Below are 55,077 nucleotides of genomic sequence, written 5' to 3'. Positions count from 1 at the left end.
GATCGCTTCCCACAGGTCGCGGCGGTGGAAGTCGTTGTCGGCCGCCTGCAGCTTCAGGGCCTCGTCCCACAGCGTGGACTGCAGGCCCAGCTTCGGCCGCCAGTGGAACTTGACGAAGGTCGAGTTCCCGTCGGCATCGACCAGGCGGAAGGTATGGATGCCGAAACCCTCGATCATCCGCAGGCTGCGCGGGATCGCCCGGTCGCTCATCGCCCAGGTCACCATGTGCAGGCTTTCCGGCATCTGCGAGACGAAGTCCCAGAACGTGTCGTGCGCGCTGCCGGCCTGCGGCCAGCCGCGGTCGGGTTCCATCTTCACTGCGTGGATGAGGTCCGGGAACTTCATCGCGTCCTGGATGAAGAACACCGGGATGTTGTTGCCGACCAGGTCCCAGTTGCCTTCGTCGGTGTAGAACTTCACCGCGAAGCCACGCACGTCGCGCGGGGTGTCGACTGATCCGGCGCCTCCGGCGACGGTGGAGAACCGGCAGAACACCGGGGTGCGCTTGCCCTTCTCGGTGAGGACCTTGGCGGTGGTGTGCTTCGACAGCGAGCGGGTCAGCTCGAAATAACCATGCGCCGCGCTGCCGCGTGCATGGACGATGCGCTCGGGGATGCGCTCGTGGTCGAAGTGGGTGATCTTCTCGCGGAGGATGAAGTCCTCCAGCAGCGTCGGCCCGCGCGGGGAAGGGCGCAGCGAGTTCTGGTTGTCGGGCACCGGGATCCCCTGCGCGGTGGTCATCACCGGGTGGTCGCCCCCGGCCTGGTGCTGGGGCTCGCCGCCGCGGCCGCGGGACAGGGCGTCCGTGCCGGAGCGGGGAGTCGGTGTCGGGGTGGAGCGCTCGGACGAGGGCTGGCGCTTCGAAGTCGACTTGCGGGGGGTGGCCATGGGGTCTCCTGCGGGGCGAGGGCAGGAACCCAGTCTTGCGGCGCTTTCGTGAAGGCCGCGAGCAGGGAGTGCACCCCTGCATAGCGGAGATTCAGGACCGTCAACGCCATGTCGCGTCGATCATCGACGGCATTGCTCGATATGCCGGGGACGATGCGGACGGTCGATGGCCGTGCGTGTTGCGTATCAGCGGGTCCGTTGACGCGCGAGCCGCCGCCGGTTGGCGACCGCCTTGTGGCGGGCCGGGGTGAGGGCGGTCTGGCCGACCTCCATCCACAACGAGGCGACGCGGCCGCAGGCGGTGGCATAGCCGGCCGGCGTCAGCGCCCGGGGGTCGGCGAAGGCGGCCCAAGCCCGCATGGGCAGGAAGGTGAGGGCCAGGCCGGCCGCACTGGCGCCCTCGATGCCCGCCTGGACCTTCTCGGTGACCATGCGGGTGGCCTCGCGCTGCTGGCGCGCGGAGCCGGACGCGCCGGGGGTGGCGAAGCCGGCCAGCCGCCGGGCGATGACCTCGCCGGAGGCGAGGCCGGTGTCGGTGAGCAGCCGCGCGCTGCGCGCGGTCGAACGGCGGATGGCCATGGCGGGCATACCGGGCGGGAGGCTCCAGTGTGCGCCCCCGGGATGACGGCGGCGTGCGGATGGCGTGACGGACGGTCTCGCCTTGCGAGACGCGAAGGTGTACAAATGTACACCATGAATGACGACGACTCCCTTCCGCCGCAGCGGGCCGCCGTGCTGGCCTTCCTGCGTGGCGAGCTGATGGCAGGGCGCTCGCCGAGCCTGGCCGAGGTGGCCGCCGCCTTCGGCTTCGCCTCGCGCAATGCCGCACGGAAGCACGTGCAGGCGCTGGTGGCGGATGGCCTGCTGGAGCAGGTGCGCGGACGCATGCGCGGCCTGCGCCTGCCGGGGGGCGCGGCAGGGCTGCTGCCGCTGGCGGTGCTGGGGCGGGTCGCGGCCGGCCCGCCGGTCGGCGCCGACATCGGCCTGGACCGGCAGCTGTGGCTCGACCCGCGGATGTTCTCGCTGCGCCCCAACTACCTGCTGCAGGTGGAGGGCGATTCGATGGTCGACGACGGCATCCTCGACGGCGACCTGGTCGGCGTGCACCGCACGCCGGAGGCGCGCGACGGCCAGACCGTGGTGGCGCGGGTGGACGGCGAGCTGACGATCAAGCGGCTGCAGCGCGGCGCGCGGCGCATCCGCCTGCTGCCGCGCAACCCGGCGCATGCGCCGATCGAGGTACGGGCCGGCCAGGACTTCGCCATCGAAGGCCTGTTCTGCGGCCTGGTGCGGCGGGGCTGAGATGGCGGCGGTGGTGGCCCTCGAGGATATGCTGGCCGCGCGCACGCTGTGGCACGCCGGACGCCTGGCCGCGGGCGGTGCCGATGGCGAACCGACCGGGCACGCGGCGCTGGATGCCCTGCTGCCGCAGGGCGGCTGGCCGCGCGCTGCGTTGACCGAACTGCTGCTGCCGGCCGATGGCGTGGGCGAGCTGGCCCTGCTGGTGCCGACGCTTTCGCGGCTCACCGCGGCCGGTGGCACGGTGGCGCTGGTCGCGCCGCCCTACCTGCCCTATGCACCGGCCTGGCAGGCGGCGGGCGTTGACCTGGCCGGGCTGCAGGTCGTCGAGGCCGGGCCGGCCGATGCGCTGTGGGCCTTCGAGCAATGCCTGCGCAGCGGTGCCTGCGCCGCGGTGCTGGGCTGGCCGGAACGGGCCACCCCGCAGGCCCTGCGGCGCCTGCAGGTGGCTGCCGACAGCGGGGCGACGTTCGCCTTCGCCTTCCGCGACCATCGCCATGCCGGCAACCCTTCGCCGGCCGCCTTGCGGCTGGAGGCGGTGCGCGGCGACGCGGGCATCGCCTGGCAGGTGCGCAAGTGCCGCGGCGGACCGGCGCCGGCGCGCGCGTTCCGGCTCGGGGCATGTTGAGGCGCGCGCATGTTGTGGGCCTGTGTACTGCTGCCGCAGCTGGCGCTGGACGCCGTCCTCCGCCGTTGCCCGGATCCCGGCGCGCCGCTGGCGCTGGTCGGCGGGCCGGCCCAGTTGCGCAGCCTGTCGGCGGTGAATGCGGCCGCGGCCGGGGCGGGGCTGCGGCCCGGCATGCGCCTGGTCGCGGCCCATGCCCTGCTGCCCGGGCTCGCCCTCGCCGAGGATGACCCGCGCGACGCGCTGCGCTGGCAGCGTTTCCTTGCCGCCTGGGCCTACCGTTACAGCTCGCTGGTCAGTGCGCAGTGGCCGGGCTGCCTGGTGCTCGAGGTGCGCGCCAGCTTCCGCCTGCTGGGGCCGTGGCCACGGATCGAAGCCCGGCTGCGCGCCGAGCTGGACGCGCTGGGCTTCCAGCACCGCATCGCGCTGGCACCGACCCCACGCGCCGCGCATGTGTTCGCCGGCCTGCGCGACGGCCTGGCGGTGGACCAGCCGGCGGCGATGGCCACGGTGCTCGACCGCGTCCCGGTGCGTCGCGCGTGCCTGCCCGGGGACAGCGGCATGCGCCTGCACCGGATGGGCATCCGCGACCTGCGCGGCGTGCGCGCGCTGCCGCGCGATGCGCTGCGCCGGCGCTTCGGCCTGCCCCTGCTGGAGCACCTCGACCGGCTGTACGGCCAGGCCGACGATCCGCTGGACTGGCACGCGCCGCCGGACCACTTCGATGCCCGGGTGGAACTGGGCCACGAGGTCGAGTCGCATGTCGCCCTGCTGTTCCCCCTGCGCCGGCTGCTGGGCGACCTGTGCACCTACCTGTCGGTGCGCGACGGCGGGGTGCAGCGTTTCGTGCTGCGGCTGGAGCACGAACGCGGGCATCGCGATGTCGAGGTCGGCCTGCTGTCGCCGGAGCGTGAGCCGGCCCTGCTGTTCGAGCTGACCCGCAACCGGCTGGAGCGCGTCGCCATCGACCGGCCGGTGGTCGCCCTGCGCCTGCTGGCGCGCGAACTGCCGCCCTTCGTGCCGGCCAGCCGCGACCTGTTCGACGGCCGCGACCAGCAACGCTTGCCGTGGCCGCAACTGCGCGAGCGCCTGCGCGCGCGTCTCGGCGACGAGGCGGTGTACCGGGTAGCGCCGGCCGACGACCCGCGCCCCGAACGCGCCTGGCGCCGCATGGAGGGCGATGCCACGGCAGTCGACGGCGCCCCCGCGCGCCCGCCACGGCCGATGTGGCTGCTGCCGCGGCCGATCCCCCTGCGCGATCCACGGCCGCGCCTGCTGGCCGGTCCCGAGCGGCTTGAAAGTGGCTGGTGGGACGGCGCCGACGCACGCCGCGACTACTACCTGCTGGAGACCGTGGCGGGCCAGCGCGCCTGGGCGTTCGCGCCGCCGGGCGAGCGCGAGGGCTGGATGCTGCACGGGTGGTTTGCATGAGCTGGGACGAGGCCGTCGGTGGCGTCGATCGCGAAACCCCCGGTGGCCGGCCGCCGCGGGCCTGGGAGGTCGCCCGGCGCCTGGCCGCCCGTGCGGCCAACGAGGACGCGCTGCGCGACGATGACCTGCCGGCCTATGCCGAGCTGCACTGTCTGTCCGACTTTTCCTTCCTGCGTGGCGCGGCCGACGCCGAGGCCCTGTTCGAGCGCGCGCGGCATTGCGGTTACGAGGCGCTGGCGATCACCGACGAGTGCTCGCTGGCCGGCATCGTCCGCGCCTGGGAGGCCGCCCGTGCCAGCGGGGTGAAGCTGGTGGTCGGCAGCGAGTTCACCCTGGCCTGCGGCCTGAAGTGCGTGCTGCTGGTGGAGGACCGCGACGGTTACGTCCGCCTGTGCGAGCTGGTCACGGTCGCGCGCCGCGCCGCGGGCAAGGGCCGCTACCGCCTGTCGCGCGCGGACATGGAACGGGTCGTCACGGAAGGCGGACGCGGCCTGTTTGCGCTGTGGATCCCCGGTGCCCGGCCCGAGGCTGGACAGGGGCGCTGGCTGCGTGGCGTGTTCGGCGCGCGCGCGCACCTCGCGGTGGAACTGCACCGCGACCGCGACGACGCCGAACGCCTGCGCCAGCTCCTCGAGCTGGCCGATGCGCTGGACCTGCCGGTGCTGGCCAGCGGCGACGCGCACATGGACGTGCGCCGCCGCCGCGTGCTTCAGGACACCATGACCGCGATCCGCCACAACCTGCCGCTGGCGGAATGCGGCGCGCGCCTGTTCCGCAACGGCGAACGCCACCTGCGCACGCGCCGGGCACTCGCCAACATCCATACCGCGCCGCTGCTGGAAGCCGCTGCCGCGCTGGCGCGGCGCTGCACCTTCGAGCTCAGGCGCGATGTCCGCTACGACTACCCCGCCGAACTGGTGCCCGACGGCCATACCCCGGCCTCCTGGCTGCGGGCGCTGACCGAGGCGGGCATGCGCCGGCGCTGGCCCGGCGGCACGCCCCCGGCGGTGGCCGCGCAGATCGAGCAGGAACTGGCCCTGATCGCCGAGCTGGGCTACGAAGCTTTCTTCCTCACCGTCGATGACATCGTCCGCTTCGCCGACTCGCGCGGCATCCTCTGCCAGGGGCGCGGTTCCTCGGCGAACTCGGCGGTGTGCTTCGCGCTGGGCATCACCGCGGTCGACCCCGCCGAGACCCGCCTGCTGATCGCCCGCTTCCTGTCACGCGCGCGCGACGAGCCGCCGGACATCGACGTGGACTTCGAGCACGAGCGCCGCGAGGAAGTGATCCAGTACGTCTATGGCAAGTACGGGCGCACCCGCGCGGCGCTCGCGGCCACCGTGATCCGCTACCGCGGCAAGAGCGCAGTGCGCGACGTCGCCCGCGTGTTCGGCCTGCCGCCGGACCAGATCGCGCTGCTGGCCGGCTGTTTCGGCTGGGGCAATGGCGGCACGCCGATGCGCGAGCGGCTGGCCGATGCCGGCTTCGACCCGGACAACCCGCTGGTGGCCCGGGTGCTGGCCCTGGCCGGGATGCTGGAAGGCAAGCCGCGGCATCTCTCGCAGCACGTCGGCGGCTTCGTGATCGCCGATGCGTCGCTGTCGACGGTGGTGCCGGTGGAGAACGCGGCCATGCCCGACCGCACCATCATCCAGTGGGACAAGGACGACCTGGAGACCATGGGCATGCTCAAGGTCGACTGCCTGGCGCTGGGCATGCTGACCTGCATCCGCAAGGCCGCCGACCTGGTCGGACGGCACCGGGGCTTCGACTTCGACATCGCGCGCATCCCGCCAGGCGACCCGACCACCTACGCGATGCTGCAGGCCGCCGATACCGTCGGCGTGTTCCAGGTCGAGTCGCGCGCGCAGATGAGCATGCTGCCGCGCCTGCGTCCGCGGACCTTCCACGACCTCGTGGTGCAGGTCGCCATCGTGCGTCCCGGGCCGATCCAGGGCGGCATGGTGCACCCCTACCTGCGCCGGCGCATGGGCCGGGAAGCGGTGGACTATCCCTCCGAAGGGGTGAAGCAGATCCTCGGCAGCACCCTGGGCATCCCGCTGTTCCAGGAACAGGTCATGGAACTGGTGATGCACGCCGGTTACGACGCCGACCAGGCCGACGGCCTGCGCCGCTCGATGGCGGCCTGGAAGCGCGGTGGCGACATGGAGCCGCACCGCCAGAAGATCCGTGGGCTGATGGAGGGCAAGGGCTATGCCTCCGCCTTCATCGACCAGATCTTCGAGCAGATCAAGGGCTTCGGTTCCTATGGTTTCCCGCAGAGCCACGCGGCCTCGTTCGCCAAGCTGGTCTATGCCAGCGCCTGGTTGAAGCGCCACGAGCCGGCCGCCTTCGCCTGTGCCCTGCTCAACGCCCAGCCGATGGGCTTCTATGCGGCCAGCCAGATCGTGCAGGACGCACGGCGCGGGCATGGGGGGCGCGTCGGCGTGGAGGTGCGGCCAGTCGACGTGGTCCACAGCGACTGGGACAACACGCTGGAAGGCGGGCGCCCGCGCAGCGGCGTGGACGACGGCGGCCAGCCGGCGCTGCGCCTGGGCCTGCGCCAGGTGGAGGGCTTGCCCGAAGCGATGGGGCGGGCGGTGGTCGAAGCGCGTCGCGCGGCGCCGTTCAAGGACGTCCGCGACCTCTGCCTGCGCGCGGGCCTGGACGCGAAGGCCCGCCACGCGCTGGTCGAAGCGGGCGCGCTGGCCTCGCTGGCCGGCCACCGCCACGACGCGCGCTGGCAGGTCGCCGGCATCGAACGGAGGCGCCCGCTGCTGCCGGGCAGTCCGGACGAAGACGCCGTGCACCTGCCCGCGCCCGGCGTCGGCGAGGACCTGCTGTCGGACTACCGCAGCCTCGGCCTGACCCTCGGCGCGCATCCGCTGGCCCTGCTGCGCGACCGCCTGCGGCCCTTGCGCGTGCAGGACTCACGCCAGCTGCATGCGCTGCCGCACGGGCGCGGCGCGCATGCCGCCGGCCTGGTCACCCAGCGCCAGCGCCCGGCCACCGCCAAGGGCACGATCTTCGTCACCCTCGAGGACGAGCACGGCATGGTCAACGTGGTGGTCTGGCCGGATGTCGCGCAGCGGCGGCGCAAGGCCTTGCTGGGCGCGCGCCTGCTCGCCGTGCGCGGTCGCTGGGAGCAGGTGGACGACGTGCGCCACCTGATCGCGCGCGACCTGCAGGACCTCAGTCACCTGCTCGGCGAACTGCCGGCGGCCTCGCGCGATTTCCGTTGAGGCGGCGCATCAGAACCCTTCCAGCACGATCTTCCCGCGCGCCTTGCCGCTCTCGACGTGCGCGTGCGCGCGCCGCAGGTTGGCCGCGTTGATGGTGCCGTAATGCTCGCCCAGGGTGCTGCGCAGGGTGCCGTCGTCGACCCGTCGCGCCACCTCGTCCAGCAGCGCGTGCTGTGCGGCGATGTCGGCGGTCTGGAACAGCGAGCGGGTGAACATGAACTCCCAGTGCAGCGACACGCTCTTGCGCTTGAGCTTGCCGATGTCGATCGCGTCGGTGGCCGGGTCGTCGATCAGGCCGATGCGGCCCTGCGGCGCCACCAGCGTGGCGAGCGCCTCGAAATGCTGGCCGGTCTGGGTCAGGCTGGCGATGTAGCGCGGTGCCTCCAGGCCGTGGCGCTCGAACTCGGCGTCCAGCGGCTTCGCATGATCGACGACATGGTGTGCACCGAGTTCCCGTACCCACTCCGCGGTTTCCGTGCGCGATGCCGTGCCCACCACAGTCAGCGCCGTGAGCCGGCGCGCGAGCTGGACGAGGATCGAACCCACGCCGCCGGCCGCACCGACCACCAGCAGGGTGTCGCCCTGGCCGCCACCGCGCGGCACGCCGAGGCGGTCGAACAGCAGCTCCCAGGCAGTGATCGCGGTCAGCGGCAATGCCGCCGCCTCCGCATCACCCAGCGTGCGGGGCGCCAGCGCCACGATGCGTTCATCGACCACGTGCAGTTCGGCATTCGCCCCCGGACGGTCGATCGCGCCGGCGTACCAGACCCGGTCGCCGGGCTTGAACAGGCGCGCATCGGGACCCGCTGCGCGTACGGTGCCGACGACGTCCCAGCCCAGCACCTTCGCTTCGCCATCGGGTGGCGCAACGCCGCGCCGGACCTTGGTGTCGACTGGATTGACCGCGATCGCCTTCACCTCGACCAGCAGTTCACGTCCGGCGGGCGAGGGCGCCGGCAGCTCGAGGTCGAGCAGGGCGTCCGGATCATCGATGGGCAGGGAATTGCGGTAGCCGACGGCTTTCATGGCGTGGGGTCCGGAGACGTGGGGAGGGACAGCATAGTGCGGCCGCTAGGAATTCGGTCGCCCCGTCCGGACATCGTGTAGGGCGTCGGGTATAGGATCGGCCCATTGATTCCAAGGGGACGGTGGATGCTGATCGGAACGTGGACTTTCACCAGAGAGGGTGTCGCGCGTTCACAGGCGCATTGTTGTGCGGTATGGACAGGGATGCTGACGTTGGTGATCGGCTTGGGGAGCATCTTCATGCCGCCTGTCGTGATGGCGGACGAAGGTGGGCAGGGGATCGAAAGCGCCTCTGCGTCGCCAGTCTTCCGCTGGCCCGGGGGCCGTCGCGCCGCGATCAGCCTCGCTTACGACGACGCGCTCGATACACAGCTCGACGTGGCGGCGCCGGCGCTGGACCGGCACGGCTTCAAGGCGAGCTTCTACCTGACGGTCGCGAATCCGGCGATGCGGGAGCGACTGGAAGAATGGCGCGCGCTGGCGGTTTCCGGCCATGAACTCGGTAACCACAGCCTGTTCCACGCCTGTTCGGGCTCCGGTTCCGGCCGTGGCTGGGTCCTGGCCCATCGTGACCTCGATCGCCAGCCGGTCGCACGCGTGCAGGACGAGGTCCGTCTGGCGAACACGGTGCTGATGGCGCTCGACGGCCGGCGCGACCGTACCTTCACCGTGCCATGCGGCGACCGCGAAGCCGCCGACGGCGACTACGTCGAAGGCCTGCGCGGCGACTTCACGGCGATCAAGGTGATGGGGGGCGGGGTCGTGGCCGACATGGCGGCCCTGGACCTGCATGCGGTGCCGGTGGCCGCGCCCGTCGGGACCAGCGGCGAGGCACTGATCGCGATCGTCGAAGAGGCGGCGGCACGGGGCACGATGGCCAACCTGACGTTCCACGGGATCGGCGGCGACCACCTGGCGGTGTCGCGCGAGGCCCATGACGCCCTGCTGGCGCACCTCGCCGCGCATCCGGACATCTACTGGGTGGAGACGTTCATCGCCATCGCCGGGCACGTGCGCGCCCAGCGCGAGGGCGTTGCGGCGACCGCGCCGTCGCCGTGAGCCTTCGCGCCGCCATCCACCTGGTCCTGCATGCCGCGGTGCCCGCCCTGCTGGCGTGGCTGTTCTGGCGCGACCGGTTCGGGCGCGCGTGGATGCTGATGCTCGCCGGATGGCTGATCGACCTCGACCACCTGCTGGCCGATCCGGTGTACGCGCCCGACCGCTGCAGCATTGGCTTCCACCCCTTGCACACCACGCCCGCCATCGCGGCGTACGGCCTGATGACGCTGCCGCGCAAGACCCGTCTGCTGGGGATAGGGCTGCTCGTGCACGTCGCGCTGGATGCGGTGGACTGCCTGTGGATGCGTTGCGCCTGAGCGGGTACGGTGACAGCAGCACGCATCGCCACTACCCTTTGCCGGGACCGCCCCTGAAATCCACCAGCACAGCGGAATCCCCCCATGTCCCTGTCGGAGTTCACCCGCTTCCTGAGCCAGTCGCCCGAGCCCGGCGTCGTCGACATCGTCGTCGACAGTACCGAGCGCGATGGCGCGGCGGTGCCCGTCCTCGTGATCGGCCTGTACCGGCCTGCGGATGGCACGTCCATCGCCGAGGCCGCGCGCATGGCCTATGACAACGGCGACGACGGTTTCTTCTACGACGAACTCGAGTTGACCGACGATTGCGAGGATGTCGAGGTCGCCGAGTTCTATCCGCGCTGGCCCCATGAGCGCGACAAGGGCGACGCCGCGCTGATGCACGCCCTGTGCGAGGCGATCCCGCGCCCGGCCGATGGAAACGTCCGGCGTACCTACCTGTTCCACCACGTCGACGACCAGCCCTATCTCAACGTGCTGACCGGCAAGCCCTTCGCGCTGCGCGGCTGATCCGCGAGGCTGGAAAAGCCGGTGCGCCGTCCCCATTCCCGGGGAATCCCACTTCCGAGCCCGTCACCATGTCCACTCTCCTGATCACCGGCGCCAACCGTGGCATCGGCCTGGCCCTGGCACGTCTCCATGCCGCGCGCGGCGATACCGTCATCGGCGCGTGCCGCGCCAGCAGCGAGGCCCTCGAGGCCACTGGCGCACGTGTCGAAACCGGCGTGGATGTCGCCGATGGGGCCAGCCTCGAAGCCCTGTCGCGCCGCCTGGGCGACATCCGCATCGATACGCTCGTCTGCAACGCCGGCGTACTGGAGCGCGAGGTGTTCGGCGAGATCGACGCCGCGGCGATCGAAGGGATGCGCCGGCAGTTCGACGTCAATGCGCTGGGTCCCTTGCGGACCGTGCAGGCGCTCTCGGGGCACCTCGGCAAAGGCGGCAAGGTCGGGATCATCACCAGCCGGATGGGCTCGATGGCGGACAACGGATCCGGCGGCTACTACGGCTACCGGGCGTCCAAGGCGGCGGTGAACGCGATCGGCCGCTCGCTCGCGCGGGACCTGCAGCCACGCGGCATCAGTGTGTTCCTGCTGCATCCGGGCTTCGTGTCCACCGACATGGTCAACAACGCCGGGGAGATCAGTGCCGATGCCTCCGCGGCGCAACTGGCGGAACGGCTCGACACGCTGGGCGAAGCCGAGAGCGGCAGCTTCTGGCATGCCAATGGCACCCCCTTGCCCTGGTGAGCCCGCAGGCCCCCAGGGCCCGGGCCCTTGATGGGATGCTCACGCGGGCTCCGGCACAGTGCCGCTGAATCCAACAGGCTGCGGGAGAACACGATGCGCGTTGCATTCCGTCAATCGATCGTCCGGGCGGTCGCCCTGGCCGCTTCGCTGGCCCTGCTGGCCGCGTGCAACAGCATGCCACCGACGCCCGAGAAGCAGGACGTGGCCTCGATGGAAATGAGCGTCGAGGGCCGCGTGACGCACGTCGACTCCTCGTCGCGCGTGATCACCGTGACCGACGAGACGGGCTACGCGATCGAGGTCGAGGCCGGCCCGGACGTGCGGAACTTCGACCAGATCCGGGTGGGCGACACGGTCGGCGTGCGCTACCTGACCGCGCTCGCGGTGGGCGTGCAGCATGCCGGCGATGCCAAGCCGGGCGTGTACGAGACCTCCGACGAAGACGTGGCGCGGGCGGGCGAACGGCCGTACCGCGGCCAGACCAAGGTGACCACCATCGTGGCCCCGATCACCGCGGTCGATGTCGCCAACCACACCATCACGGTGCAGGGACCGCAGGGCAAGGAGTGGACGTTCTACGTCGAAAAGCCCGAGAACCAGGCACGGCTCGCCACGCTGGAGCAGGGCGACATGCTGCAGGTGTCCTACATCACCGCGCTGGCGGTCGGCGTCGAACGCCGCTGACCGACTGCTTCACCTGCGCGTACGGGCCGGCTCCTGCCGGCCCGTTCCGTTTTGCACGGTCGCCGCGGCGGGCTCAAGCAGGTTGCGCGCCCACCCGCTCCCGTTCCCGGTCCATGTCGCGGACCGGACGCACTTCGATCCGGCCCGTGCGCGACCAGGGAAACTGCCCGGCGATCCTCAGGGCTTCGTCCATGTCGGCCGCTTCCACGAGGTTGAAGCCCGCGAACACCTCGCGCGTTTCCGCGAACGGCCCGTCGGTCACGCTCAGCCGTCCCTCGCGCTGGCGCAAATGGCGCGCGGTCGCGGCGGGCTCAAGTTGCTGCGAGTCGAGCAGCACGCCCTCCGCCCGGAGTGCGTCCGCCTTGTGCAGGCAGCCACGCATCATGGCGTCGTACTCGCCTTCCTCCAGTGCGTCGACGAGCGTGTCGTCGGTGTGGATCATGATCAGGAACTTCATGGAAACCCTCGTCCGTGTCGATGCCGGCAAGCGCGGTTCGTCGACAGCATAGGCCCTGCCGGTCTCACCGGGCGGGATCACGCCTGACACTGTCCCATGGCCGGGAAAAACCGTCCTCCGGCCGCCCCTTCCGCCCGACTCGCCGGCCCGCTACCGTGGGCGCGCCACGATATCCCTGCCAGGAGGCTTCGCACGCGCATGTCCGCGATCATCGACGTCAGGGCCCTGACGAAGACCTACGCCTCGGGTTTCCAGGCCCTGAAGGGCATCGACCTGCAGATCCACAAGGGCGAGGTCTTCGCCCTGCTCGGCCCGAACGGTGCCGGCAAGACGACCCTCATCAGCATCATCTGCGGCATCGTCAATCCCAGCGGGGGCACGGTGGTCGCGGATGGCCACGACGTGGTCCGCGATTACCGCGCCGCACGCCGGAGGATCGGCCTGGTGCCCCAGGAGCTGTCGACGGATGCCTTCGAGACCGTGTGGGCGACGCTGCGCTTCAGCCGGGGCCTGTTCGGCCGACCTCCCGATGACGCGCACCTCGAGAAGGTGCTGCGTTCGCTCTCGCTGTGGGACAAGAAGGATACGAAGATCAGCGCGCTGTCGGGCGGCATGAAGCGGCGCGTGCTGATCGCCAAGGCCCTCGCCCACGAACCGGAGATCCTGTTCCTGGACGAACCCACGGCCGGCGTCGACGTCGAACTTCGCCACGACATGTGGCAGCTGGTGCGCCAGCTGCGCGCGGATGGCGTGACCATCATCCTGACCACGCACTACATCGAGGAGGCCGAGGAGATGGCCGACCGCATCGGCGTGATCAACCACGGCGAGCTGGTCCTGGTCGAGGACAAGGCCACGCTGATGCGCAAGCTCGGGAGGAAACAGCTGACCCTGAGCCTGCAGGAGCCGCTCGCGACCCTGCCCGACGACTTCGCCGGCCTGCCGCTGGATCTGGCCGACGACGGGCAATCGCTGGTCTACACCTTCGACGTGCAGTCGGAGGAGACCGGCATCGGGCCGCTGCTGCGCCGGCTCAACGCACACGGCATCGACTTCCGCGACCTGCACTCCAGCGAAAGTTCGCTGGAGGAGATCTTCGTCAGCCTGGTGCGGCAGGCACGCGAACCGGCCCGCCCACGGGAGGCCGACCGATGAGCCGGGTGCCGATCAACGTGCATGCGATCAAGGCGATCTACCGCTTCGAGATGGCCCGCACCTTCCGCACGCTCGGCGAGAGCATCCTGTCGCCGGTGCTGTCGACGTCGCTGTACTTCATCGTGTTCGGCGCGGCGATCGGTTCACGCATGGGCGACATCGAAGGCGTGAGCTACGGCGCCTTCATCATCCCCGGCCTGATCATGCTGTCGCTGCTGGGCGAGAGCATTTCGAACGCGTCGTTCGGGATCTACATGCCGAAATGGGCCGGGACGATCTACGAACTGCTCTCGGCGCCGGTATCGTCGGTGGAAGTGGTGATCGGCTACGTGGGCGCGGCGGCGACCAAGTCGCTGATGCTGGGCCTGCTGATCCTGGCGACCGCGCGACTGTTCGTGCCCTATGAGATCGCGCATCCGGTCTGGATGCTGGCGTTCCTGGTGTTGACCGCGGTGAGCTTCAGCCTGTTCGGCTTCATCATCGGTCTGTGGGCCGACGACTTCCAGAAGCTGCAGGTGATCCCGTTGATGGTCGTGACGCCGCTGACCTTCCTGGGCGGTGCGTTCTATTCGATCAGCATGCTGCCGCCGCTCTGGCAGAAGATCACGCTGTTCAACCCGGTGGTGTACCTGATCAGCGGATTCCGCTGGAGCTTCTACGGGGTGGCGGACGTCAACGTGGGCGTGAGCCTGGCGGCGGTGATCGGTTTCCTGGTCGCGTGCCTCGCCGTCGTGGGCTGGATCTTCCGGACGGGGTGGCGGCTGAAGAGCTGACGCGCCTTCAGCCTTCGAATGCGGCCTCGATCTCTTCCAGCCTTCGTCCGCGCGTCTCCACGCCCGCGCGTGCCAGCATCACGCCCGACACCGCCATCGGTACCGCGACCAGCAGGGCGGACAGCGCGAACAGCCCGAAGAACCCGGCCACCCCGAGCAGCGCACCGATGATGCCGCCGGCCTTGGAGCTTGCCGCCACGATCCCGGATCCGGTGCCGCGCAGTCGCACCGGATAGATCTCCGCGGCATAGGGCACCAGCATCGCGACCACGCCGCTGAGGCTGACCAGCAGCGCGGCCGTCACCGCCGACAGCGCGGTATCCGAGCGCACGCCCAGCATGCCCATCGCGAAGAAAGCCAGCATCGACAGCGTGCTCAACGCCACGAACAGGACCAACGCACCAAGGCTCGACCAGCGGTGGTAGAGCACGATCACGACCGCGATGCCGGGCAGTGCCCACAGCGCCGAGCGCGCGATCAGCGCACTGGCCCGCGCGCCTTCCAGGCCCAGTTCGACCAGGTTGACCGGCAGGAACAGCAGGAAGCCGAAGTTCGCCACGCCCCACGCCAGCCCGCACGCGACCAGGGCACGGGTGATCGCCGCATGTGGGCCGCGAAGCAACTGCCGCCCCGTGGCCACCGGGTGCCCCTCGTCGATGACGGGCGCGCCGGGATGGCGGGCGTCATCGGGTTCGAGCCGTCGTGAGAACGCTTGCAGCACGGCCCGCGCCCGCTCCGGCAGGCCGACGCTGGAGAGGAAGCGCGGCGACTCCGGGATCCAGCGGTTCAGCAGGATCACCAGGATGCCCGTGGGCAGGCCCAGCAGCCACAGGACGCGCCAGCTCATCAGTGGCTCGAGCAGCGCCGCCGCCCCGGCGGCGACCAGGTAGCCGACCGAGGTGCCAAAGCCACCGAGCGCGACCAGCAGCCAGCCCCGGTGCGCCGCCGGGATGGTCTCCGCCATCAGGGTGAACACGATCGGCAGCATGCCGCCGGCCGAGAGCCCCATCAGGAAGCACATCGCGAGGTTCCATTCGAAGGTCGGCATCGCACCGCAGATCGCCGTCCCGATGAACATCAGTGCCGACAGCAGGATCGCCGCGCGGCGGCCCGACAGGTCGGCAATGCGCCCCCATATGATCGAGCCAAGCGTCGTGCCGGTCAGCGCGACCAGCGGCAGCAGGCCGGCGGTCTGTGTGCCGATCCCATATTCCAGGCGCATGCCGGGCAGCACGAAGCCCAGCGTCGCCGGCTTCATCACGTCCACCACCAGGGCCACCGCGAGCACCGTGACCAGGGTCCAGTGCGCGCGGTTGAGCGGCTCGCCATCGGCGACGTGGAAGTTCACCCGTCCGCCGGCATCGTGCATGGCGGCCCGCATCAGGTGCAGGCGCGGCATCAGGCCATGGGCGGCAAGGAGCAGGCCGACGGGGATCGCCGCCATCCCCAGCCACATCTCCATGGACATCGGCATGCCCACCATCTGCCAGTGGGTGTGACGCCCCATCATGAACATCGGGCCGTGCGCCAGCACGCCGGCCACGATCAATGCGCAGCCGGCCCAGAAGGCGATCGGGTGGTGGAACGCAACGCCTTCGCGTCGCATGGGCGCGGCCCGGGCGGGGGCTCAGGTCTCGTCGTTGCCGGCCGCCGGGGTCAGGTACCAGGCTTCGACGGTCCCCTTCGACTTCATCGTCATCGGCTGCCCGCGGCGGTCCAGCGCCTTGCCGACCGACATCCGCACCCAGCCCTCGCTGATGCAGTATTCCTCGACGTTGTGCCGCTCGATGCCATTGAAGCGGATGCCGATGCCACGCTCCAGCAGGGCTTCGTCGTAGAACGTGCTGCGCGGGTCATTGGACAGGCGGTCGGGCGGGGTGTCGGACATGGTGCGGCCTGGCGGCGGTCATGGAGCGGGCGCACAGCATACCGCGCCCGGGATGCGCACCGTGCTACCAGCTGTCCTCGAGCATGCGTGGCCGGCAGGCCATCAGGCCACCGATGGCGAGCACGAACAGGCACCCGGCCAGGAAGGCGAAGGGCAGGACCCAGGCCCCCGTGGCGTCGTGCAGCCAGCCGAACACCAGCGGGCCGGCGCAGCTGAGCGTGTAGCCGACGCCCTGGGTGAAGCCCGACAGCGCCGCCGAGCCCCCCGACGTCCGGCTCCGCAGGTTGATCAGGACCAGCGACAGCGGGAAGGTGCCGGGGCCAAGGCCCAGCAGGGCCACCCACAGCAGGGGCGCGGCCATCGGCGCCCACAGGAGGCCGGCGAAACTGGCGACGAAACAGGCCAGGCAGGCGGCCACGACCGGCCAGGGGTTGCGCATGCGCACCGCCAGCAGCGGCATGACCAGGCCGGTCAGCAGGCCGAGGGTCGAGAACAGCGCGACCATGCTGCCCCCGAATGCGGGACGGGCGCCGGCCGAAGCAAACAGGGCGGGCAGCCAGGTGAACATCGAGTAGGTCACCAGCGAGGTCATGCCGAACATCAGCGCCAGCCCCCACGCCACCGGCGATCGCCAGGCGCGGCCGCTGGGGTCGGGGTGGGCGAGTTCGGGCGCGGCGTCCGCTGCGGTCTCGGCTCCCTCCCGCACCCCGGCCAGGGCGCGGGCCGACGGCGGACAGGCGTCGGGCGCGACCCGTGCTTGCCGATCCAGCCACAACACCCCGAGCCAGGGCAGCGTGGCGGCCACGGCCACGAGGCTCCATGCCGCCAGCGACAGCCGCCAGCCCACCGCGTCCGCCAGCGGAACCGCGGCGAGGGCCGGCAGGATGGTGCCGAGCTGGAGCAGGGTGATGTAGCCCGTACTGACCTGGCCGACGCGGTCACCGAAATAGCGCTTCACCAGCGGGGGCAGCACCACGTTGCCGATGCCCATGCCCGACAGCGCCAGCGCCGAGGCAGCGAGCAGCGTGCCCGTGCCGGGGGCGAGACCGCGTCCGAGCAGTCCGCCGGCGGCCAGCACCATCGACAACAGGGCGGTGCGCTCAAGCCCGAGGCGATGCGCGATCGAGGGCGTGGCGACACCGAACGCCGCGAAGGCCGCGGTGGGCACCATGCCGAACACGCCCATGGTCGCCGTGCCGAAGCCCAGCGCGTCGCCGATGCGGTCGAGCAGGGGCGTCAGCGAGGTGACCGCGGTGCGGAGGTTGAAGGCCGCCAGCAGGATGCCGGCCAGGACCACCAGGCGCCCGCGCCAGGCGAGCGGCGGAGCCGGGGTGGGAGCGGGGGCGGACGTGGGGTTCACGGCGCCCAGTGTGGCGCCTGCGCCGGGAGACGGACAGCCACCGGGCACGGACACGGCGTTCCGGCCGGATCCGGCAAGGAACGGGTCGCGGTATCAGCCCTTGGCGGGCGGACGGCCCCGCCGGCGGGGACCGCTCGCAGCGCTGCCGTCCCGTGGCTCCGGGAGGCCGACCTTCTTGAGGACCTGGGTGGTCCCGAGGCGTTCGATGTGCCCCCCGGCACCCTCGAAGCGGGCGATGTCGGCGGAAATCCGCGCACTTTCCAGGCGCTTGTGGAGGCTCACGTCGCCGCCTACCGGCTCGCCTGATGGCTTCTCGGACCCTTTGCTGCGCGGCATCGACCGTCCTCCCGTGGCGCTACCACCGGCACGGCGGCCGGCACCGCTCCACCTTGCGCCGCCGGTTGTCGTCGCGGTGTGCACGCGCCCGGTTCAGGGGTGTTCGCCCCGGCCCTGCGCCTTCGCAATGCGGATCACCGCCTTGAGCTGCTCCCGGTCGTGATGGCGCGAGACCGGCATGGCGCCCAGCCGCAGCGCCTGTTCACGCAGGTCGGCGGGGACGTCGTAGTGGGCGCCGCTCGTCTTGTCCTGGAACGCGTGCCGCGGGATCCCCAGCTTCGCCGCGAAGTCATGCAGTTCGTCCAGGGTGTCGGCCATCAGGTGGGCCCAGCGGCGACCGCGCCAGAGGTTCACCGCATCGTCGACGTAGACGGTCATGGGCAGCCCCCGCGGACGGGGGGCTGGATGAATGGCCAGGAGGCGCGGGAGCTGGAAGTGATTGTATCCATGCGCGGAAGGCACTACTGTAGCGGCGCTGCGTTCGTCAAGGGTCACTCTGAATCGTGACCCCGGTGTCGTCGATCCCCTGATCCACCCATCGAGTTTCCGCCTCGTCTGCTCCTTGCAACCAGCGTTACCGCCGCCTCGTGCGGCATCCATTATTGAAAGACTCCAAGGAGCAACACCATGTCCGATCGCGAAACCGGCACCGTCAAGTGGTTCAACGACGCCAAGGGCTTCGGCTTCATCAGCCGTGACAACGGGGAGGACGTGTTCGTCCACTTCCGTTCCATCCAGGGTTCGGGCTTCAAGAGCCTGCAGGAAGGCCAGAAGGTCAGCTTCACCGTCGTGCAGGGCCAGAAGGGCCTGCAGGCGGACGCCGTCGAGGCGCTCTGAGCCCAAATCCTTGCGCCCCCGGGCGCATGCGATCCGAAGCCCGGCGAAAGCCGGGCTTCTTCGTTGTGGGGCTCAGCGCAGCTGCAGTTCCAGTCGTACCTGGCCGTCTTGCGGCACGCCGCGCTGGTCGACGGCGAAGAACAGGCGCGAGGGTTCCAGCGTACCCGGGGCGAGCAGGGCGTCCTGGATCGCCATCGCCCGGTCGCGCCCAAGCGCGGCGAGGGCCGCGTCGTCCACGGCATAGCGGGGCAGCAGCTGGCCTTCGAGCCAGGCGACATCGGCCACCCGGCGCGCCTCCCGCCGTTCCGACCATGAGAGCCCGTCCAGTGCCGCGCGATCGACCTCGGGTGGGGACGGTTTCTCGCCGTTCCGCTCGCGGTACAGGGTTTCCAGGACGTCCAGCCGTTCCTTGCTGTCCATCGCGGCGTAGCGTTCGGCGGCCTCGCCGGGCGCCTGTCCGGCCGCCGCCATGGCCGCGTGGAACGCAGCGAGCTGCATCGCCTGGGCATCCAGCGCATCGCCGGGTCCGGTCGGGATGTCGAGGTGCAGGCCGGGCCGCTCGCCCAGGCCCTGGGCCAGCGCCGCCAGTGCCTCGCCCGAACCGGCGGGCAGCGCCGCGCTGCCGGGTGCGAAGTCGATGTGGCGGGCCTCCTCGGCGCCGTCGAACAGCGAGCCGAGGAAGCGGAACGGCGCCGTCGCGACCTTGGTGATCACGTTGACGATCGCGTCCCAGACCAGCGGGCCCAGGCGGAACTCCGGATCGTCGATGCTGCCGCCGACGGGCAGGTCGATCTCGATCACGCCATCGGCGTCCTTCAGCAGGGACGTGCCCAGCCTGACCGGCAGCGAGACCTTGTCCTTGCTGCCGGTCGCCTCGCCCCACTCGAGCTGGTCGACGACCACGTGGTGGTCGGCCTGCAACTGGCGGTCCTCGATCCGGTAGTGCAGCTCGGTACTCAGCTTGCCCTTGGCGATCGAATAGCCCGCCCAGCGCCCGGAGTAGGGGTTGAAGATCGGCAGCTCGATGTTGCTGAAGGCCATGGCCACGTCGGTGTGGCGGTCCCAGGCCCCGATGCGGGTCTCGCCCCGGATGCGTACCGGCGAGTAGCGGTTGACCACCTGGCCCTGCAGGTCGATCCGTGCCCGGCGACCGCGTCGTGTCTCCAGGCCGGTGACGGTGCCGCGCAGGGCCCCGACCTCGGCGTGGAACTCGGGGTCGATCGAGCGATCGGAGAAGTCCAGCGTGCCGCCGTCCAGGCGCAGCGCGTCGATGCGGACCGGCATCATCGACGCCATGCCGGCGCGCAGCTGCTGGCCGGCGTTCTCCCCGCCCAGCAGGCGGACCAGGTTGATGCTGCGATCCGGGGCGATGGCCACGCGGGCGAAGGGCGCCTGCACGCGCGCATTGCGTACCGACAGCGAATCCGGCGCGTAGGTGAAGTCGACGCCTTCGACCTCGAGTTGCCGCCACGACAGGAACGGCCGGCGGTTGGCCGCTTCGACCAGCTCAAGGCCCTGGACCGTCGCGTCGCCGCTGAAGCGCAGGCGTGGTTCGCCACTCCCGCCGGGGCGCAGGGCGACGGTGCCGCGGGCACTGGCCGAGCCGGACCCGATGCCGACGGTATGCACCTGCGGGATGTACCCACGCACGTCGTCCAGCGGGATGGTGCCGACGTCGACCTCAAGGTCGGTACGGAACGCGTGCAGGACCACGTCGCCGCGGGCGCTCAGCGGCGCGGCCCCGTTGAGGGTCGCGGTGACGTCGATCGAAATCGGCTGCGACAGGTCCAGCGAGACCGGCGTGGCGGCCAGCGACGTCGATGCCAGCCGGAATGTCGCATGGGGCGTGACCATCCGGTCCTCGAAGTCGATCGTCCCCTCGCTCACTTCGATGCGGCCGACGTCGATGGACCAGTGGTGGCGTCCGGGGTCGGCGATCATCGCCGCCCGCTTCGACGAGCTTGGCGTGGGTGGGTGCTCGAACAGCCGCACCACATTCAGGTGGCCATCGGGCTCGCGCCAGAACGTGCCCTGCAGGCCGCGTGCCTCGACACGTGCGACCGTGATCGTGCGCTCTGGAAAGGCCAGCCGGGTGCCGTACAGGGTGGCGGCCGGTACGGTCACCCAGTCGGACTCGACGTCGCGGGCCCGGATGCCCAGGGCGTCGACCCCCAGTTCGGGGATGTCCGCCTCGAGGCGGATGCCTTCGCCCCTCGTCGCCCCGAACCGCCAGTGGCCGGCCAGCCGGGCCTGGCCGCCGGTCAGGGTCATCGGCAGGTAATCGCTGAGGAAGGCATAGACGCTGGTGGCCTGCAGCGCTTCGACCTCGATGCCGCCCTCGGCCTGGAGGGGCCGCAGCGACAGGCGGCCGTCCAGGCGCAGGGTCTCGCCCGCCTCGCTGGCAGTCGACAGGCGGAAGCCGCCGCCTTCGGGCGAGGTATGGAAGTCCTTCAGGACGAAGTCGATCGGCGTCAGCGAGGTGGTCGGCTCCAGCGAACGGGAGTGGTCTGCCACTTCGATGCGCCCGCCCGATACGACCAGCGATTGCAACCAGGCCGCCGGTACCTTGAGCTCATGCTCGCCGGGCGGCAGCAGTTCCGCCAGGTTGAGCGAGCCGTCCTCGCGGACGATCGCCTGGACGAACGGCGCTTCGATCCGGACGTCGCGCAGGTTCCACCGGCGTTGCCACAGCGACGCCAGCTGCAGGTCCGCGGCCACGTGGCCGGCTGCGACCATGGGGGCGGACGGGTCGTCACCGATCGCGAGGTCGCGAAGTTCGATCGTCAGGAGGAAGGGGTTGACCTTGATCTCGCCCAGCGCGAGCGTCTTGCCGAGTGCCTGGTCGACGTAGGACGTCGCCTGCGAGCGGATCACCTTGGGCGCGAGCCAGAACCCGCCCAGCGCGTACAGGCCGACCGCGAGCAGGACGAGCAGCGGACTCCATACCAGCGGTTTGCGTAGCAGCCCCATCGCCAGCCCCTGCGACATGCCGTTGTCCGTCGGGGCCCGCTTGATCGCGCCGCCTCCTGCCCCCACGTCGTCCATTAAGTTGCCACGCCATGGCCGCTGCTGCCTTCACGGGACCTTGATATGACCGACACCCCGCGTATCCGCATCGATTTCGTCTCCGACGTGGCCTGTCCGTGGTGCGCGGTCGGTCTGGGCGCGCTGGAGCGCGCCATCGAGCGGGTCGGCGACGAGGCCGAGGTCGAGCTGCATTTCCAGCCCTTCGAACTGAATCCGCAGATGCCGCCCGAGGGCGAGGACGCGGACAGCCACCTGGCCGCGAAGTACGGCCTGTCGCCCGCGCAGCTGGAACAGAACCGGCAGGTGCTGCGTGAGCGGGGCGAGGCGGTCGGGTTCCGCTTCGGTACGCGCAGCCGCATCGTCAACACCTTCGACGCACACCGCCTGCTGCACTGGGCCGGCGAGCAGTCGCCGGGGGGGCAGCGGGCGCTGAAGCACGCGCTGCTGCAGGCCTACCAGGGCGACGGCCTGGACGTCTCGAAGCCGGAGGTGCTGCTCGGTGCGGTAGCGGCGGCCGGCCTCGACGTGGCGGCCGCGCGCGCGGTGCTGGACACGGGCGCGCATGCCGAAGCCGTCCGCGAGCGCCAGGCCCATTACGCGTCGCGCGGGATCCGGGCGGTGCCGTCGGTGATCTTCGAGGATCGCCACCTGGTGCAGGGCGGCCAGCCGGTGGAGGTCTTCGAGCAGGCGCTGCGGCAGATCGCGAAGGCCAGGCGCACCGCCTGAAGGCCAGGCTCAGACCCGCGCGATGCGGACGATCCGGTCCACCCAGACATCGTAGGTCCCGGCGGTTTCCGGCGCTTCGAGCGCCGGGTCCTCGATCCGCACGATGGCATTCATGCCTTCGTTGCCGTGGCCGTCCTCGAACACCTGCATCGTCGGCCGCGCCGCGACCGTGCCGCGCACCATGCCGCCGTCGTCCAGCGTCAGCTCGACATGGGCATCGTTGGGCAGTCGGGCGATCAGCGCCTCCAGGCGGACGATCTCCGCGCGGTCGGTATGGATGCGCTCTGCGAGCTTGCTCATGGCGAACTCCACGGGGGGTGCTCCGGAAGGGAGACTAGCGCCGCACGTGCAAGGTCGCGGTGAAGGCGTGGCGGTGCCGTTGCCCGTTCAGGCACCAGGTGCCCGGGCGCTTCAGTCGAGCAGCGGTGCCAGCACCGGCCAGACGTGGTCTCGAAGGGCCGGCTGTGCCGCGGCGACCGGGTGCAGGTTGTCGGCTTGGAAGGCGTCGCGGTCGGTGGCGATCGGCTCAAGCAGGAAGGGGACGAAGGCCAGCCCGTGTTCGTCCGCCAGCGCGGCGTAGTTGCCGGCGAAGCCCTCGGTGTAGGTGCGGCCGAGGTTCGGGGGCATGCGCATCCCCACCAGCAGGACCTTGGCGCCTGCCGCCTGTGCGGCGACGATCATGCGTTCCAGGTTCGCGCGGCTTTGCGCCAGGGGCAGGCCGCGCAATCCGTCGTTGGCGCCCAGTTCGATTACCAGGACCGACGGCGCGTGGCGTGCCAGCGCAGCCTCGATGCGCGACGCCCCGCCGGCCGTGGTCTCGCCGCTGATGCTGGCATTCACCACCGACCAGCCGGGATGCGTCCGCGCGATGCGCGCCGCGGTCAGCGCCACCCAGCCCTGCGATTCCGCCAGGCCGTACGCAGCCGAGAGCGAATCGCCCATCACCAGCACCGTCGGGCGGTTGGCAGCCTGCGCCAGCACGGGCAGGCACAGGCACGCGAGCAGCAGGGCGCCGCGTGCCCAACCGATGGCCCATTGAACCCGATGGCCGATTGCCGCATATCGTGTCGATACGTCCGGGTTGTCGTCGCGATGCATCGGCGCCTCCATCCAGTCTCTGCTGATCATGGGAATCATCATGGCCGACGCCACCGCACCGCAAGCTGAAACCCCCGTCCTCGCCGTCGATGCGCTGGGCAAGCACGTCACCCTGCCCGATGGCGAGCTGACCATCCTCGAGGACGTCGGCTTCATCGTCGCGCCGGGGGAGACGGTGGCCATCGTCGGTGCCTCGGGGTCCGGAAAGAGCACGCTGCTCTCGCTGATGGCGGGCCTCGACGTACCGAGTCGCGGCGTCGTGCGCCTCGATGGCACCGAGCTGTCGGCACTGGACGAGGACGGGCGCGCGCGGGTCCGCGGCGAGAAGGTGGGCTTCGTGTTCCAGAGCTTCCAGCTGCTGCCATCGCTGACGGCGCTGGAAAACGTGATGCTGCCGCTGGAACTGCGCGGCGACCGCGACGTCGAAGGCCCGGCGCGCGCGATCCTCGAGCGGGTCGGCCTGGGCCAGCGGCTCGGCCACTATCCGCGGCAACTGTCGGGGGGCGAGCAGCAGCGCGTCGCGTTGGCGCGCGCCTTCGTAACCCGGCCGTCGCTGCTGTTCGCGGACGAGCCGACCGGCAATCTCGATACCCACACCGGCCAGGCGGTGATCGACCTGCTGTTCGAGCTCAACGCCGGCGCCGGCACCACCCTGGTGCTGGTGACCCACGACGACCATCTCGCCGATCGCTGCGGCCGGCGGCTGCGCATGGACAGCGGGCGCCTGGTGGCCGACGACCGGCGCCTCGCCGCATGAGGGTGGCGGGCCTGGCCTGGCGCCAGCTGCGGCGCGACCTGCGCGCCGGCGACGTCCGCATCCTGTTCGCCGCGCTGGTACTGGCGGTGCTGGCGGTCACTTCGGTCGGCTTCGTCACCGACCGCGCCGAGCGCGCCTTGTCGATCGAGGCCAACCGCCTGCTCGGCGGCGACGCGCTGGTGCGCGCCGATGCGCCGATCGGGGGCGTGGTGCGCGAGGCGGCGGGAGCGGATGGATTGCGGCGGACCGAGATGCTGGAGTTCGACAGCATGGTCACCGTCGGCGAGGGCGACGCCATGCGCCTGCAACTCAGCGAATTGCACGTGCTGGGCGACGGCTATCCGCTGCGCGGCAGCTTCACCCTGCGCGGCGCGGACGGTGTCGATCGCACGGTCACCGAGGGCCCGGCGGCGGGCACGGCGTGGCTGAGTCGCGCCGGCGCGGATCGCCTGGGCGTCCAGCCGGGCGTCGAGCTGGGCATCGGAGACCTCCGGCTGCGGCTGGCGGGGCTGGTGATCCAGGAGCCGGATGCCTCGATCGACTACTTCAACATCTCCCCCAAGGTCTACCTCAACATGGCCGACCTCGACGCGACCGGCCTGGTGCAGGAGGGCAGTCGCATCGGCTACCGCCTGGCGGTGGCCGGCGACGCGGCGGCGGTCGAGCGCTTCATCGACACGGTCAAGCCGGCACTGGGCCGCGGCCAGCGCCTGCAGACCATCCAGGATGCGCGGCCTGAGGTGCGCTCGTCGCTCGACCGCGCGGGGCGCTTCCTCGGCCTGGCTGCGCTGGTGTCGGTGGTGCTCGCCGCGGTGGCGGTCGCGATGGCCGCGCGCCGGCATAGCGAGCGCCACCTGTCCGGCAGCGCGGTGATGCGTTGCCTCGGCGCGCAGCAACGCACCCTGGTGGCGGTCCACGTCGGCGAGCTGCTGATGCTGGGGCTTGCAGCCTGCACGCTGGGGGTGGCGGTGGCGTTCCTGCTTCAGTGGGGCATCGGCGCCTGGCTGGCACAGCGGCTGGAGATCGACATCCCGCCCGCGACGGTGTGGCCGGCGCTGCGCGGCTATGGGGTCGGGCTGGTGGTGCTGCTGGCCTTCGGTGCGCCGCCGGTGCTGGCCCTGCGGCGGGTGTCTGCATTGCGCGTGTTGCGCCGCGACCTGGATCGCGTCGCGCCTGCGGCCTGGCTGGTCGCGGCCTCGGCACTCGGTGGACTGGCCGCCCTGCTGTGGTGGCAGGCGGGCTCGGCCACCCTGGCTTCGGCGATGCTCGGCGGCCTGCTGGGAACGTTCGCCGTGCTGGCCGTGCTGGCGTGGGGGCTGATCGTGCTCGTGCGTCGCCTGCGGGGACGCCTGCGTGGCAGCCTGCGCTACGGCCTGGCCAACGTGAGCCGACATGCCGGAACCAGCATCGCCCAGGTGAGCGCGCTCGGGCTCGGCCTGATGGCCCTGCTGTTGCTGACCTTCGTCCGCACCGACCTGCTCGACCGCTGGCGCCTGGCGCTGGAGGCCGAAGCGCCCAACCGCTTCATCATCAACGTGCAGCAGGACCAGCTCGACGGCGTACGCGCGTTCATCGAATCCCGCGGTGTCGATGCGCCGACGCTGTTCCCGATGGTGCAGGCCCGTCTGGTCTCGCACAACGGCGAGGCCGTGACCGGCAAGGACTACGCGGAACAGGGCGGCCGCGCCGAACGGATGGCCGAGCGGACCTTCAACCTGTCGGTGGCCGACACGCTTCGCGACGACAACAAGGTCACCGGCGGGACGTTCTGGAGCGGGCCGGTGGCCGATCCTGAAGTCTCGGTGGAGGAGGATTTCGCCCGCGATCTGGGCTGGTCGATCGGCGACCGGATCGGTTTCGACATCGCCGGGCAGCCGTTCGAAGCCCGCATTACCAGCCTGCGCAGTGTCGACTGGGAGAGCTTCCGGCCCAACTTCTTCGTCGTCGCCTCACCCGGGGCGCTCGACGGTTACCCCGCCAGCCACATCACCGCCGTGAACGTGGCTCCCGGCGATGCGCGTTTCACCGCCGAACTGGTGCAGGCGTATCCCAACCTGTCGGTGGTCGATGTCGATGCGGTGCTCGACCAGGTGCGCGGCACGGCCGACCAGGTGTCGACGGTGGTGCAGGTGGTGTTCTGGTTCGCGTTGGCAGCCGGCATCCTGGTCCTCATGGCGGCGGTCAGTGCCAGCCAGGATGAGCGCCTGCAGGAGGGCGCGGTGATGCGCGCGCTGGGCGGCAGTCGGCGCCAGCTCCGCCTGGCGCAGGCGTCGGAGTTCGCGGCGATCGGCCTGCTGTCCGGCACGGTGGCGGCGCTGGCCGCGTCGGTGTTAGCGGGGGTGGTCGCGGTGCAGGTGTTCGACCTGCCCTGGCAGCCGGACTGGAGCATGGCCGCGACGGGTGCGGCGATTGGCCTGGCAGCCGCGGTTTTGGCCGGGCTGTTCGCCACCCGTCGGGTCCTGGACGCCCCGCCCTCGGTGACCCTGCGCGAACTCGACAACTGAGTACGGCACGGGTGGGGCAGGGCGCCGTCTAGAATGGCGGCGTTCTCCCCCCGGATCCTCCCCTGATGCGCAGCGACGCGTCCGACGACGCCCTCACGACCCTTCTGCTGCCCTTCGAACAGGGCCTGCTTGACTGGCCCGCCGACGGCGGCGTGCTGTTCCTCCGCGCCCGGGACGGCTATGCCCTGCATGCGCGCCCGCGCCCGGGACTGATTTGCGAGCAGGGCTTCCGGCCCGAGGCCGAGCGGCTGGAGCGCTCCGGCCTGGTCGTGCGGCAGCCGCCGGAGGACGAGCCGGCGCGGTGGCCGCTGGTGATGCTGCTGCCGCCGCGCCAGCGCGACGAATCGCGTGCGTTGCTGGCGCGCGCGGTCGCGTCCTGCGCGCCGGGCGGACGCGTGCTGGCCTGCGTCCCGAACAACGAAGGCGCGAAATCGGCGGAGGATGACCTGCGCCGCCTCGCCGGACCGGGGCGCGCGCTGAGCAAGCACAAGTGCCGCGCCTTCTGGACCGCGCCGCTCGACGCCCCGCCGGACCCGGCGCTGCTGGCGCAATGGCGCGGCCTCGATGCCGTGCGCCCGGTCGATGGTGGCCGCCGCCTCAGCCGCCCCGGCGTGTTCGCGTGGGACCGGATCGACGCCGCTTCGGCCCTGCTGATCGAACACCTGCCCACGAGCCTCGCGGGCCGCGTCGCCGACCTCGGCGCGGGCGTCGGGGTGCTCGCGCAGGCCGTGCTCGAACGCTGCCCGGGTGTCACCGCGCTCGATCTCTATGAAGCCGAATCACGTGCGCTCGAACTCGCCCGGCGCAACCTCGCCGACGCCCGCGTGCCGGTGGCCTTCCACTGGCACGACGTGACTGCCGGCATCGATGCACGCTTCGACGCGATCGTCATGAACCCGCCCTTCCACGCGCAGGGCCGAGGCGACCGCCCCGACATCGGCCGCCGTTTCATCGAAGTCGCCGCGAGTGCCTTGCGCCCCGGCGGGCGCCTGTGGATGGTCGCCAACCGCCACCTGCCCTACGAGGACGCCCTGGCCGGTGCCTTCGCCGGCGTGCAGGTCCATGCGCAGCGCGACGGCTTCAAGATCGTCGAAGCCACGCGGGCCACCGGACGGCCTCGATGAAGCTCGTACGCCTGATCGCCAACCTCGGTTACGGCAGCCGCAAGCAGGTGGCGCTGATGTTCCGCGAGGGCCGCGTCACCGATCCGGCAGGCGACGTGCTGTACGCCGACGACAAGGTGGAGCACGCCGGCATCCGCATCGATGGCGAGCCACTGGACCCCCCGGCGGGCCTGGTGATCGCCCTGCACAAGCCGGTCGGCTACACCTGCTCCACCCGCGACCCCGGCCGCATCATCTACGACCTGCTGCCGCCGCGCTTTCGCCACCGGTCGCCACTGATGTCGCCGGTGGGGCGCCTCGACCGCGACACGACTGGCCTGCTGCTGATGACCGATGACGGCGCGCTGCTGCACCGGATCATCGCGCCGAAGTCCAACCTGTCGAAGGTCTACGAGGCCAGCCTCACGCAGGACCTGCGCGGCGACGAAGCGGCCCTGTTCGCCAGCGGCACGTTGATGCTGGAGTCCGAGAAGACCCCGCTCGCGCCCGCCGTGCTGGAAGTGCTGGATCCGCGCCATGCGCGACTCACGCTGACCGAAGGCCGTTACCACCAGGTCCGGCGGATGTTCGCCGCCACCGGCAACCACGTCGAAGCCCTGCATCGCAGCCGGATCGGCGGGCTGGGGCTGGATGGCCTGGCGGCGGGCGAGTGGCGCTCTCTCGACGCCGCCGACCTGGGGATCCTGTTCGGCGAGGGCGGATCGGCCTGACGCCGGCGTCCGGACAGGCCCGTCGGCTCAGTCGCCCATCAGGCGATGCCAGCCGTCGAGCCCCAGGCGTTCCAGCGTCGCGATGTTGCGCTCGACGATCACGTCGGGGTCCGGATAGGCGGCCACCGCGCGGTCGATGCTGGCCTCGCGCAGCAGGTGCAGGGTCGGATACGGCGCACGGTTGGTGAAGTTGCCGATGTCGTCAGGTTCCGTGCCGGCGAACTGGTAGTCCGGATGGAAACTGGCGATCTGGATGACGCCGTCGAGGCCAAGTGCCGTCAAGCGCGCTTCGGCGACGTCGAGGAAGTCATTGAAGTCGAGAAAGTCGCCGAGCACCCCGGGATGGACCAGCAGGGTCGTGTCGAGCTCGTCCGGATCCGTCCCGTGCAGGCGCCGGAGTTCCGCATCAAGCGTTTCCAGCAGCGCATCGGGCGTCGTCGCCTCGCTGAGCACGAAGCGCACCTGCTGTTTCACATGCACCGCCTTGGCGAACGGGCACAGGTTCAGCCCGATAACCGCGCGTTCCAGCCAGCGGCGGGTGGTTTCGATGGGGTCCATGTTCACTGAATCGTTCGATCTTTCAGTCGGAGCTTGATTCAAGCGCAGGCAATCTGTCCGGTGTGGGGGTGGGCCTGGCTGAGCAGGACGATTTACACGCCATCGGGCACGTGGGGTGAGTCGAGGGCCCGGGTGGGGAGTGCCATGCAGGACACGCCGTGAACCCCCGCTTCGCGGGTCCGGCCCTCCAGCATAGCCTCCGGGCGTTCCGCTGCGCGCGAAGCGGTGCTTCGCAAGCGCGCAGCTTCACCCATGGGGCTCGGATGCGGCATCCATGCCGCATACGGTCCTGCAAACCCCTCCCCACCCGGACCTTCCGGACGACGCACGAAGCGTCGGTTCCGGCGTCAATCTCAGTCCCGGAAATTCTCGAACTGCAGCGGAAGCTCGAAGTCGCTGCCCTTCAGCAGCGCGATCGCCGCCTGCAGGTCGTCGCGCTTCTTCCCGTTGACCCGCAGCTTGTCGCCATTGATCTGCGAATCGACCTTCAGCTTGGCCTCCTTCAGCGCGGACTGGATCTTCTTCGCCAGCTCACGCTCGATGCCTTGTTTCACCGTCACCTTCTGGCGGGCCCCGGCCAGGTTGGTCTCGATGTCGCCGTGCTCCAGGCAGCGCGCGTCGATGCCCCGCGCGATCAGGCGCGCATTGAGGATGTCGGCCATCTGCTTCAACTGGAAATCGCTCGGCGCCGACTGGGTGATCACACCGTCGTCCAGCGCGAACTTCACATCCACGCCCTTGAAATCGAAACGGTTGCCCAGCTCCCGGTTGGCCTGGTCGACGGCGTTGGTGAGTTCGTGGGTATCCACTTCCGACACGATGTCGAAGGACGGCATGGCGCGCTCCTGGGCAGCTCCGGGGGCGGCAAGCGTACCGCAAGCGGCCGACACACCGTGCAAACCCCCGGGGCCGTAGACTGGGATGCTCACACCCGCGCGAGATGGCCCGATGCACAAGACCCCCGCCTATGCCGCCCCGAATGCCACTTCGCCGCTGGCGCCGTTCACCGTCGAGCGCCGCGATCCGGGGCCGCATGAAGTCCTGATCGACATCCTGTACTGCGGCGTCTGCCACTCCGACATCCACCAGGCCCGCGATGAATGGGGTGGCTCGATCTTCCCGATGGTGCCGGGCCACGAGATTGTCGGCCGCGTGGCCCAGGTGGGCAGCGAGGTGACCCGTCACAAGGTCGGTGATGCCGTCGGCGTCGGCTGCTTCGTCGATTCCTGCCGGACCTGCACCCAGTGCGAGGCGGGCGAGGAGCAGTTCTGCCAGCACGGCATGAGTGCGACCTACAACGGCTATGAGCGCGATGCGATGCATCGCTTCGACCGTACCCGGCCCACCTACGGCGGCTACTCCACCCGCATCACCGTCGACGAAGCCTATGTCCTGCGCATCCCGGACGGGATGCCGCTGGACCGCGCCGCGCCCCTGCTGTGCGCGGGCATCACCACGTACTCGCCGCTCAGGCACCACGGCGTCAAGCCGGGAGACCGGGTCGCGGTGGTCGGCCTGGGTGGCCTGGGTCACATGGCGGTGAAGATCGCGGCCGCGATGGGTGCCGAGGTGACGGTGCTGAGCACCTCGGAGTCCAAGCGCGCGGATGCCAAGGGCCTGGGGGCGCATGACTTTGCCGCCACCGGGGACGGCAGCGTGTTCAAGGAGCGGGCACGCAGCTTCGACCTGATCATCGACTCGGTCTCGGCCGAGCACGACTACAACGCCTACCTGGGCCTGCTCAAGGTGGGAGGCACCATGGTCCTGCTCGGCATCCCGGAGGTTCCGGCGCCGGTCGCGGCCGGGGTGCTGATCACCGGTCGCCGTAACCTGACCGGCTCGATGATCGGCGGGATCGCGGAAACGCAGGAAATGCTCGATTTCTGCGCCGCGCACGACATCGCTGCGGACATCGAGCTGATCGACATCGATGCGATCAACGACGCCTACGAACGCATGCTCAAGGGCGATGTCCGCTACCGCTTCGTGATCGACACCGCCAGCCTCGGCCAGGCGGACTGAGCCGCGATTGGACGCCGCGTCCGCCAACCTTCGCGCCGGCTGGATCATGCTCGGCGCGGTGGCGTCGTTCGCGGTGATGGATGCGGGGCTCAAGCAGCTATCCGTGCAGTATCCCGCCTTCCAGGTCGCCAGCCTGCGCGGTGCCGCGTCGCTGCCGCTCGTGTTCGCATGGGCGCTGTGGTCGGGTGGCTGGGCGTCGCTGCGCATCCGGCGATGGTCGCTCCATCTGCTGCGCGGGGTTATCGGCGTCGGCATGATGGCCAGCTTCGTTTACGCCCTCCGGACCCTGCCGCTGTCGACGGCGTATTCGATCTTCTTCATCGCCCCCCTGGCGATCACGGCCCTCTCGGTGCCCCTGCTGGGTGAAAAGGTGGGGCCGCGCCGCTGGACCGCCATCGGCATCGGACTGGTCGGCGTGCTGGTGTTGCTGCGCCCGCGTGGCGAGGGGTTCATCAGCGTCGCCGCGCTGGCGGTGCTGGCCGCCGCCCTGGGCTATGCCCTGAGCGCGATTACCGTGCGGGTGCTCGCACGCACCGACAGTATCCAGTCGATCATGTTCTGGCTGCTGGTGATGATTGCCGGTGGTGCGGGCGTGCTGGCATGGCCGGACTGGGTGCCGATCCGGGCCGCCGACGGCGGCGTGATCGCCCTTGTCGGCGTGGCGGGTGCGCTGGGCCAGTACGCGATCACGGAGGCCTTCCGGATCGGAGAGGCGTCCTCGATCGCGCCGCTGGAATACACGGCGCTGGTCTGGGGCGTGCTGCTGGACATCGCGTTGTGGGGCGTGCTCCCCGATACCGTGACCTGGCTGGGCGCGGCGATCATCGTCTGCAGCGGCCTGTACCTGCTGCGCCGCGAGCGCCTTCACTCTGCGGCGGAGCCTCCCTGAGGCCTTGCCGCAGCCGGGGTGCGACGCCCGGCTGCTGAAGCGCAGGGTCGACGCGGCGCAGGGATCGCGGCGCTGGCATCCAGGGCGCCACGCCCTCCAGGGCCCTGCACGAAGACGCCCCGCACGGGGCGGGGCGTCCGGATGGCGTAGACGGGATCGCGGCGGTCAGAAGCGGGCGCCCAGTCCGACGCCGACGATCACCGGGTTCACCTTGGCCTCGCCGACCGTCTGGCCATCGAGGTACAGGTCCGAATCGCCGCCGAGGTAGCGGACATCGGCGCGTGCGAACCAGCTCGGCGACAGTTTCACGTCGACGCCTGCGGTGGCCATCGCGCCCTTGGCGGTCTCCACGCCCAGGCGCTGCCCGGCGAGGTCGCCGGTGGAGGTCACGGTCTCGTCGTTGAAGTTCTGTTCGTAGTAACCCAGTCCCAGGAACGGACGCACCAGCGCGTCGGCGTCGCGGAAGTGATATTGGCCGCTGATCGCATAGGGCTGCGAATCGACGCTGCCGGCCTTGCCGCCGGCACCGTTGACACGGTGGCCGAACGTGCTGGCCGCGCCCCAGGCCTCCACGGCCATATGGTCGTTGAGGTACCAGCTCGCGCTGAGCGTGGCGGCGTCGCTGCCATCGAGATCGTAGCGATCGGTATCGCCCATCCAGGTGTTCTCGGTGGGCTCGGCCAGTCCGATCCCGCCGACTACGGCGAATCGCTTTCCGGTCGAGGTCTCGGTGCTGAACGCGTCCTGCGCGAAAGCGGTGGGGGCGAACGCCAGGCCGGCGATCAGGGCGAGGGGGAGGGCATTGAGTCGCATCGAAGGCTCCTTTGAGCTCTGGTGGCTCGTGGTTTTGTTGGAGGTGCCCCGCCACGTGGGGGAGGTCGGTCGACGGGGCGGGGCTCACGCTAGTCGCGTCCCCATGAACAGGCGCCGGCCCGCGAATGAAGCCGTCCTGAACTTTTCACAGCCGGTACAGGCAGCCGGCACTGCATGCACGGCACCCGTTGTCCCCCGGACAGCCGCGCCATGCGCCGGCGAAGGTTTCAGCTGATACGTAGGTCGCGGTTGGCGCTTGCGCGGGGAGTCGCCACAATAGGCAATTCCATTACGGTTACGGCGAGCCCCCACATGGCTGACTTGAAGGAAGCACGCGTCCCCGACATCGGCGATTACGACGGCGTGCCGGTGATTGAACTGCTGGTCGCGGTCGGCGACACGGTCAGCCAGGACCAGGGCCTGGTCACGCTGGAGTCCGACAAGGCGACGATGGAAGTGCCGGCGCCGTTTGCCGGCGTCGTGCGCGAACTCAAGGTCAAGATCGGTGACGAGCTCAAAGAAGGCAGCGTGGTCGCGATGATCGAGCCGACCGGGGGCGGCGCGGCCGAAGCGCCTGCGGCTCCCAAGGCCGAATCGGCCCCGGCCCCCGCGCCTGCCCCGGCACCTGCGCCTGCAGCCGAAGCCGCGAAGCCCGCCCCGGCGCCCGCCCCGGTCGCCACGGCAGGCGAGCCCAAGTCGCCGCCGGTGGCTTTCAATGCCGACGAGCTGATGCCCGACAAGGTGCCGTATGCCAGCCCCGCCGTGCGCCTGTTCGCGCGCGAGCTCGGCGTCGATCTGTCGCAGGTCGCCGGCAGCGAGCGCGGTGGCCGCATCAGCCGCGAAGACGTGCAGAAATTCGTCAAGGGCGTGCTGGCGGGCGGCGCGCCGGTCGCCGCCGCGGGCGGCGGTGGCGCGGGCCTCAACCTGCTGCCGTGGCCCAAGGTCGATTTCGCCAAGTTCGGCGAGATCGAGACGAAGCCGCTGTCGCGCATCAAGAAGATCTCCGGTGCCAACCTCGCGCGCAACTGGGCGATGATCCCGCACGTGACGCAGCACGAGGACGCGGACATCACCGACCTCGAGGACCTGCGCGTCACCCTCAACAAGGAGAACGAGCGGGCGAAGAACGGCGTCAAGCTGACCATGCTCGCCTTCCTGATGAAGGCGTCGGTCGCGGCCCTGCAGAAGTACCCGGAGTTCAACGCCTCGCTGGATGCCAGCGGCGAGAACCTGGTGCTGAAGAAGTACTACCACGTCGGTTTCGCCGCCGACACGCCGAACGGCCTGGTGGTGCCGGTGATCCGCGACTGCGACCAGAAGGGCGTCATGCAGATCGCGAAGGAGATGGGTGAGCTCGCGGGCAAGGCGCGCGACGGCAAGCTGGGTCCGGCGGACATGAGCGGCGGCTGTTTCTCGATCAGCTCGCTGGGTGGCATCGGCGGCACTGCGTTCACGCCGATCGTCAATGCGCCTGAAGTCGCGATCCTCGGCGTGTCCAAGTCGTCGATCAAGCCGGTCTGGGACGGCAAGGCCTTCCAGCCGCGCCTGGTCCTGCCGCTGTCGCTGAGCTACGACCACCGGGTGATCGATGGTGCATCCGCCGCACGCTTCGCCGCCTACCTTGCGACGTTGCTGGGTGATCTGCGCCGGGGCCTGTTGTGAGGGCTGTGCATGTCGCCCTGCTGCTTGCGGCAGGGCTCATGGTGCCAGGCGCCGCGAGGGCGGCCGAGGACTGCGAGGCAAGCTTCGGCCACGGTTGGCCACCGGCGACGGAAAACTACGGCAATGCCGTGGAGTCGCTGTTGGCGGGTCCCGTTCCGCCACGCCTGCAGTTGACCCGTTTGCCGACCCGCGGCACCGAGAGTTCGGTCGCGCTGGTGCAGGGGCCCGCGGGCTGGCGCCTGCGCGTCGCCGAGGCCGACGAGCGCGTCATGGACTGGAACGGGACCGGTGACGGCGTGCAGCGCCAGTTGCGCATCGACCAGGTGCCCGACGTGGAGGAGGTGCCGGTGCCGGACGTGGTCGTGGAGCGGCTGGTCGCGGGTTGGCAGCGCCTGTTCGCCACGCTCCCGGCCGACCACGCGGCGCCGTTCAGCCGGGATGAGCAGTGGACGGTCGTGATCGATGGCATGCGTGTGTCCGGGGTCCTGCCGGATTGCGATGCAGGCGATGCGCTCGAGGAGCAGGTGGACCTGCTGGTCGAAGCCGTCGGCGAAAGCGCGTCCAAGCGCGAGCGGCGCTGGCAGGAGGTGCTGGCCCTGCTGGACGAGATGGACGGCGCCCGCCTGGTCGCGGGTGGAGCCGACTGAGGCATGTCCGCAGCCGGTGCCAGCGAGACGGTCGAACGCGCCGGCGGTGCCGTGCGCGAAGCCGCCGACAAGGGCGTGGAAGGGCTTCAGTCGGCCCTCGACTACACCCTGCTGCACTTCTCGGGTTTCGACATCACCGTTGGCGGGGTGCTGGCCGGCATTGTCGCGCTGCTGGTCGCCATCGTGGTGTCCGCGCTGTTGCGACGCGCACTGACCCGCTATGGCGAACGCCAGCCCACGGCGAGCCGCGCATCGCTGTACACCCTCTCGCGTGTCGTCCATTACGTACTGATCGCGGTCGGCCTGCTGGTCGCGCTGGAACTGGTCGGCATCCCGATGGCGAAGTTCACCCTGTTCGCCGGCGCGCTGGGCGTGGGCCTGGGCTTCGGCCTGCAGGCGATCTTCAACAACTTCGTCTCCGGGCTGATCCTGCTGTTCGACCGTTCGCTCAAGGTCGGCGATTTCGTCGAACTCGAGTCGGGGGTGCATGGCGAGGTCCATGCCATCCAGATCCGGGCGACGCGCATCGTCACCAACGACAACATCGACATCCTGGTGCCGAACTCGGAGTTCGTCAGCGGGCGTGTCGTCAACTGGACCTATCGCGACGTGTCCCGCCGGATCCGCGTGCCGTTCGGGGTCGCCTACGGCACCGACAAGGAGCTGGTGAAGAAAGCGGCACTCGAGGCTGCGGCGGAGGTGCCGTTCACGCTGGAGATGGACGGACCCCGCAAGCCGCAGGTGTGGTTGATGGAATTCGGCGACAGCAGCCTGAACTTCGCTTTGGTGCCATGGCTGACCGCCGAGGCCACCAAGCGTCCGTCCGCGGTCAAGGCCGCCTATCTGTGGGCGCTCGAGTCGGCGCTGGCGCGTCACGGTATCGAAATCCCGTTCCCGCAACGGGACCTGCACCTGCGCAGTGCCTTCGGCGTACGGGACGAGACCGCCCTGGCTGCCTTCAGGCGCAACGAAGCCGGCTGCGAGGCGGTGGATGAGGACACCCCGCAGCTGGAGCACGACGAGCGCGCGGCGCTTGCATCCAACGACGCCACGCTGGACGTTCAACAGGGGGGCGGTGCCGATGCGCCCGAACCTGTCGAGCGCGAAACGGATACAGAAAACGACGACGCGCGCGAACGCTGACACGCGCGCCTGACTGGAGAGCCCCCGCAATGGCAAACGAGATCGAAGTAAAGGTTCCCGACATCGGCGACTACGACGGTGTCCCCGTCATCGAGTTGCTGGTGGCGGTGGGTGACACCGTAAGCGCCGACCAGGGGCTGGTCACGCTTGAGTCCGACAAGGCGACGATGGAAGTGCCCTCGCCCTCCGCAGGCGTGGTCAAAGAGCTGAAGATCAAGGTGGGCGACGAGGTCTCCGAAGGCGATGTCATCGCCATCCTCGAGGCCGAAGGGGGTCGTGACGCCGCAGCGCCTGCGTCGGCGTCCAGTGGCGCCTCCGCGCCCGCGCCTGCCGCGGCCCCAGCCCCCGCGCCCGCCCCGGCGGCTTCGGCAACGTCGCCGGCGCCGACGGCGGCCGGCGCCAGTGGCCGCAAGGCCGACATCGAATGCCGCATCGTCGTGCTCGGCTCCGGCCCCGGTGGCTACACCGCCGCATTCCGCGCCGCCGACCTCGACCTCGATACCGTGCTGGTCGAGCGCTACCCGAGCCTGGGCGGCGTCTGCCTCAACGTGGGTTGCATCCCCTCGAAGGCATTGCTGCACGCCGCCGCGCTGATCGAGGAAACCGCGCACTCGGCCGAGATCGGCATCAGCTTCGGCAAGCCGAAGATCGACATCGACACGCTGCGGACGTTCAAGCAGGAGAAGGTCGTCGACCGGCTCACCGGCGGCCTGGCCGGCATGGCCAAGCAGCGCAAGGTGCGGGTGGTGCAGGGCGTCGGCCGGTTCCTGTCGCCGAATGAAATGGAGATCGCCGGTGCCGATGGCGCGACGCAGGTGCTGCGCTTCGAGCAGTGCATCATCGCCGCGGGCTCGCAGGCGGTGAAGCTGCCGAACTTCCCGTGGGACGACCCGCGCGTGATGGACTCGACCGACGCGCTGGAACTCGCCGACGTGCCGAAGTCGCTGCTGGTCGTGGGCGGCGGCATCATCGGCCTGGAGATGGCCACGGTCTACCGCGCGCTGGGCGCCGAAGTCACCGTGGTCGAGTTCATGGACCAGCTCATGCCGGGGGCCGACAAGGACCTGGTCAAGCCGCTCGCGGACCGGCTGAAGAGGCAGGGCGTCAGCGTCCACCTGAAGACGAAGGCCGCGAAGGTCGAGGCCGGCAAGAAGGGCATCACCGTGCACTTCGAGAGCGCCGACGAAGGCCAGAAGCCGGCGCTCGAATCCGGTACCTGGGACCGCGTGCTGGTGGCGGTCGGCCGCGCGCCGAACGGCGGCAAGCTCGATGCCGACAAGGCCGGCGTGCAGGTGACCGAGCGCGGCTTCATCCCGGTCGACCGGCAGATGCGCACCAACGTGCCGCACATCTTCGCCATCGGCGACCTGGTCGGCCAGCCGATGCTCGCGCACAAGGCCACGCACGAGGGCAAGCTCGCTGCAGAAGTCGCCGCGGGCGAGAAGAAGGAATGGGTCGCGCGGGTGATCCCGTCGGTCGCCTACACCGATCCGGAGATCGCCTGGGTGGGCGTCACCGAGACCGAAGCCAAGGCGAAGGGGCTGAAAGTCGGCGTCGGCAAGTTCCCGTGGGCGGCCAGCGGTCGCGCCATCGGCATCGGCCGTACCGAAGGCACGACCAAGCTCATCTTCGACGAGGCGACCCATCGCATCATCGGTGCCGGCATCGTCGGCGTGCATGCCGGTGACCTGATCTCCGAACTGGCGCTGGCGATCGAGATGGGTTGCGAGGCGGGCGACATCGGCCACACCGTGCACCCGCACCCGACGCTGGGCGAGAGCGTGGCGATGGCCGCCGAGGTCTACGAGGGCACCATCACCGACCTGTACATCCCGAAGCGGAAGAAGTAAGCCCACGAAGAAGCCCCGGCATGGCCGGGGCTTCCAGGGGTCCCGCGCCAAGACGAGGAGAGGGCGGCACCGCAAGCTGGGACCCGCCGGCCACGGAAAGGTTCCGCACGCGTGGTGCCGTGGATGCCGGAGGCCTTCTTCAGCCGGCGAGGAGGCCGTCCCGTGCCGCCGTCCGCAGCCGGCGCCGGCGCTCGATGCGCGACCAGACCTTTTCGTGGAAGTGGAACGCCACCGTATTGCAGGCAGGCTCCACCAGCGCCATCGCGCCGCCGACCCAGATACTGCCGGTCATCAGGTAACCCACGGCGAATGCCACGCTGAAATGCACGGCCGCGAAGCTGAAGGTCTTCGTCATGTCGCCCGCCCTCAAATAGTAATGATTCTCATTATGAGGCGATGACGGGTGAAATCCCATCGATTCTTCCGCGTGTTCACATAGGCCGCGTCAATCGCCGCGAGGCGCATCACTCCTTACGGCCGGGACTTGTCCCGGTTGCCCGTGGGGACATTGCAGCCTATACTCTCGCGGCTCACCCGGGCGGTTTTGTCCATCGTGATCGAGTCCCGCGTGTACGATCCCCTGAAAGCAGGCCAACGCCTGGCGCGCAGAACGCTCGCCTGGCAGGCAGGAGCGGCAGCGATACTGGCGCTGCTCTTCCTGCTCCAGGGGGTTGCGCACGCCACATCGGCACTGCTGGGCGGGGTGGCCGTGCTCCTGGGCGGCATCGTCTCCGCGCGACTGATGGTCGGCGGTGGCGTGCAGCCCGCGGCTTCGGTCCTGGTGCGCTGGTTCATCGGCGCGCTGGCCAAGTGGGTCGTCGTCGGCGCGGTGCTGTTGTCGGGCCTGGTGGTCTGGCGCCTGCCGCCGCTGCCGCTGCTGCTTGGGCTGGTCCTCGGCCTTGGCGTGCAGATGTACGCCATGACCCGGCGTTGAATCAAATTCCCCAACTTTCAGGATCCAGGACACATGGCGGGCGAGGCTGAACTGACACCCACCGGCTACATCCAGCACCACCTGCAGAACCTCACGGCTTCGGTGGGCGAAGGCACGTTCTGGACCCTGCACGTGGACACCCTGGTCACCGCGGTCCTGATGGGGCTGGTGATCGTGTTCGCGTTCTGGGCGGCGACCCGCAAGGCGACCCCGGGCGTGCCGGGCAAGTGGCAGGCCTTCGTCGAGATCTGCCTGGAATTCGTCGACAAGCAGGCGCGCGACACCTACCACGGTCCGAGCAAGCTGGTGACGCCCATCGCGATCACCCTGTTCTTCTGGATCCTGATGATGAACCTGCTGAAGATGATCCCGGCAGACTTCATCGCCAAGCCGCTCGAACTGATGGGCGTGCATTACTGGAAGCCGGTCCCGACCGCCGACGTCAACGCGACCCTCGGCATGTCGATCAGCGTGTTCTTCCTGATGCTGTTCTTCGCGATCCGCGCGAAGGGCTTCGGCGGCTTCACCAAGGAATTCCTGACCGCCCCGTTCGGCAAGTGGATGATGCCGTTCAACCTGATCCTCAACATCGTCGAGTGGCTGAGCAAGCCGATCTCGCTGGCGATGCGACTGTTCGGCAACATGTTCGGCGGCGAGATCGTGTTCCTGCTGATCTGGGTGCTCGGCGGCGCCGGCATCATCGGGGCGCTGGCCGGCGGCGCGTTCGGCCTCGGCTGGATGCTGTTCCACCTGCTGGTGATCCCGCTGCAGGCCTTCATCTTCATGATGCTGTCGATCGTGTACCTGAGCCTGTCGGAAGACGCGCACTGACCGCGGTCCCCCATTCGAAACACCGCTTCACCCTTCCATCCTTTGCAACACCACTTACGTTCGGAGAAAACCATGGAAATTCTTGCCCACCTCGCCCAGGTCCAGTCGTCCACCGCGCTGGCCGTCGGCATCATGATCGGCCTGGCCGCCCTGGGTGCCGGTCTCGGCCTGGCGATCATGGCCGGCAAGTTCCTTGAGTCGGCCGCGCGCCAGCCGGAGCTGATCCCGGTCCTGCAGGTCCGCATGTTCATCACCGCCGGCCTGATCGACGCCGCGTTCATCATCAGCGTCGCCGTCGGCCTGCTGCTGGCCTTCGCCAACCCGATGGCGTCCGCGCTGCTGACCGAAGCCGCGAAGTACGCCGGCTGAGCAAGCGATCGCGCGTCGTGGCGGGTGGCCCTGGCCGCCCGTCACGCGGATGAAGGGCCGGCGCGCTTCCGGCCGCCCGCCCGTCACCCCCTGGCAGAGCCTTACGTATGAACATCAACCTGACCCTGTTTGCCCAGGCGCTGGCCTTCGCGGGCCTGATCTGGATCATTGCGACCAAGATCTGGCCGCCGCTGCTCAGCGCCATCGAGGAGCGCCAGAAGAAGATCGCCGAAGGCCTTGCCGCCGCGGACATGAGCCAGCAGACGCTGGCCCAGGCCCAGGAGAAGGTCGACGCCGAACTGCGCGACGCCCGCACCAAGGCCAACGAGATCATCGAGCAGGCGCACCAGCGTGCCAACCAGATCATCGACCAGGCCCGTGACGAGGCCCTGACCGAGGCCGCGCGCCAGAAGACGCTGGCCGACGAACAGATTCTCGCCGCGACCAACCGTGCCCGCGAGGAGCTGCGCAAGCAGGTCTCCGTGCTGGCCGTCAGCGGTGCCGAGAAGCTGATCCGCCGCGAGATCGATGCCAGCGCCCACAAGGCGCTGCTCGACGAACTCGCCGCCGAGATCTGAGGCCGGAGCGCGCGATGACCCAGGCCCTGACCCTCGCCCGTCCCTACGCCCGCGCGGCGTTCTCGCTGGCCCGCGAGGCCGGCGACAGCGCTGGTTGGTCGCAGGCGCTGGCGTTCGCCGCCCGCGTCGCCGCGGACCCCCAGGCGCATGCGCTGCTCGGCCACCCGCAACTGGGCGAGGCCGAAGCCGTCGCCCTGCTGGCACCCGAGGGTGCCGGTGACACGTTCAAGCGCTTCCTTGCCCTGCTGGTCGACAACCATCGCGCGGCCCTGCTGCCCGAGATCGCCGGCCTGTACGAAGAGCTGCGCGCCGACGCCGACCGCGTGGTCAAGGCGCGGGTCACCGCCGCCGCCGAGCTCCCGGCCGCCGAACTCGAATCGATCAAGGCCGCGCTGGCGCGCCGCTTCGGTCGCGAGGTCGAGATCAGCACCGCGGTCGACGAGAGCCTGTTGGGCGGTGCGGTGATCGACGCCGGCGACGTGGTCATCGATGGCTCGCTGAAGGGCAAACTCGCGCGCCTGCAGACGCAGCTCGCCCAGTAACCGAATTCAAATGCACACCCGGCCCTGGCCGGATCAAGGGAAGCACCCATGGCAACCACCCAGCTCAACCCGTCCGAAATCAGCGAACTGATCAAGACCCGCATCGACCAGGTCAAGCTGACCGCCGAGGCGCGCAACGAAGGCACCGTCACCTCGGTGTCCGACGGCATCGTGCGCATCTACGGTCTGGCCGACGTCATGCAGGGCGAGATGATCGAACTGCCCGGCAACACCTTTGCCCTGGCGCTGAACCTGGAGCGCGACTCGGTCGGCGCCGTGGTCCTGGGTGACTACGAGCACCTGCGCGAAGGCGACGTGGCCAAGACCACCGGCCGCATCCTCGAAGTGCCGGTCGGCCGCGAGCTGCTCGGCCGCGTCGTGAACGCGCTGGGCGAGCCGATCGACGGCAAGGGCCCGATCGCCGCCAGCCTGACCGCGCCGGTCGAGCGCGTGGCGCCGGGCGTGATCTGGCGCAAGTCGGTCGACCAGCCGGTGCAGACCGGTTACAAGTCGGTCGACTCGATGATCCCGATCGGCCGTGGCCAGCGCGAGCTGGTGATCGGCGACCGCCAGACCGGCAAGACCGCACTGGCGATCGACGCGATCATCAACCAGAAGGGTACCGGCATCAAGTGCATCTACGTCGCGATCGGCCAGAAGGCCAGCTCGGTCGCGAACGTGGTGCGCAAGCTCGAAGAGAACGGCGCGCTGGACCACACCATCGTGGTCGCCGCGACCGCCTCCGAGTCGGCCGCCATGCAGTACATCTCGGCCTACGCCGGCTGCACCATGGGCGAGTTCTTCATGGACCGCGGCGAAGACGCGCTGATCGTGTACGACGACCTGTCCAAGCAGGCCGTGGCCTACCGCCAGATCTCGCTGCTGCTGAAGCGCCCGCCGGGCCGTGAAGCCTACCCGGGCGACGTGTTCTACCTGCACAGCCGCCTGCTCGAGCGCGCCGCGCGCGTCTCGGCCGACTACGTCGAGAAGTTCACCAACGGCGAGATCAAGGGCCAGACCGGTTCGCTGACCGCGCTGCCGATCATCGAGACGCAGGCTGGTGACGTCTCGGCGTTCGTGCCGACCAACGTGATCTCGATCACCGACGGCCAGATCTTCCTCGAGACCGACCTGTTCAATGCCGGCATCCGCCCGGCCGTGAACGCCGGCATCTCGGTGTCGCGCGTCGGCGGCGCGGCCCAGACCAAGATCGTCAAGAAGCTGTCGGGCGGCATCCGTATCTCGCTCGCCCAGTACCGTGAGCTGGCGGCGTTCGCGCAGTTCGCCTCGGACCTGGACGAAGCCACCCGCAAGCAGCTCGAGCGCGGCCAGCGCGTCACCGAGTTGATGAAGCAGCGCCAGTACGCGCCGATGTCGATCGCCATGCAGGCGCTGTCGATCTACGCCGTGAACGAGGGCTACCTGGACGACGTGCCGGTCAACAAGATCGGTGCCTTCGAGGACGGCCTGCACGCGCACTTCACCAACACCCGCGGCGACCTGGTCGGCCAGGTGAACTCGACCGGCAACTGGAACGACGAGATCGAAGGCCAGTTCAAGGCCGGCATCGAAGAGTTCAAGAAGACCGGCACCTGGTAAGGCCCGAAGGCGGGCCGGCCCGTGAGGGCTGGGCCCGTCCCACCGTTGCAAGAACGACCGAAGCGAGCAGCAGATGGCAGGCGGACGCGAAATCAAAACCAAGATCAAGAGCGTGCAGAACACCCGCAAGGTGACGCGCGCGCTCGAGATGGTCTCGGCTTCCAAGATCAGGAAGGCGCAGGATCGCATGCGCGCCTCGCGTCCGTACGCGCGCGTGATGAAACAGGTCATCGGCCACCTGGCCCAGGCGAACAGCGACTACCAGCATCCGTTCCTGCAGGACCGCAACGAGATCAAGCGCGTCGGCTACATCATCGTGTCCTCGGACCGTGGCCTGGCCGGTGGCCTGAACAACAACATGTTCCGCAAGCTGCTCGGCGAATTCCGCGAGTGGCAGGAGAAGGGCGTCGAGATCGACGTGGTGACCATCGGCCAGAAGGCCTCGGTCTACTTCCGCCGCCTGAAGGTCAACATGGTCGGTTCGGTCACCCACCTGGGCGACGAGCCGAAGCTGGAGCAACTGCTGGGCGTCATCAAGGTGATGCTCGACGGTTACAGCGACGGCCAGCTCGACCGCGTGTTCGTCTGCTACAACGATTTCGTCAACACGATGGTGCAGCGCGCCACCTTCGACCAGCTGCTGCCGCTGCCGAAGTCCGAGGAGTCGGTCGCGAAGCACGACTGGGACTACATCTACGAGCCCAGCGCGCAGGACGTGCTCGACACGATCCTGACCCGCTACGTCGAGTCGCTGGTGTACCAGGCGGTGCTCGAGAACGTCGCGTCCGAGCATGCCGCGCGCATGGTCGCGATGAAGGCGGCATCGGACAACGCCAGCAAGCTGATCGACACCCTGCAGCTGGTCTACAACAAGGCCCGCCAGGCGGCGATCACCCAGGAAATCTCGGAAATCGTCGGCGGCGCCGCCGCGGTCTGAGCCCCACCCAATCCCCGCGGGCGCAGGTCGCGACCGCACGCAAGCTTGAAGTTACGAGGAAACCACCATGAGTCAGGGCAAGATCGTTCAGATCATCGGCGCCGTCGTCGACGTCGAGTTCCCGCGCACCGAAGTGCCGAAGGTGTACGACGCGCTGAAGGTCGAGAACACCGCGATCACGCTGGAAGTCCAGCAGCAGCTCGGTGACGGCGTCGTCCGCACGATCGCCCTGGGTTCCACCGACGGCCTGAAGCGCAACCTGGTCGCGACCAACACCGGCAAGGCCATCGCGGTGCCGGTCGGCGCCGGCACGCTGGGCCGCATCATGGACGTGCTGGGCAACCCGATCGACGAGGCCGGCCCGGTCGACGCCAGCGACGCGTGGGAAATCCACCGCAGCGCGCCGAGCTTCGACGAGCAGGCCTCGGCCACCGAGCTGCTGGAAACCGGCATCAAGGTCATCGACCTGATGTGCCCCTTCGCGAAGGGCGGCAAGGTCGGCCTGTTCGGCGGCGCCGGCGTCGGCAAGACCGTCAACATGATGGAGCTGATCAACAACATCGCGAAGGCGCACTCGGGCCTGTCGGTGTTCGCCGGCGTGGGTGAGCGTACCCGCGAGGGCAACGACTTCTACCACGAGATGATCGAGTCGGGCGTGGTCAACGTCGACAGCCCGAAGGACTCGAAGGTCGCGATGGTCTACGGCCAGATGAACGAGCCGCCGGGCAACCGCCTGCGCGTCGCGCTGACCGGCCTGACCATGGCCGAGTACTTCCGCGACGAGAAGGACGCCAGCGGCAAGGGCAAGGACGTGCTGCTGTTCGTCGACAACATCTATCGCTATACCCTGGCCGGTACCGAGGTGTCCGCGCTGCTCGGCCGCATGCCGTCGGCGGTGGGCTACCAGCCGACCTTGGCCGAGGAAATGGGCGTCCTGCAGGAGCGCATCACCTCGACGAAGACCGGTTCGATCACCTCGATCCAGGCCGTCTACGTCCCCGCGGACGACCTGACCGACCCGTCGCCGGCGACCACCTTCGCCCACCTGGACTCGACCGTGACCCTGTCGCGCTCGATCGCGTCGCTGGGTATCTACCCGGCGGTGGACCCGCTGGACTCGACCAGCCGCCAGATGGACCCGAACGTCATCGGCCACGAGCACTACGACACCGCCCAGCGCGTCCAGCAGACCCTGCAGAAGTACAAGGAGCTGAAGGACATCATCGCGATCCTGGGCATGGACGAGCTGTCGGAAGAGGACAAGCAGGCCGTGTCGCGCGCGCGCAAGATCGAGCGCTTCTTCAGCCAGCCGTTCCACGTCGCCGAAGTCTTCACCGGCGCGCCGGGCAAGTACGTGTCGCTGAAGGACACCATCCGCGGCTTCAAGGGCATCGTCGACGGCGAATACGACCACCTGCCGGAGCAGGCGTTCTACATGGTCGGCACCATCGACGAGGCCGTCGAGAAGGCCAAGAAGATCACCGGCTGATCGCCGGGCGACCCTTCCCGAACGACCGGCCCGGCCGCATGACGCCGGGCCAATGAATCCAGGACACGAGCCATGGCATCCACGATCCGTTGCGACATCGTCAGCGCCGAGCATGAGATCTTCCACGGCGACGCCGAGCTGGTCGTCGCCACCGGCGAGATGGGCGAGCTGGGCATCGCGCCGAAGCACGCACCGCTGATCACCCGCCTGAAGCCGGGCAAGGTCGTCGTCACCCTGCCGGGTGGCGAGCAGCTGGACTTCGCGATTTCCGGCGGCATCCTCGAGGTGCAGCCGCAGGTCGTGACCGTGCTGGCCGACACCGCCGTGCGCGCCGAGGACATCGACGAAGCGGCCGTGCGTGCCGCCAAGGACGAGGCCGAGCGCATCCTGGCCGGTCGCGGCGAGCAGATGGAGATCGCCGAGGCGCAGATGAAGCTGGCCGAGGCGATGGCCCAGCTGCAGGCACTGGAGCGCCTGCGCAAGAACATGAAGCACTGAGGCGCAACGCCCTGCATCCGATCGAACGCCGGCCCCGTGCCGGCGTTTTTCGTTCCCGGCTAGCGGCGGTAGACCCAGTGGCGCGACACCACGAAGCCGACCAGGCCCAGCGCGAGTTCGACCGCGGGCTTGGCCATCCACGCCCACCGCAGGCCCAGGTGATCGTCGATCGCGCCCATCGCCAGGGTGCTGACCAGTGTCGTGCAGGTCCACATGACGAGGAACCGGGCGAGCGGTCGTCGGCCGACATACGTGTCATCGCCGGCGAACGTGATGCGCCCATTGAGCCAGAAGCCCAGCATCGCGCCGGAGATGCGCCCGCAGACGTTGGCCACCTCCACCGAAAGGCCGCCGTGGCTCAGTGCGACCATCACCGCCCAGTCGAGCAGCCACTGCAGCAGGCCGATCGCGAGGTAGTGGCGGCTCTGGCGGACGAGGGTCATTGCGGCGCGTCCGTCGCCGGCAAGCGCCACCACTCGGCGTCGCCGTCCAGCGGTGCCCGCTCGGCGCCCATGGACGCAAGCGCGGCGCGCAGGGCCTGATCGCCGTTCTCTGTATCGAGCACTACCTCCCGGATGCCGTGCCGCCGCAACACCGCCTGCCAGTGCATGCCGCTGGCATCCCGGTTCGCGTCGTCGGCAATCGCCATCCATGCGGGCGAGTACCATGCCGGACTATGGCCCTGTCCGGCGTATTCCGCATGGGCGGGGCGTGTCATCAGCAGGACCTCGCCGGCATGTCCTTCCGAGCGCCACTGCCGCGCCACCGAGCGTTCGGGCGCGTAACGGGCGAACAAGGGTGCATCACGGCCCGCGGCCGCAAGCATCCGCTTGGGCGCGCCCACGTGCAGCAGCCAGTTCGAGTTGGCGACATACGCCAGGTTGAGCCCACAGACCGCAACCAGCACGCACGCGAGCAGGCGTGGCGCCAGCGCGGGCTGGAGGACGGCGACAAGCACCGGGAGCAGCAGCACCATGCCCGGGTGCATGTAGCGCACGTAGTCGATGCCCAGAAGGGGCAACAGCAGGACCAGGCTGGCCGCGATGGCCAGCCCGCGGGTCCGCGCCTGGACGAGCGCGAGCAGCCACGCGCCGCCCAGGGCCACCAGCACGAAACCGGCGCCACCGTCCCAGCCTTCGAGATAGGCCGAAGTGTCGAAGGTGATCCGCCAGGGCAATGCAAGCCCGCCGCCGGCGTGCCAGCGCGGATCGTCGAAGGGTGCCGTCTGGAACCAGGGGGACTGGAACACATGGTTGAACAGGGGCAGCACCGGATTGCCGGTGTGCCACCACGACTGCAGGTAACTCGGTGCGGCCACCACCAGCGCGAGCCCGATGGCGCCTGCCATCGGCACCACGGCCAGTGGCTGGCCACGGCGCCGCCACCCGGCCCAGGCAAGGACGGGGAGAATGGCCAGCCCGTGCAGGGGCTTCAGTGCGAACAGCAGGCCGACCAGCAGGCCGACCCCCCAGGCGCGTCCGCGGATCGGGCCGGGTTCGAGCAGCCAGGCGACCAGTCCCACCGTCACCGCGGTCGCCGCGGTCTCGGTCTGCATGCCTCCGAGCAGCCCGGCGGTCAGCGGCAGGCTCGCGAACAGGGCGAGCACGCCCCACCGTGCCCGGCCCTCGAGTCCGAGGTGCGCTCCGATGCGCCACAGCCCGGCCGCGGTGGCCAGCAGCCACGCGGCATTGACGGCCCCGCGCGCCTCCTGCCCGGTCAGCAGCTGGGCGATGCCGTGCAGGACGTCGCTCGCCCATGGGGCCAGCGACCAGACCTGGTCCCGCACGTCCATCGCGTAGCGGCCGTTGACCGTGAGCTGCCACGGCAGGCCCAGGTGGTAGGCGAGGTCGTCGGCCTGCAGGGTCGGTGGCCAACAGGCCGACGATGCAAGCCCGAGCAGCGCCACCGTCCATGCGGCGGCGCGCGGCGCCGTACCGACGGCCTCGTGCCATTCGGTCCGGGCCATCTGGGCCAGGGTGCGAAGTGCGCGCCAGCGCCAGGCCGCGAGCCCGACCAGGAGCGGTCCCCAGGTCCATGGGTGGTGGATGGGCCAGGCCAGGGACACGCCTGCAAGCGTCGCCAGCATGGCCAGGCCGCAGAGCAGCGCCGGCAGCGGTCGTCCCGCGCCCGGGAGCAGGCTGCCGAGCGCGCATGCCCCGGCGCACAGCACGCCCGCGCCGAGCAGGCCCGCGACGCCGCCAAGCCACGCCAGGAGCACGCCCCAGGCCAGCGCCATCGCATCCGCCCATCGCCAGTCGCGCAGGCGCACCAGCGGCCACGCCAGCAGGGCGACGAGGCCCATCAGCAACAGCGATTCGCCGAACCGACCCACCGGGAGCACGGCCCACGTCCGCTCGAACAGGAGGCCGGCCGCGCACGCGAGCAGGCCCGCGACGACCAGCGCCGGGGCCAGTCTCTCCAAAGGCGAAGGGCGGGGTACGACGGGCGCGCCGGGGGACGCGTCGGGAGCTCGGGGCATCGCCGGAGCATAGCAGGGCGCCCCCGGCTAGAATGCGGGCCAGTCCGAAACACGTCGAACACGGAGTCCCGATGAGCGCCCCCTTGCACGTCGTCATCCTCGCCGCGGGCGAGGGCAAGCGCATGAAGTCCGCCACGCCCAAGGTCCTGCAGAAGATCGCCGGCAAGCCGATGCTGGGGCATGTGATCGACACCGCGCGGGCGCTCTCGCCTGCCGGCATCCACGTGGTGTACGGCCACGGGGGCGAACAGGTACGCGATGCCTTCGAAGGCCAGGCCGATCTGTCCTGGGCCGAGCAGGCCGAGCGGCTCGGCACCGGCCATGCCGTGCAGCAGGCGATGCCCGGCGTGCCGACCGATGCACGCGTGCTCATCCTCTATGGCGATGTCCCGCTGATCCGAGCGGAGACGCTGCGGCACCTGCTCGCCGCGCCGGGCCGGCTGGCGGTCCTGGTGGCCGACCTGGATGACCCCACCGGCTATGGCCGCATCGTCCGCGATGCCGAGGGCAACGTCGCGCGCATCGTCGAACACAAGGACGCCGACGACGAAGAGCGCGAGATCCGCACCGTCAACACCGGCATCCTGGTCGCCGACGGCGAGCCCCTGCGGCGCTGGCTCGACCACCTTGGCAACGACAACACGCAGGGCGAGTATTACCTGACCGATGTGTTCACCGCCGCGGCGGACGAGTACAACGCCGCGGAGATCGTCCACGTCGAACAGCCGGTCGAAGTGGAGGGCGCGAACGACCCCTGGCAGCTGTCCCAGCTCGAGCGCGCGTTCCAGCTACGCGCGGCGCGCGCGCTGTGCGTGGACGGTGCGCGGCTGGCCGATCCGGCGCGCTGCGACATCCGCGGCGAGGTGGTGGTCGGCCACGACGTCGAGATCGACGTCGACGTGGTGTTCGAAGGCCGCGTCGAACTGGGCGATGGGGTCCGGGTCGGGCCGTTCTGCCGCCTGAAGGACGTGCGCCTGGCCGCGGGGAGCGTGGTCCACGCCCATTGCGACCTCGAGGGCGCGGTCGCGGAGGGCGCGGTGGCCATCGGCCCCTATGCGCGCCTGCGCCCGGGCACGGTGCTCGCCGACGGCGCGCGCATCGGCAATTTCGTCGAGACCAAGAACACGGTGCTCGGGGTCGGCAGCAAGGCCAACCACCTGACCTACCTCGGCGACAGCACGGTGGGCGCGGGCGTCAACATCGGCGCAGGCACCATCACCTGCAACTACGACGGCGTGAACAAGTCGAAGACCGTCATCGGCGACGGCGCTTTCATAGGCTCCAACAGTTCGCTGGTGGCACCGGTGGAAATCGGTGCAGACGCTACCGTGGCGGCGGGATCGGTGGTCACGCGCACCGCGCCGGCGGGCCAGCTGACCGTGGCGCGTGCGCGCCAGAGCACCATCGACGGCTGGCAGCGGCCGGTGAAGAAGTAAGTCCTGGCAGGTCCCGGGGCCTCAGCCCGGCAGGACCATGCTCACGCACAAGCCGCCGCCCTCGCGATTGAGCAGGGCGATCCGCCCGCCGTGCGCTTCGGCGATCTCGCGGGCAAGCGCCAGGCCCAGCCCGGTGCCGTTCCGCTTGGTCGAGTAGAACGGCAGCAGGGCATTGGCCAGCACCGCCTCGTTCATGCCGGTGCCACGGTCGAGCACGTCGATGCGCCAGGCATCCGGCAGGCGCCGCAGTGACAGGGTCACCGCGTCGGCCGGCGATCCGGACTCGTGCGCGTTCTTCAGCAGATTGATCAGGCACTGTTCGACCTGGGCCGTGTCGAAGCGTGCCGTCGTACCGATCTGGACCCCGTCGGCCCTGAACTCGACCTGCTCGCGCAACTGCGCCACGAAGCGGGTCCACTCGATCGGCTGCAGGCGCGGCGCCGGCAGCTTGGCGAAGCGCGCGTAGTCGCGGATGAAGCCCTCCAGGTGGCGCGCGCGGTCCTCGATGGTCGACAGCGCGGTCGGCAGGCGTTCGTGCTGGCCGCGACGCAGCAGCTCCGCACTGGAGTGCGCCAGCGAGGCGATCGGCGCCAGCGAGTTGTTCAACTCGTGGCTGATCACGCGGATCACCTTCTTCCAGGTCTGCACTTCCTGCCGGCGCAGTTCGGCGGTCAACAGCCGCAGCATGACCAGCTCGTGCAGGCGTCCGTTGAGGCGGAACCGCCGCCGCGACAGGTGGTAGATGTCCTCGTTGCCGTCGTCGCTGCCACTCTCGTCGCCGACGGTGAACATCCCGTCACCGCCACGGTCCAGCGCCTCGCGCATGGCGTCCGGCGCCTGCGCAACGATGTCGGCGAACGCCTGGCCTTCCAGGCGATGCCCGTGGCCGAGCATCTTCCGTGCCGCCAGGTTGCCGTGGACGATGTGGTCCGACGGGTCGACCAGCAACATCGCCACCGGCGTGTTCTGCACCATGGTGTCGAGCAGCAGCTCGCGCTGGACCAGGGCCTGGCGCTGCTCGCGCAGGGCCTCGCCGAGCCGGTTGTGCGCATCGACCAGTCGCCCGAGCTCGCCCTTGCCTTTCCAGTTGAGGCCGAACGCGTAGTCGCCGTCACGGTAGCTGGCGACCGTGCCGGCCAGCGCGCGGAACAGCGAGTGCATCGGTGCGAACGCACGGCGCACGTGGTACGCGAGCAGCGGGAGCAACAGGCCGCAGGCCAGCAGCACCGACATCCAGCGATGCGGCAGGAAGGTGTCCAGCCAGGCCGCAAGCGCCGCGGCCACCATCATGTAGGCCAAAGCGATGGCGGTGTAGACGACGCTCAGCGGCAGTCGGCGCCAGTCCAGCATGTCAGTCGCGGGTGATGCCCAGCCGGTCGAGGCGACGGTACAGGGCCTGTCGCGAGAGGCCGAGTTCGTTCGCGGCCTGCGCCATCACGCCGTTGTGGCGGGCCAGTGCGGCCTCGATCGCGTCGCGGTCCGGTTCGTCGGTGGCACCGGGGGGTGTCGCGGGCGCGACCAGCCCGAGGTCCGACGCCACGATCACCTCGCCGCGCGAGAGCAGGGCGCCCCGCTGCAGGGTATTGCGCAGCTCGCGCACGTTGCCCGGCCAGGGGTGCGCGAGCAGCGCCCGCTCGGCGTCGGGCGCCAGCGACTTGCCCGCGGGCAGGAAGTGGCGCGCCAGCGGCAGGATGTCGTCGCTCCGCTCCGCCAGCGGCGGCACCTTCACTTCGATGCCGTTGAGCCGGTAATAGAGGTCCTCGCGGAACTCGCCGCTGCGGATCATCGCGGGCAGGTCGGCATTGGTCGCGCTGACCACCCGCACCTTGACGCTGCGCTCGCGGTTGCTGCCGAGCCGTTCGAAACGGCCGGTCTCGAGCACGCGCAGCAGCTTGACCTGGCCGGCCGGCGGCAGGGTGCCGATCTCGTCGAGGAACAGCGTGCCGCCATCGGCCGCCTCGAACTTGCCCTCGCGCGCACGGCTGGCTCCGGTGTACGCGCCTGCGTCCGCACCGAACAGTTCGGCCTCGATCAGTTCGCCCGGGATCGCGCCGCAATTGAGCGCGACGAAAGGCCCGTCGCGCACCGGCGAGTTGGCATGCACGATCTCGGCGAACTTCTCCTTGCCGGCGCCATTCGGGCCGGTGACCAGCACCGGCAGGTCCGAGCGCGCGACCTGGCAGGCGAGCGACAGCGCCGCGTCGCTGGCCGGGTCCGCGTGCACGATGCCGCGCAGGTCGAAGCCGGCCAGCACGTCGCGCCGGCGCTTCTCGCTGTGGCGGTGGCGGGCCAGCTCGCGGCGGGTCTCCGACAGTTCCAGCAGGTTGTTGACCGTGGCCATCAGCTTCAGGTCGTCCCAGGGCTTGCCCAGGTAGTCCGCGGCGCCGGCACGCACCAGTTCGACCGCCGATTCCAGGTGCGTCCACGCGGTGAGCAGCACCACCGGCAGGTCGGGGTGGCGTTCGCGGATCGCATGGAACAGCGCCACCCCTTCGTCACCGGAGGTGGTGTCGGCGTGGAAGTTCATGTCCTGCACCACGAGGTCGATGTCGCCCGCGGCCAGCTGCACGAGTCCGGCTTCCGGGGACTCGGCGGTCCGCGTATCGATGTCGTGGAGCGAGAACAGCGTGTCCAGCGCCGTGGCGACGGCCGGGTTGTCGTCGATGACGAGGATCGTGGGCATGGCGGCTCGTGGTGGCGGTTGAACCGGCGCAGGCGGGTCGGCCTGCGCCGGGGACGATCATACGCTGCGGGTCGCCACCGCCGGCGGCACCGATGCGGCGCGCCGGGCGGGGCCGTACACGGCGACCTGCCCGAGCAGCCATAGCGCCACCGCGCCGACGGGCAGGTACAGCGCCGGCAGGCGTGCGAGCTCGTAGTGGCTCATCAGCAGCTGGTTGATGCCGTAGGCACCCATCATGCCGATCACGATGCCGAACGTCGCCAACAGGAAGTTCTCGGTCTGGAAGTAGCGCAGCACCTGGCCGCGCGTTGCGCCCAGCGCTCGTCGAACGCCGATCTGCTTGGTGCGCTGCTGCACCCAGAAGCTCGCCAGCCCCACGATGCCCAGCGCGGTCACCACCAGCAGGGCCACGCACACCGAGACCAGCAGCCACACCATCGAACGGTCGGCGCGGTAGTAGTTCGCCTTGATCTCGTCGAAGGTCGTGTCCATCGTCAGCACCCGGCGCGGGTTGACCGCTTCCATCTTCGCCTTGGCGGCCTCGATCACGTCGGTCCGGCGCTCGGGACTGGTGCGGATGACCGTATTGCCGAAGGGGAAGCGGATCGGCAGGACCATCGTCATGTAGTGCGCCGCCGGGCCGCCTTCATCGTTCGGCCGGATCAGCGGCTCGATGATGCCGACGATGCGGCTCGGCTCCTCGCTCCAGGAGTACACCGACTTGCCGAGTGCGTCGCCGTCGGGGAACAGCGCGTCGGCGAGGTCGCGGGTGATGACGATGGCGGGGATGGCGAGCTCGGCGCCCGGCTCCTGCAGCGCCTCGTAATCGACGTACTCGTCGGAATTGAAGTAACGCCCCTGCTCCAGGCCGACGCCGAGGGTATCGAGCAGGCCTTCGTCGCCGAGGTACACCGTCGCGTTCGCGGTGGAATCCTGCTGGTCCGGCGACAGCTGGATGCCCGAGTTCCACGAGCTGTTGCTGAAGGGGATCTGGTTGACGCGCGTCACCGCCTCGACGCCGGGAATCGCGCGCAGGGCCGCCAGGTCCTCGCGCGCGCTGGCCTGTGCGTTGTCGTCGCGGCCGATGCCGCTGTAGCGGAGCACGACGAGTTCGTTCTCGGCCAGTCCGCTGGGGCGGTCCATGCGCGACACGCGCTGGTTGATCAGGAACACCGCATTGCAGATGATCGCGCAGCTCAGGGCGATCTCCAGCACGATCAGGGCGGCCGCGGTCTTGTGGCGGCGCAGGGTGGAGAGAATCGGCATGATGTCCATGGCGGGCCTCACTGGCTCTTGAGCTGGATGGCGGGGGTGACCTGGCAGGCGCGCCAGGCGGGCAGCAGGCCGGCGGCGACGCTCGCCGCGATCGCCAGCGCGAAGGTCGTCAGCAGCATCACCGGGTCGAGCTGGGCCAGCGGCGCGTAGTCCACCGGCTGCTGGCGCACGGCCCACAGGCCGAGCAGGGCCAGGCCGAGGCCGAGCACGCCACCGGCCAGGCCGACCACGCCGGCCTCGACCAGGCACTGCGCGAAGATCGCCCTGCGCGACGCGCCCAGCGCCCGGCGCACGCCGATCTCGCTGGAACGGCGCAGGAACTTCGCCAACAGCAGGCCGACCGTGTTGAGCAGGCAGACCGCGAGGAAGCCGAACGCCAGCCAGACCTGCAGGCGCACGTCCGCCGGCACGATGCCGTTGTGGTCCAGCCAGTCCATCACGTTGCGCAGGCGCACGTTGGTCGGACGCTCGAAACGGCCCCCCTCGCGCTGCTGGTCCGAGTAGTTGGACAGGTACTGGCGGTACTCGCCGGCGCGGTCCGGGTCCATCTCCACCCAGTACTGCAGCCACGCGCAGGACGCGTTGACGCCGACCTGGCCCTCCGGGTCGGGGTCCTGGTCCTCGAGCGCGCTTGGCGTCGACCAGCAGTTCATGTTGCCGTTGCGGCCGAACTTCAGGTCGATCGCGGTCCAGAACGGCACGTACAGCTGCTCGTCGTCGTTGAACCGGCCCTGGGTGACGTCGTAGAAGCGCGGCTGCATCTTCCACGGTGCGAGCACGCCGACCACGGTGAAGTCATTGCCGTCCAGGCGCACGCTGCGGCCGACGCTGTCCTCGCCGTCGAACAGCTTCTCGTTGAGCGCGCTGTCGAGCACCACCACCCGCGCCCGTGCCTCGTCGTCGGCGCTGCTCCAGCCGTTGCCGTAGGCGAAGGGCACGTTGAACATCGGGAAGAAGTCCGCGGTGGTCATGCGGCCGTCCTGCTGCATGGGGTCGAGGCCGGGCTTCGAAGGTTCGATCACCGTGCCCATGCCGCTCATGAAGGCCTGGCGGTCGCCCTTGCCATCGCGCAGCAGGTGCTCGGCGTCGAAGCGCGTCATCTGCTGCTGCGGCTCCTCGCCCGGCTGGTAGCCGCCGATCGATTCGGCGTCCATCTGCACGTAGAAGAGCCGGTCGCTCTTCTCCGGGATCGGATCGCCGGACAGCACGTGGAACACCGTCAGCGTGGTCATGCTGGCGCCGATGCCGAGCGCGATGGCAAGCACCATCA

The 55,077-nt window shown here is 69.9% G+C and carries 55 protein-coding genes (2 of these 55 running past the window's edge); 33 read left to right on the top strand and 22 right to left on the bottom strand.

From position 1 onward, the window contains the following. Nucleotides 1–888 carry the 5' end (the start) of a catalase gene (locus H4F99_RS01230; protein WP_182667889.1) on the bottom strand. It extends 1,242 nt beyond the left edge of the window, so only the first 888 of its 2,130 coding nucleotides appear in the window; its start codon is at nucleotides 886–888; its stop codon lies off the left edge, out of view. A gap of 186 nt (nucleotides 889–1,074) precedes the next feature. Next, nucleotides 1,075–1,467, bottom strand: a complete 393-nt coding sequence (locus H4F99_RS01225; RefSeq protein ID WP_182667888.1) for a hypothetical protein — start codon at nucleotides 1,465–1,467, stop codon at nucleotides 1,075–1,077. Between the two features lie 114 nt (nucleotides 1,468–1,581). Here H4F99_RS01225 and lexA point away from each other — a divergent pair, with 114 nt between their 5' ends. Genes lexA through H4F99_RS01205 form a run of 4 tightly spaced genes read left to right on the top strand, consistent with a single transcriptional unit; the run spans nucleotide 1,582 to nucleotide 7,485 of the window. After that, nucleotides 1,582–2,190, top strand: a complete 609-nt coding sequence (lexA, locus tag H4F99_RS01220) for a transcriptional repressor LexA (protein ID WP_425487978.1) — start codon at nucleotides 1,582–1,584, stop codon at nucleotides 2,188–2,190. A 1-nt stretch (nucleotide 2,191) separates the two neighbouring features. Continuing rightward, nucleotides 2,192–2,815, top strand: coding sequence for a translesion DNA synthesis-associated protein ImuA (imuA, locus tag H4F99_RS01215; protein WP_182667886.1), 624 nt, complete (start codon nucleotides 2,192–2,194; stop codon nucleotides 2,813–2,815). A 9-nt stretch (nucleotides 2,816–2,824) separates the two neighbouring features. Further along, nucleotides 2,825–4,243, top strand: a complete 1,419-nt coding sequence (locus tag H4F99_RS01210) for a Y-family DNA polymerase (protein ID WP_182667885.1) — start codon at nucleotides 2,825–2,827, stop codon at nucleotides 4,241–4,243. Next, nucleotides 4,240–7,485, top strand: coding sequence for an error-prone DNA polymerase (locus tag H4F99_RS01205; protein WP_182667884.1), 3,246 nt, complete (start codon nucleotides 4,240–4,242; stop codon nucleotides 7,483–7,485). The genes H4F99_RS01210 and H4F99_RS01205 overlap by 4 nt, the downstream gene beginning before the upstream one ends. Before the next feature lie 9 nt (nucleotides 7,486–7,494). Here the strand turns inward: H4F99_RS01205 and H4F99_RS01200 are convergent, their stop codons facing one another. Beyond that, a complete protein-coding gene (locus H4F99_RS01200; RefSeq protein WP_182667883.1) occupies nucleotides 7,495–8,511 on the bottom strand; it encodes a zinc-binding alcohol dehydrogenase family protein in 1,017 nt (338 codons plus the stop codon). Between the two features lie 240 nt (nucleotides 8,512–8,751). Between H4F99_RS01200 and H4F99_RS01195 the strand changes: the two genes are divergently transcribed. The 5 genes from H4F99_RS01195 to H4F99_RS01175 all read left to right on the top strand — a co-directional run bounded on the left by H4F99_RS01195 (nucleotide 8,752) and on the right by H4F99_RS01175 (nucleotide 11,821). Next, nucleotides 8,752–9,570: a polysaccharide deacetylase family protein gene (locus tag H4F99_RS01195; RefSeq protein ID WP_182667882.1), complete on the top strand. Its 819-nt coding sequence runs from the start codon at nucleotides 8,752–8,754 to the stop codon at nucleotides 9,568–9,570. Beyond that, nucleotides 9,567–9,887, top strand: a complete 321-nt coding sequence (locus tag H4F99_RS01190) for a DUF6122 family protein (RefSeq protein WP_182667881.1) — start codon at nucleotides 9,567–9,569, stop codon at nucleotides 9,885–9,887. Before H4F99_RS01195 ends, H4F99_RS01190 begins: the two co-directional genes overlap by 4 nt. Before the next feature lie 84 nt (nucleotides 9,888–9,971). Beyond that, nucleotides 9,972–10,397 (top strand): hypothetical protein, encoded by a 426-nt coding sequence (locus tag H4F99_RS01185; protein WP_182667880.1) that lies wholly within the window; start codon nucleotides 9,972–9,974, stop codon nucleotides 10,395–10,397. Between the two features lie 68 nt (nucleotides 10,398–10,465). Further along, the gene (locus H4F99_RS01180; RefSeq protein WP_182667879.1) at nucleotides 10,466–11,137 is read left to right on the top strand and encodes an SDR family oxidoreductase; all 672 of its coding nucleotides are present in this window, start codon (nucleotides 10,466–10,468) and stop codon (nucleotides 11,135–11,137) included. A gap of 93 nt (nucleotides 11,138–11,230) precedes the next feature. After that, complete coding sequence (locus H4F99_RS01175; RefSeq protein WP_182667878.1) at nucleotides 11,231–11,821, top strand: hypothetical protein; 591 nt, start codon at nucleotides 11,231–11,233, stop codon at nucleotides 11,819–11,821. 73 nt (nucleotides 11,822–11,894) lie between these two features. Here the strand turns inward: H4F99_RS01175 and H4F99_RS01170 are convergent, their stop codons facing one another. Continuing rightward, on the bottom strand, nucleotides 11,895–12,278 hold the full coding sequence (locus H4F99_RS01170) for a YciI family protein (RefSeq protein ID WP_182667877.1): 384 nt from the start codon (nucleotides 12,276–12,278) through the stop codon (nucleotides 11,895–11,897). Between the two features lie 198 nt (nucleotides 12,279–12,476). Between H4F99_RS01170 and H4F99_RS01165 the strand changes: the two genes are divergently transcribed. Together H4F99_RS01165 and H4F99_RS01160 are read left to right on the top strand one after the other, a co-directional pair. Beyond that, nucleotides 12,477–13,433 (top strand): ABC transporter ATP-binding protein, encoded by a 957-nt coding sequence (locus H4F99_RS01165; protein ID WP_182667876.1) that lies wholly within the window; start codon nucleotides 12,477–12,479, stop codon nucleotides 13,431–13,433. Nucleotides 13,434–13,444: 11 nt separating this feature from the next. Next, complete coding sequence (locus tag H4F99_RS01160; protein WP_182668122.1) at nucleotides 13,445–14,206, top strand: ABC transporter permease; 762 nt, start codon at nucleotides 13,445–13,447, stop codon at nucleotides 14,204–14,206. 7 nt (nucleotides 14,207–14,213) lie between these two features. Here H4F99_RS01160 and H4F99_RS01155 read toward each other — a convergent pair whose 3' ends face one another. The 5 genes from H4F99_RS01155 to H4F99_RS01135 form a co-directional block, all read right to left on the bottom strand. Beyond that, entirely contained in the window at nucleotides 14,214–15,812 is a 1,599-nt protein-coding gene (locus H4F99_RS01155; RefSeq protein ID WP_182667875.1) for an MFS transporter, read from the bottom strand. 21 nt (nucleotides 15,813–15,833) lie between these two features. Next, entirely contained in the window at nucleotides 15,834–16,094 is a 261-nt protein-coding gene (locus H4F99_RS01150; RefSeq protein WP_182667874.1) for a DUF3297 family protein, read from the bottom strand. A gap of 64 nt (nucleotides 16,095–16,158) precedes the next feature. Next, nucleotides 16,159–17,391 carry an MFS transporter gene (locus H4F99_RS01145; RefSeq protein WP_182668121.1) on the bottom strand — a complete coding sequence of 411 codons (1,233 nt, stop codon included), beginning with the start codon at nucleotides 17,389–17,391 and terminating at the stop codon, nucleotides 16,159–16,161. 156 nt (nucleotides 17,392–17,547) lie between these two features. After that, on the bottom strand, nucleotides 17,548–17,790 hold the full coding sequence (locus H4F99_RS01140) for a hypothetical protein (protein ID WP_182667873.1): 243 nt from the start codon (nucleotides 17,788–17,790) through the stop codon (nucleotides 17,548–17,550). A 93-nt stretch (nucleotides 17,791–17,883) separates the two neighbouring features. Further along, nucleotides 17,884–18,168 (bottom strand): DUF4031 domain-containing protein, encoded by a 285-nt coding sequence (locus H4F99_RS01135; protein WP_182667872.1) that lies wholly within the window; start codon nucleotides 18,166–18,168, stop codon nucleotides 17,884–17,886. 249 nt (nucleotides 18,169–18,417) lie between these two features. On the opposite strand from H4F99_RS01135, the gene H4F99_RS01130 reads away from it, so the two are divergent. After that, the gene (locus tag H4F99_RS01130; protein ID WP_182667871.1) at nucleotides 18,418–18,627 is read left to right on the top strand and encodes a cold-shock protein; all 210 of its coding nucleotides are present in this window, start codon (nucleotides 18,418–18,420) and stop codon (nucleotides 18,625–18,627) included. Between the two features lie 72 nt (nucleotides 18,628–18,699). Here the strand turns inward: H4F99_RS01130 and H4F99_RS01125 are convergent, their stop codons facing one another. Continuing rightward, nucleotides 18,700–21,615, bottom strand: coding sequence for a DUF748 domain-containing protein (locus tag H4F99_RS01125; RefSeq protein ID WP_182667870.1), 2,916 nt, complete (start codon nucleotides 21,613–21,615; stop codon nucleotides 18,700–18,702). 102 nt (nucleotides 21,616–21,717) lie between these two features. Here H4F99_RS01125 and H4F99_RS01120 point away from each other — a divergent pair, with 102 nt between their 5' ends. Next, the gene (locus H4F99_RS01120; protein ID WP_182667869.1) at nucleotides 21,718–22,380 is read left to right on the top strand and encodes a DsbA family oxidoreductase; all 663 of its coding nucleotides are present in this window, start codon (nucleotides 21,718–21,720) and stop codon (nucleotides 22,378–22,380) included. Nucleotides 22,381–22,389: 9 nt separating this feature from the next. Here the strand turns inward: H4F99_RS01120 and H4F99_RS01115 are convergent, their stop codons facing one another. Then, a complete protein-coding gene (locus H4F99_RS01115; RefSeq protein WP_182667868.1) occupies nucleotides 22,390–22,680 on the bottom strand; it encodes a DUF3247 family protein in 291 nt (96 codons plus the stop codon). 111 nt (nucleotides 22,681–22,791) lie between these two features. After that, on the bottom strand, nucleotides 22,792–23,508 hold the full coding sequence (locus H4F99_RS01110; RefSeq protein WP_246371179.1) for an arylesterase: 717 nt from the start codon (nucleotides 23,506–23,508) through the stop codon (nucleotides 22,792–22,794). 10 nt (nucleotides 23,509–23,518) lie between these two features. Here H4F99_RS01110 and H4F99_RS01105 point away from each other — a divergent pair, with 10 nt between their 5' ends. The 4 genes from H4F99_RS01105 to H4F99_RS01090 all read left to right on the top strand — a co-directional run bounded on the left by H4F99_RS01105 (nucleotide 23,519) and on the right by H4F99_RS01090 (nucleotide 28,573). Further along, nucleotides 23,519–24,235 (top strand): ABC transporter ATP-binding protein, encoded by a 717-nt coding sequence (locus H4F99_RS01105; RefSeq protein ID WP_182667867.1) that lies wholly within the window; start codon nucleotides 23,519–23,521, stop codon nucleotides 24,233–24,235. Next, on the top strand, nucleotides 24,232–26,739 hold the full coding sequence (locus H4F99_RS01100) for an ABC transporter permease (protein ID WP_182667866.1): 2,508 nt from the start codon (nucleotides 24,232–24,234) through the stop codon (nucleotides 26,737–26,739). The genes H4F99_RS01105 and H4F99_RS01100 overlap by 4 nt, the downstream gene beginning before the upstream one ends. Before the next feature lie 65 nt (nucleotides 26,740–26,804). Further along, nucleotides 26,805–27,863, top strand: a complete 1,059-nt coding sequence (locus tag H4F99_RS01095) for a class I SAM-dependent methyltransferase (protein ID WP_182667865.1) — start codon at nucleotides 26,805–26,807, stop codon at nucleotides 27,861–27,863. Next, nucleotides 27,860–28,573: a pseudouridine synthase gene (locus H4F99_RS01090; protein ID WP_182667864.1), complete on the top strand. Its 714-nt coding sequence runs from the start codon at nucleotides 27,860–27,862 to the stop codon at nucleotides 28,571–28,573. The genes H4F99_RS01095 and H4F99_RS01090 overlap by 4 nt, the downstream gene beginning before the upstream one ends. Before the next feature lie 27 nt (nucleotides 28,574–28,600). Here the strand turns inward: H4F99_RS01090 and H4F99_RS01085 are convergent, their stop codons facing one another. Together H4F99_RS01085 and H4F99_RS01080 are read right to left on the bottom strand one after the other, a co-directional pair. Further along, nucleotides 28,601–29,131 (bottom strand): DUF1415 domain-containing protein, encoded by a 531-nt coding sequence (locus H4F99_RS01085; RefSeq protein ID WP_182667863.1) that lies wholly within the window; start codon nucleotides 29,129–29,131, stop codon nucleotides 28,601–28,603. A 353-nt stretch (nucleotides 29,132–29,484) separates the two neighbouring features. Further along, a complete protein-coding gene (locus H4F99_RS01080; protein WP_182667862.1) occupies nucleotides 29,485–29,967 on the bottom strand; it encodes a YajQ family cyclic di-GMP-binding protein in 483 nt (160 codons plus the stop codon). 112 nt (nucleotides 29,968–30,079) lie between these two features. On the opposite strand from H4F99_RS01080, the gene H4F99_RS01075 reads away from it, so the two are divergent. Then, nucleotides 30,080–31,153: an NAD(P)-dependent alcohol dehydrogenase gene (locus H4F99_RS01075; RefSeq protein ID WP_182667861.1), complete on the top strand. Its 1,074-nt coding sequence runs from the start codon at nucleotides 30,080–30,082 to the stop codon at nucleotides 31,151–31,153. 7 nt (nucleotides 31,154–31,160) lie between these two features. Next, entirely contained in the window at nucleotides 31,161–32,042 is an 882-nt protein-coding gene (locus H4F99_RS01070) for a DMT family transporter (protein WP_425487977.1), read from the top strand. Between the two features lie 165 nt (nucleotides 32,043–32,207). Here H4F99_RS01070 and H4F99_RS01065 read toward each other — a convergent pair whose 3' ends face one another. Then, nucleotides 32,208–32,855: an OmpW/AlkL family protein gene (locus tag H4F99_RS01065; RefSeq protein ID WP_182667860.1), complete on the bottom strand. Its 648-nt coding sequence runs from the start codon at nucleotides 32,853–32,855 to the stop codon at nucleotides 32,208–32,210. A 312-nt stretch (nucleotides 32,856–33,167) separates the two neighbouring features. Here H4F99_RS01065 and aceF point away from each other — a divergent pair, with 312 nt between their 5' ends. The 4 genes from aceF to lpdA are packed head-to-tail and all read left to right on the top strand — an operon-like array spanning nucleotide 33,168 to nucleotide 38,157. Then, a complete protein-coding gene (gene aceF, locus H4F99_RS01060; protein ID WP_246371178.1) occupies nucleotides 33,168–34,517 on the top strand; it encodes a dihydrolipoyllysine-residue acetyltransferase in 1,350 nt (449 codons plus the stop codon). Between the two features lie 38 nt (nucleotides 34,518–34,555). After that, a complete protein-coding gene (locus tag H4F99_RS01055) occupies nucleotides 34,556–35,164 on the top strand; it encodes a hypothetical protein (protein ID WP_182667858.1) in 609 nt (202 codons plus the stop codon). A 3-nt stretch (nucleotides 35,165–35,167) separates the two neighbouring features. Further along, a complete protein-coding gene (locus tag H4F99_RS01050) occupies nucleotides 35,168–36,307 on the top strand; it encodes a mechanosensitive ion channel family protein (protein ID WP_182667857.1) in 1,140 nt (379 codons plus the stop codon). Between the two features lie 29 nt (nucleotides 36,308–36,336). Continuing rightward, nucleotides 36,337–38,157 carry a dihydrolipoyl dehydrogenase gene (gene lpdA, locus H4F99_RS01045; RefSeq protein ID WP_182667856.1) on the top strand — a complete coding sequence of 607 codons (1,821 nt, stop codon included), beginning with the start codon at nucleotides 36,337–36,339 and terminating at the stop codon, nucleotides 38,155–38,157. Nucleotides 38,158–38,296: 139 nt separating this feature from the next. Here the strand turns inward: lpdA and H4F99_RS01040 are convergent, their stop codons facing one another. Next, nucleotides 38,297–38,512 carry a DUF2061 domain-containing protein gene (locus tag H4F99_RS01040; RefSeq protein ID WP_182667855.1) on the bottom strand — a complete coding sequence of 72 codons (216 nt, stop codon included), beginning with the start codon at nucleotides 38,510–38,512 and terminating at the stop codon, nucleotides 38,297–38,299. 198 nt (nucleotides 38,513–38,710) lie between these two features. Here H4F99_RS01040 and H4F99_RS01035 point away from each other — a divergent pair, with 198 nt between their 5' ends. From H4F99_RS01035 to H4F99_RS00995, 9 genes are all read left to right on the top strand, one after another. Further along, complete coding sequence (locus tag H4F99_RS01035; protein ID WP_343064114.1) at nucleotides 38,711–39,091, top strand: hypothetical protein; 381 nt, start codon at nucleotides 38,711–38,713, stop codon at nucleotides 39,089–39,091. Between the two features lie 33 nt (nucleotides 39,092–39,124). Then, nucleotides 39,125–39,922, top strand: coding sequence for a F0F1 ATP synthase subunit A (gene atpB / locus H4F99_RS01030; RefSeq protein ID WP_182667854.1), 798 nt, complete (start codon nucleotides 39,125–39,127; stop codon nucleotides 39,920–39,922). Nucleotides 39,923–39,994: 72 nt separating this feature from the next. Continuing rightward, nucleotides 39,995–40,291 (top strand): F0F1 ATP synthase subunit C, encoded by a 297-nt coding sequence (atpE, locus tag H4F99_RS01025; RefSeq protein WP_182667853.1) that lies wholly within the window; start codon nucleotides 39,995–39,997, stop codon nucleotides 40,289–40,291. Between the two features lie 107 nt (nucleotides 40,292–40,398). Further along, a complete protein-coding gene (locus H4F99_RS01020; RefSeq protein WP_182667852.1) occupies nucleotides 40,399–40,869 on the top strand; it encodes a F0F1 ATP synthase subunit B in 471 nt (156 codons plus the stop codon). Nucleotides 40,870–40,883: 14 nt separating this feature from the next. Further along, nucleotides 40,884–41,411, top strand: a complete 528-nt coding sequence (locus tag H4F99_RS01015) for a F0F1 ATP synthase subunit delta (RefSeq protein ID WP_182667851.1) — start codon at nucleotides 40,884–40,886, stop codon at nucleotides 41,409–41,411. Between the two features lie 48 nt (nucleotides 41,412–41,459). Further along, complete coding sequence (atpA, locus tag H4F99_RS01010) at nucleotides 41,460–43,010, top strand: F0F1 ATP synthase subunit alpha (RefSeq protein ID WP_182667850.1); 1,551 nt, start codon at nucleotides 41,460–41,462, stop codon at nucleotides 43,008–43,010. Between the two features lie 73 nt (nucleotides 43,011–43,083). Beyond that, entirely contained in the window at nucleotides 43,084–43,947 is an 864-nt protein-coding gene (gene atpG, locus H4F99_RS01005; RefSeq protein ID WP_182667849.1) for a F0F1 ATP synthase subunit gamma, read from the top strand. 67 nt (nucleotides 43,948–44,014) lie between these two features. Next, complete coding sequence (gene atpD / locus H4F99_RS01000; RefSeq protein WP_182667848.1) at nucleotides 44,015–45,436, top strand: F0F1 ATP synthase subunit beta; 1,422 nt, start codon at nucleotides 44,015–44,017, stop codon at nucleotides 45,434–45,436. Nucleotides 45,437–45,508: 72 nt separating this feature from the next. Then, nucleotides 45,509–45,934, top strand: a complete 426-nt coding sequence (locus H4F99_RS00995) for a F0F1 ATP synthase subunit epsilon (protein ID WP_182667847.1) — start codon at nucleotides 45,509–45,511, stop codon at nucleotides 45,932–45,934. A gap of 59 nt (nucleotides 45,935–45,993) precedes the next feature. Here the strand turns inward: H4F99_RS00995 and H4F99_RS00990 are convergent, their stop codons facing one another. Then, nucleotides 45,994–46,377, bottom strand: a complete 384-nt coding sequence (locus H4F99_RS00990) for a GtrA family protein (protein ID WP_182667846.1) — start codon at nucleotides 46,375–46,377, stop codon at nucleotides 45,994–45,996. Beyond that, the gene (locus H4F99_RS00985; protein ID WP_182667845.1) at nucleotides 46,374–48,356 is read right to left on the bottom strand and encodes a hypothetical protein; all 1,983 of its coding nucleotides are present in this window, start codon (nucleotides 48,354–48,356) and stop codon (nucleotides 46,374–46,376) included. The genes H4F99_RS00990 and H4F99_RS00985 overlap by 4 nt, the downstream gene beginning before the upstream one ends. A gap of 128 nt (nucleotides 48,357–48,484) precedes the next feature. Between H4F99_RS00985 and glmU the strand changes: the two genes are divergently transcribed. Beyond that, entirely contained in the window at nucleotides 48,485–49,849 is a 1,365-nt protein-coding gene (glmU, locus tag H4F99_RS00980; RefSeq protein ID WP_182667844.1) for a bifunctional UDP-N-acetylglucosamine diphosphorylase/glucosamine-1-phosphate N-acetyltransferase GlmU, read from the top strand. Nucleotides 49,850–49,870: 21 nt separating this feature from the next. Here glmU and H4F99_RS00975 read toward each other — a convergent pair whose 3' ends face one another. The 4 genes in view from H4F99_RS00975 to H4F99_RS00960 are tightly spaced (at most 57 nt apart) and all read right to left on the bottom strand, a layout consistent with a single transcriptional unit that may run on beyond the window. Beyond that, entirely contained in the window at nucleotides 49,871–51,199 is a 1,329-nt protein-coding gene (locus H4F99_RS00975) for a sensor histidine kinase (protein WP_182667843.1), read from the bottom strand. A 1-nt stretch (nucleotide 51,200) separates the two neighbouring features. After that, nucleotides 51,201–52,532, bottom strand: coding sequence for a sigma-54-dependent transcriptional regulator (locus H4F99_RS00970; RefSeq protein WP_182667842.1), 1,332 nt, complete (start codon nucleotides 52,530–52,532; stop codon nucleotides 51,201–51,203). Between the two features lie 57 nt (nucleotides 52,533–52,589). Then, complete coding sequence (locus H4F99_RS00965) at nucleotides 52,590–53,807, bottom strand: ABC transporter permease (RefSeq protein ID WP_182667841.1); 1,218 nt, start codon at nucleotides 53,805–53,807, stop codon at nucleotides 52,590–52,592. 8 nt (nucleotides 53,808–53,815) lie between these two features. Further along, a protein-coding gene (locus tag H4F99_RS00960; protein ID WP_182667840.1) for an ABC transporter permease crosses the window boundary here: on the bottom strand, nucleotides 53,816–55,077 show its 3' portion. The gene runs 64 nt beyond the window's last position; the window shows 1,262 of its 1,326 coding nt (coding positions 65–1,326); the start codon falls outside the window, past its right edge — the gene reads right to left on this strand; the stop codon is at nucleotides 53,816–53,818.

The organism is Marilutibacter penaei, from assembly GCF_014145395.1.
Classification (GTDB): domain Bacteria; phylum Pseudomonadota; class Gammaproteobacteria; order Xanthomonadales; family Xanthomonadaceae; genus Marilutibacter; species Marilutibacter penaei.
This window is presented reverse-complemented; position numbering and strand designations above follow the sequence as displayed.

Coding starts and splice junctions, on each gene's coding strand:
- H4F99_RS01170 (WP_182667877.1), bottom strand. CDS start 12,278: ATGAAGTTCCTGATCATGATCCACACCGACGACACGCTCGTCGACGCA.
- H4F99_RS01075 (WP_182667861.1), top strand. CDS start 30,080: ATGCACAAGACCCCCGCCTATGCCGCCCCGAATGCCACTTCGCCGCTG.
- atpD (WP_182667848.1), top strand. CDS start 44,015: ATGAGTCAGGGCAAGATCGTTCAGATCATCGGCGCCGTCGTCGACGTC.
- H4F99_RS00995 (WP_182667847.1), top strand. CDS start 45,509: ATGGCATCCACGATCCGTTGCGACATCGTCAGCGCCGAGCATGAGATC.
- glmU (WP_182667844.1), top strand. CDS start 48,485: ATGAGCGCCCCCTTGCACGTCGTCATCCTCGCCGCGGGCGAGGGCAAG.
- H4F99_RS00965 (WP_182667841.1), bottom strand. CDS start 53,807: ATGGACATCATGCCGATTCTCTCCACCCTGCGCCGCCACAAGACCGCG.
- H4F99_RS01200 (WP_182667883.1), bottom strand. CDS start 8,511: ATGAAAGCCGTCGGCTACCGCAATTCCCTGCCCATCGATGATCCGGAC.
- atpB (WP_182667854.1), top strand. CDS start 39,125: ATGGCGGGCGAGGCTGAACTGACACCCACCGGCTACATCCAGCACCAC.
- H4F99_RS01085 (WP_182667863.1), bottom strand. CDS start 29,131: ATGGACCCCATCGAAACCACCCGCCGCTGGCTGGAACGCGCGGTTATC.
- lexA (WP_425487978.1), top strand. CDS start 1,582: ATGAATGACGACGACTCCCTTCCGCCGCAGCGGGCCGCCGTGCTGGCC.
- H4F99_RS01090 (WP_182667864.1), top strand. CDS start 27,860: ATGAAGCTCGTACGCCTGATCGCCAACCTCGGTTACGGCAGCCGCAAG.
- H4F99_RS01130 (WP_182667871.1), top strand. CDS start 18,418: ATGTCCGATCGCGAAACCGGCACCGTCAAGTGGTTCAACGACGCCAAG.
- H4F99_RS01140 (WP_182667873.1), bottom strand. CDS start 17,790: ATGCCGCGCAGCAAAGGGTCCGAGAAGCCATCAGGCGAGCCGGTAGGC.
- H4F99_RS01020 (WP_182667852.1), top strand. CDS start 40,399: ATGAACATCAACCTGACCCTGTTTGCCCAGGCGCTGGCCTTCGCGGGC.
- imuA (WP_182667886.1), top strand. CDS start 2,192: ATGGCGGCGGTGGTGGCCCTCGAGGATATGCTGGCCGCGCGCACGCTG.
- H4F99_RS01100 (WP_182667866.1), top strand. CDS start 24,232: ATGAGGGTGGCGGGCCTGGCCTGGCGCCAGCTGCGGCGCGACCTGCGC.
- H4F99_RS01095 (WP_182667865.1), top strand. CDS start 26,805: ATGCGCAGCGACGCGTCCGACGACGCCCTCACGACCCTTCTGCTGCCC.
- atpE (WP_182667853.1), top strand. CDS start 39,995: ATGGAAATTCTTGCCCACCTCGCCCAGGTCCAGTCGTCCACCGCGCTG.
- H4F99_RS01110 (WP_246371179.1), bottom strand. CDS start 23,508: ATGATCAGCAGAGACTGGATGGAGGCGCCGATGCATCGCGACGACAAC.
- H4F99_RS01205 (WP_182667884.1), top strand. CDS start 4,240: ATGAGCTGGGACGAGGCCGTCGGTGGCGTCGATCGCGAAACCCCCGGT.
- H4F99_RS01015 (WP_182667851.1), top strand. CDS start 40,884: ATGACCCAGGCCCTGACCCTCGCCCGTCCCTACGCCCGCGCGGCGTTC.
- H4F99_RS01165 (WP_182667876.1), top strand. CDS start 12,477: ATGTCCGCGATCATCGACGTCAGGGCCCTGACGAAGACCTACGCCTCG.
- H4F99_RS01155 (WP_182667875.1), bottom strand. CDS start 15,812: ATGCGACGCGAAGGCGTTGCGTTCCACCACCCGATCGCCTTCTGGGCC.
- H4F99_RS01040 (WP_182667855.1), bottom strand. CDS start 38,512: ATGACGAAGACCTTCAGCTTCGCGGCCGTGCATTTCAGCGTGGCATTC.
- H4F99_RS00975 (WP_182667843.1), bottom strand. CDS start 51,199: ATGCTGGACTGGCGCCGACTGCCGCTGAGCGTCGTCTACACCGCCATC.
- H4F99_RS01195 (WP_182667882.1), top strand. CDS start 8,752: ATGCCGCCTGTCGTGATGGCGGACGAAGGTGGGCAGGGGATCGAAAGC.
- H4F99_RS01180 (WP_182667879.1), top strand. CDS start 10,466: ATGTCCACTCTCCTGATCACCGGCGCCAACCGTGGCATCGGCCTGGCC.
- H4F99_RS01185 (WP_182667880.1), top strand. CDS start 9,972: ATGTCCCTGTCGGAGTTCACCCGCTTCCTGAGCCAGTCGCCCGAGCCC.
- H4F99_RS01115 (WP_182667868.1), bottom strand. CDS start 22,680: ATGAGCAAGCTCGCAGAGCGCATCCATACCGACCGCGCGGAGATCGTC.
- atpG (WP_182667849.1), top strand. CDS start 43,084: ATGGCAGGCGGACGCGAAATCAAAACCAAGATCAAGAGCGTGCAGAAC.
- H4F99_RS00970 (WP_182667842.1), bottom strand. CDS start 52,532: ATGCCCACGATCCTCGTCATCGACGACAACCCGGCCGTCGCCACGGCG.
- atpA (WP_182667850.1), top strand. CDS start 41,460: ATGGCAACCACCCAGCTCAACCCGTCCGAAATCAGCGAACTGATCAAG.
- H4F99_RS01225 (WP_182667888.1), bottom strand. CDS start 1,467: ATGGCCATCCGCCGTTCGACCGCGCGCAGCGCGCGGCTGCTCACCGAC.
- lpdA (WP_182667856.1), top strand. CDS start 36,337: ATGGCAAACGAGATCGAAGTAAAGGTTCCCGACATCGGCGACTACGAC.
- H4F99_RS01150 (WP_182667874.1), bottom strand. CDS start 16,094: ATGTCCGACACCCCGCCCGACCGCCTGTCCAATGACCCGCGCAGCACG.
- H4F99_RS01065 (WP_182667860.1), bottom strand. CDS start 32,855: ATGCGACTCAATGCCCTCCCCCTCGCCCTGATCGCCGGCCTGGCGTTC.
- H4F99_RS00990 (WP_182667846.1), bottom strand. CDS start 46,377: ATGACCCTCGTCCGCCAGAGCCGCCACTACCTCGCGATCGGCCTGCTG.
- aceF (WP_246371178.1), top strand. CDS start 33,168: ATGGCTGACTTGAAGGAAGCACGCGTCCCCGACATCGGCGATTACGAC.
- H4F99_RS01105 (WP_182667867.1), top strand. CDS start 23,519: ATGGCCGACGCCACCGCACCGCAAGCTGAAACCCCCGTCCTCGCCGTC.
- H4F99_RS01210 (WP_182667885.1), top strand. CDS start 2,825: ATGTTGTGGGCCTGTGTACTGCTGCCGCAGCTGGCGCTGGACGCCGTC.
- H4F99_RS01175 (WP_182667878.1), top strand. CDS start 11,231: ATGCGCGTTGCATTCCGTCAATCGATCGTCCGGGCGGTCGCCCTGGCC.
- H4F99_RS01055 (WP_182667858.1), top strand. CDS start 34,556: ATGGTGCCAGGCGCCGCGAGGGCGGCCGAGGACTGCGAGGCAAGCTTC.
- H4F99_RS01080 (WP_182667862.1), bottom strand. CDS start 29,967: ATGCCGTCCTTCGACATCGTGTCGGAAGTGGATACCCACGAACTCACC.
- H4F99_RS01135 (WP_182667872.1), bottom strand. CDS start 18,168: ATGACCGTCTACGTCGACGATGCGGTGAACCTCTGGCGCGGTCGCCGC.
- H4F99_RS01125 (WP_182667870.1), bottom strand. CDS start 21,615: ATGTCGCAGGGGCTGGCGATGGGGCTGCTACGCAAACCGCTGGTATGG.
- H4F99_RS01120 (WP_182667869.1), top strand. CDS start 21,718: ATGACCGACACCCCGCGTATCCGCATCGATTTCGTCTCCGACGTGGCC.
- H4F99_RS01050 (WP_182667857.1), top strand. CDS start 35,168: ATGTCCGCAGCCGGTGCCAGCGAGACGGTCGAACGCGCCGGCGGTGCC.